Genomic DNA, 57,671 nt, shown 5'->3' with positions numbered 1-57,671 from the left:
GGCAGCGTGTCAGAGACTCTTTTGTATGTGATGATTAAAGGCAGGGAAGAGAATGAAACAAGTTTTTACGTTGAGTTGGACCGTAGATCATTCTTTCGAGGGTGTAGCGGTTCGTGAATTTTTAAAAGAACATGATATTTCGAAAGCTTCTCTGACGGACATTAAGTTCAGAGGAGGAGCAATTGAAGTAAATGGAAAGCATGCAACGGTTCGATATATTCTGCAAAAAGGTGACGAAATTAAGGTGGCGTTTCCACCAGAAAAAGCAAGTGAAAGTCTGCTTCCTAAAGCAATACCTTTGGATATTGTATACGAAGATGAGTATATATTAGTGTTGAATAAGCAGCCAAACATGCCAAGTATACCTTCTCGAGAACATCTAACGTGGTCACTAAGTAATGCTGTGCTTTATTATTATGAGAAAAATAACATTAACTCGACTGTTCATCTTGTAAATAGGTTGGACCGAGACACATCTGGGCTGCTTATTGTCGCTAAGCATAGGCACGTTCATTACTTATTCTCTAAAGCACAAAAAGAACATGAAATTAAACGTGTGTACCGAGCTTTTGTTCATGGGAAGCTTGTTGGCAAAGAAACGATAGAGGCACCGATTGGCCGAAAAGAGTCAAGTATCATCGAACGGGAAGTAAGAGAAGATGGGCAGTTTGCTATTACACACTATACGGCGCTTCGTCAGTATTCTTCTTTTACAGAAGTTGCTCTTTCGCTTGAGACGGGGAGAACTCACCAAATTCGTGTTCATATGGCTTATAAAGGATATCCACTGCTTGGAGATACCTTATATGGAGGAACGAATCATCTTATTTCTCGTCAAGCTCTTCACAGCTATGAGCTCACTTTTTTTCATCCTTTTTTACAAAAAACTTTGTCTTTTACAGCACCTTTGCCGCCAGATATGCAGAAACTTCAAATCGTAAAAGAAAGTCGCTTTTTTTAATGAAAAGCGACTTTCTTTTTACACGAAGTGATTAAATTTTTCCTCTACGTAAGGCATAGATGAAGGCACCGATATAATATTCCTTTCAGGATACTGAAACGCCGTTAAAGCCCCTCCAAAAACTGCGCCTGTATCAATATTAATGGTATTATGAATTTTTCTGGCTTTTACTACGGGTGTATGCCCATAAACGATAAACGGTTTTCCGTTATAATGTTTGGCCCAATCCCGTCGGACAGGCATGCCGTTTAGATGTTTTTCACCCGTAATGTCTCCATATAGCACAAAGGTTTTTACTTTTTTATCCGTTCTGCCGATGTATTCAGCTTTAAGACCGGCGTGAGCAATAATTAATTGGTTTTGATCAAGCTGCACATATAGAGGTGATTGTTCATAAAGCTCAATGAACTTTTTTTTAATGAATTTCTGTTCTCTTGAAGGTAAAGCTTCGTACTCGGCAACGGTCGTTTCTAATCCATGAGTAATTTGCACTTTGTTACCGCAAAAGAAGCGATATAGCTTATTGCAGTGATTGCCTGGACAGTAGTAAGCTTGCTGATGCTTTATTACAAGTGACCATACGAGCTCAATCACTTTTAGTGAATGAGGTCCTCGGTCTGTTAAATCACCTACAAATCCAAGGCGCCGTCCGTCAGAGTGGACAGGAATCCCGTCTTGCCATTCATACCCAAGTTTTTCTGTTAACGCTTTTAATTCATCATAGCAACCATGGATATCGCCTATTATATCTACTTTCATCTTTTATCCACATCCTTAAAAGGTTTTTCCTTTGACGATATAAAATTACCCTTATATGGAGCAAACTATGTGTAGAACTTATATATTATTGGGAAAAGAGTAAAGAGCTGTGAGTTGAAAAAAAACAAAATTCATCATAAAGTTAAATGAGTTTTGTGCGACAGGGAGGTTGAAGACATGACAGATTCAATTGAAAAAGAAGAAAAGGCATGGTTCGCCGAACATTTATTATCACTTTTAGAAAAAAATGAAATCGATGCATTTCGTGAAGAATTTTTACATATGCATACGTATGACCAAGCTCAATTTTTTGAAGAATTAGATGAGCCTTCTAGATTTGCGCTGTACGAGATGTTATCTCCGGAAGAAATGGCGGATATCTTTGAAAATGTAGAGATACGAGAAGAAGATTATCAAGAAATTCTCTCAGAGATGCATCCCAATTTTGCAGCAGACATGCTGTCGAAAATGTCGGCGGATGATGCCGTTGACGTCTTAAATGAATTGGATAAAGAACAAGTGGCGAGCTATTTAACGATTATGGATGAAGAAGCAGCCGATGAAATTAAAGAGCTGCTTCATTACGAGGAATATACCGCTGGAAGTATTATGACGACTGAATTTGTGGCCATTCGTGAAAATCAAACCGTACATTCAGCCATGCACATTCTACGCAGGGAAGCTCCAGAAGCGGAAACAATTTATTATGTATTTGTTATTGATGAACAAAAGCATCTAGCAGGTGTTATTTCTCTTCGTGATTTAATTATAGCAGATGAAGATACGATGATAAGCGAAGTTATGAATGAACGAGTCGTATCCGTATCAGTAGCAGAAGACCAAGAAGAAGTTGCGCGTATTATGCGCGATTACAACTTTCTTGCGCTTCCAGTTGTTGATTTTCAGCAGCATCTTCTCGGGATTATTACGGTTGATGATGTGATGGATGTTCTTGATGAAGAGGCATCGGATGACTATTCTAAATTAGCCGGTATTAGTGATGTAGATGATACGATTGACCACAATCCTTTAGTAGCGGCCAAAAAGAGGCTGCCTTGGCTTATCATTTTGCTGTTTTTAGGAATGATGACAGCGAGTTTAATTGGACGTTTTGAAGATACTTTGAATCAAGTAGCTATTTTAGCTGTATTTATACCTTTGATCGGCGGTATGGCTGGTAATACAGGAACACAGGCACTAGCCGTTGCGGTTCGCGGACTAGCGACGGGAGAAATCGAAGAAGAAAGCAAATTTAAGCTGTTAATGCGAGAAGCAGCTACCGGAATGATTACGGGCGCATCATGCGGACTTTTAGTTGTATTAATTGTTTATATTTGGCAAGGAGATCTTATTTTAGGCGCTTTGGTAGGCGTGTCTGTATTTTCAACATTGATTGTGGCTACACTTGCAGGAGCGTTTATCCCGCTTCTCATGCACAGGTTCAAAATTGACCCTGCAGTCGCATCAGGACCATTTATTACAACGATCAATGATCTTATCAGTATTTTAATTTACTTCGGTCTAGCGACAACATTTATGAGTTATTTAAAATAATGAAGGGACTTTAGAATTCGGCATGAGTAATCATGTCGGATTTTCATTATCAGTTCATATAGTTGACAGAGAACCTTCAAGCTTTTATGATTAACCTTTAATTTTGAATACTAACGTCTTCGTTTTATAAATAGCGAAGGTAAAAGGAGGGGAATCTAATGGAACAGCACGCGTCCTTTACATCACTTGTTATCGTCATTAGTTTGGCCTTTTTAACGCCTATACTGTTACATCGGTTTAAACTCAACATTATACCTGTAGTCGTAGCTGAAATTATTATGGGATTAATTATAGGGAAAAGTGGTTTTGACCTTGTGGAGCAGGATATGTGGCTTGAAACACTTTCCACTCTAGGCTTTATCTTTTTGATGTTTTTAAGTGGTTTAGAAATTGATTTTTCTGCTTTTGCTGGAGGAAATTCAAAAGACAAAAAGGCATCAGGAGCGAAGGTGCCAAATGCTTTTTCCATTTCTATACTAGTGTTTGCAGCTATCTTTGCGGTTTCACTATTTTTGTCCTATGTTTTTGTATGGACAGGTTTTATTGATAATGCCTTTTTGATGACGCTTATTATTTCTACCATTTCACTAGGAGTAGTAGTGCCGACATTAAAGGATGCACAGATTATGAAAAAGCCGATTGGACAAACCATTTTATTGATTGCGGTTATTGCGGACTTAGTCACGATGATTTTACTAGCCGTATTTGCTTCCGTCTATGATAAATCAGGAGATAGCAATACATGGTTGATTTTAATTTTATTTGGAGTAGGAGTGATTTTATACTTCATAGGGAAGCAGTTTAAAAACCGATCGTTTCTTGAAACAATGTCTAAAGGTACAATTCAAATCGACACGCGCGCCGTATTTGCACTCATTATCATTCTGGTGGGCCTTTCGGAGTCGATTGGTGTTGAAAACATTTTAGGCGCGTTTTTAGCGGGATCACTCGTTTCTCTTCTAGCTCCTAACAAAAACTTAGTTCATAAATTAGATTCGTTTGGCTATGGATTTTTAATTCCTATCTTTTTTGTGATGGTAGGAGTGAAGCTTGATGTTTGGTCATTGTTCAGTGATAAAAAAGTGCTGATATTAATGCCTTTATTATTTATTGCATTGTTGATATCCAAGCTAGTCCCAGCGTTAATCTTAAGAAAATGGTATGATATGAAAACCGTTTTGGCATCGGGTTTTCTTTTAACATCGACTTTATCACTCGTTATTGCGGCAGCAACGGTGGGTGAAAATATTGGTGTTATTGATTCGCAAATGTCCGGTGCGCTGATTTTGGTGGCGATTATTACCTGTATTATTACACCTATTATCTTTAGAAAACTGTTTCCAAAGCCAGAAATCAGTGACAGAAAGCTGAAGGTTAATATGCTCGGTGCAAATCAATTTACACTCCCGGTTATTCGAGAAATGGACCTTGATTTATATGATGTTACGATTTATCATCCTACTCAGGACAAAATTGAAAACCGTACGTCGGATTCCATTTTTAATATCGTCGACATCGATGGATATAATAAGGAAACTTTAATGCGTATGGGGATTTTAGATGCGGATGTATTAGTTGTAACAACAGGGGAAGAAGAAAGAAATAGCGACATTGCTCTATTTGCAAAAAAATATGGTGCAGAACGGGTTATTGCCCGCGTAGAAAGTCCTGTATTAGATGAAAAGATGAAAGAAAATAACATTGAAGTTTTTTCTGTGCTGTTATCTACGACTGCATTGCTAAAAGCTTTAATCGAATCGCCAAATATTTTAAATATCTTAACGAATCAAGAAACAGCACTTTATCAAATTAATATGCGTAACCCTAAATACGAGGGGGTAGAGCTTCGTAAGTTCCCATTTACAGGAGATGTGATTTTTGTTCGAATCTTTAGAGGCAAAGATTCCATTGTACCTCATGGCGATACAGAGCTTGAATTTGATGATCGTTTGATTGTAACGGGGTCTCGTTCGTATGTGAATGAATTGCGTATGCTTCTTGAGTATAAAATTAGATAAAGGTATCTAGGTAGGTTTAGTTTTCTATGTTATTGAATGAGAGAAAGAGGCTGGGACAAAATTATTTTAGCTGAAGTGAAAAACGAACCACTGATCAAAATGTTTGATTAGTGGTTCGTTTTTTTTGTTGTTTTGAAAATAAGTTTCATCGGCCGCCCGCGGAAAGCGAAGTCTTGCACGGAAATCAACTGCGGTGTAACAAGCGGTTCAGCTCATGTGTCCCATTTGTGCGTCTTTAGATTGAATTAATTTCGTTATGTCTCAACCTCTTTTATTGTGTTTTCTCAAATGCTGGAAATAAAAGGACAGCGCTGCTTTTGGTGTTAAAAAGGCTACCGCAAAAAAATAAACAAGTTTTTCCGTGTTCAAGCATACATTTTTAAAAGAACGATAACAAGCAATTGGAGGTATGCTTCATGACTAACTCAAAATCTAAGTCAGAAGAAAACGAGCCGCTAATGTACATTGTCCAGCCAAACGCTACGCAAAATCAGCGTTCTATGCAATATTATTTTAGTTCAAAACAGCAAGACAATAAAGGAATAGATAAAGAGCACGTGTTAAAAGAAGAGCCCAGCTTTTCTTCCATTCAAGAAGTCAAAGAGCCTGACGTAGAAAAAGTGGAAGCGATTAAGCAAGAAAAAGAGGAAGAGCGTTCAATTGTTCCCGTGGATATACCGCAATCAGAGACTAAAAAGCCAAATAAAATGTTTCAGTCTATGACGATTAAAGAAAAAGTTGATTTTCTATGCAGTTTCCCGCCTCATATGTCTCAGCCAATTTGTGAAATTACGTGTCAAAACCAAAAATATATAGGAACAATTTTAGAATTAAAAGAAGGAAGTTTATACGTGAGCGTTCCTCCTAATAAAGAGAAAACAGTATTGACATTTCATGATATTCAGACCATATCTATCATTAAAATTTAAGTAACTCTAAAAGCTAACAGTGAAGAAGCACGTTAGCTTTTATTTTCATAAGTTTGTGAATGCACGGAGGAATGAAAATGACATGGATTTATCTAACATTATTTGTCTTTGCAACATTTCGACTTACTCGTCTAATTGTTTTTGATAAAATCACAGCGTTTATTCGTAAACCGTTTCATAAAATTGTAGAAGATCAAGATGAACAAGGAAACACGGTAACTTATCTAGAGATAAAAGGGAAGGGACTGCAAAAGTGGATTGGAGAGCTGCTCAGCTGTTATTGGTGTACGGGCATATGGTGTGCGGTAGGGATTTATTTTAGTTATGTAGCGTTCCCGCATATTGCTATTCCTATCATTACAATCTTAGCTATTGCAGGATGTGCAGGAATTATAGAATCATTTATGAAATAAATGGACGAGTTAAAAGACATATTGAACATCAATATGTCTTTTAATAATTAAGGGAAATTTAGCACTACTTTATTAAAAAAAGGGATGCCTTCTTGCCACTCTTCGCTATAAAAAAAGCCTTCTAGAATAAATGAAGTCGTATCAGAGGACAGGGGAATGACTACTTGAAAAGAGTCAAATAGTAATTTGTCTTTTGGCCTTAATACGGTTTGCTTAATAGGTTTGATCCAATATTCACCGTCATTTTGAATTTTTTCGTTCCATTTTGGATGAGCATAGCGCCATTCTAAAGAAGAAGAGGGGATACTGGAAACTTCAATGTCTTTTTCATCAATGATCTTCCCGCTTAATATAGCCGAAGCAGTGGGTTTCATTTTTAAGCAAAGCACCGGAGAGCGTAAAGTACTGCTCGTTTGATTTTGAATAATTACGTTGCCGAATATCGTCAGCTCGCTTTCATCTTGTTCTGGCAGCAGTATAGAATGTTGAAAGAAACAGAGGATATCACTCTTTTCGAACCTTTCCACAGGTTTCTCCACAATTTTTTCGATTACTTTTTCCACGATCTTTTCTTCAATAACGGGCTGTTTTCTCGAGGCTTTTTCCCGAAATGCTTCTGCAATAATTTTTTGTTCAGAAAGCTCGTTTCTTAGTAAATCCAGCTCTTTTTCTAATCCTTCAATTTCTACTTCTTTTTCAGATGTAGAAAGCGTCTCAGCGTGTTTTTTCTTCCAAAACGATGTATTTTCTTTTTCTCGTTCTAAAGCTCGTTCATAGCTTTTTAATTGGTTTTGTACGTGCCGAATTTCCGATTTATAGTGAATGAGCTTTTGTTTTAATTGTGTTAAATCATCTTTAGGGGAAGGGGAGTTACGACTCATCTAGTAGTCTCCTTTCCTGCTGAGCTATGAATTAAGTTTGTAAACCTGAGCTGCCCACAGCAGTTTTATTTATATGTATGCACAAAGCTTGTAAACGATGAAAAAAGAGGAGAAATATTCTCCTCTGGCTTTTTATCTCGTTAATCAAAGTCGTGAAGGTCGAAGTCTGACTCTACGTCGTCTCCATCATAATCATCGTGATGTGGCTTTCCAGGAAAAATAGCATCACATTGAGGTGGATATTCAATAGGTGAGCAGCTGCTTGTGGAAATGATTTCAGGGCGAGGGTAGCAGAAGCTTCCCTCTACTTCAACTTTTACATCTTTTTCAATTTGGACACTTAGGCACAATACAAGATCAAAACTTAGTTGCTGTAAGTGACAATCTGATAATCTGAGAGAACCATCAGTTCCTTCAAAAGATTCAAGGTGTACAACAGGCTCTGTTCCTTCCGGAGCGCATAAATAGAATGTCTGATGTATTTTCCAAGGAATAACGCTAGATTCAACCTCATCGTGTTTGTGATGTCCACTCAATTCAATTAACTTAACTCGGTAAAAGCCGCTAATTGATAATTTTACTTCATGAAGAACAACAACTTCTCCATCTGGTAACACAATTTTTTTAGGTCTGCGACCACCGTGTGGCACAAGCTCAATCACGTTATCAAGTGCGTCTTCATCTGAAGGATCTACAGGGTGACCTTCACTATCTGTTAAAACAATTTCCACTTCTACGTCATGGCCCAAATCTTTAAGTGCTTCTTCTTTAAATAATGAAGTATCATTCGTAAAGATTTGTGGTAAAACAACTTGACGTCTAACCCAGTCGTACACTTTAGGCACGCGGATACATAATGATTCAAAAAGTTCTGCCATTTTTAAACCTCCTAATTGTAATTGTCCTTCCTTTACGCTTTTTATTACTAGGTATCGGACTACTATAGTGTATGAATGACCTGCTTTTATGTTCCTTAGTAAAAGCGGAATTTATCGGAATAAATTCTAGTTGGAGCGAGCATAAAAAATGAAGGAAATAATAAACTCAATTACAGCATATTCATGTTAATAAAAAGTGTTATTCATCTTTAACTGATTTTTTAGAAGCTGTGGGTTATTTATAATGGAGGAGTGAAGGGCATGAGTGAGGAAAAAACGAAAAAATATATTGCTTCATTGAAGTCGGAGTTGGCTTTTTATAAAGAAGAATATCAAAAATTCAAGCACCAAGAATTTGAATATGAAGATATTAAGGAAGAGTTAGTGGAATTACAGCAAAAGCATGAAGACGAAAAAAGAAAACTAGAGGAAAAAATAGATTGGCTGAAAGCATGCGTTAATGAACAAAAATCAAAAACCGAACAGTCCATTGTACAGTACAATCATCAAGCTCAAGGCACCGTTCAAGAACTGCAAAATCGGCTGCGTGAAGTGGCAGAGCAAAGGGGAGGAGAAAGGCCAAGAGTAAGGAAACCAAAAAACAGCACGGATTTATTTTTGTCCCTGCAGCGCAAAATGGACAAATAAGATAGAACGTCTTTCTTTAGTCCTGAATATAATGTTATAGATAGGATGCTGTGAAAAGGAGGGAAACATGATGTATTATTATTATAATTATAATCCTAATCAATACCCTCAGCCCCTGCCTTATCATCCACAACCAATGACAAAACAATCGGTAAAGAAAGGGCAGTCTATTCCTAAGCCAGTCCAGTACCCTTCTCCAAAACAAGGTGGTTGCGGCTGTGGTTCAAAGTTACCAAAGCGATAAGCAATAGAAGCATTGTCACTCGGACAATGCTTTTTTACATTAGAGTGGAGAGAGGTGTAGAGATGCCGGATTTTTTCGATGAATTTGAACGTTTTTTTGAACAGCATATGATGGGAGAACATAGAAAGAGAATGAACGAAGTAGAAAAAGCAGAAAAGCAGATGGAACAGCAGGAGGGGAAACTGCAGCAAAATGTAAAAAGAATTGATGAGCAAGATGCTGAAGATCCTTTTGGACAATGAAATTTAATGTACACAGTTGAAAAGCCCATACAAAATCATTTGAGTGAACATACAGTATAGAGAGTAAAACAGAGGGGGTGTAATATTATGGGCTGCGGATTTGGCTACGGTGGTTGTGGTTACGGTGGTGGCTACGGCGGTGGTTTTGCGTTAATCGTTGTATTATTCATTCTATTAATTATTGTTGGTTGTGTTTGCTTTTACAATTAATCCCTTCTATGAATAAGGCACCGAAAAGTGCGGGTGAAGTTTCACTCGCACTTTATTTTTTTATTAAATGTAAAGGGCACCATCTAGGCACATGGTGCATACGATGAAGTATAAATAAAGGAGGTCATGCAAAATGGATAATAATATGTTTAAAAATATAGAAAAGAAAACAGGCGTTAATATGAAGGATATTTTTGAACTTGCGAATTCTGTACAAAATGCTAATTTTAAAGATGAGCAAACGGTGCGTAATATTGTGAAGCGAGTAGCACAAATTGCGAATAAGCCAATTTCAAAACAAAAAGAAGAACAAATTGTTAAGGCGATTGCAAACAATAATCAATCCATTGATTTTGCGACCATCGCTAAAATGCTAAATGAGAAAAAATAATTTAATGTTTTTATATAAAGCCCTGACGTGTCAGGGCTTTTTTCTATTTATGCAATTTCATTTGTTTGAAATGCGTTAGAATCAAGATCAAACAGTTCCGGATGCTGTGCTAAGTAATTAATTTCTTTAATACGATGAGCGAGAGGGGGGTGAGTTGAAGTAGCTTGAGTCAACCACATAAAAAAACCTTTTTCCTGTGAGTGCGTATGAACAAATTCCTCCTGATTTACTTTTTTATTTAGACAATGACCAACCGCAAGTATAGTGAGTGCTTGAGTGGCAGCTTTTGCATCCCCAATCGCAACGGAAGCTATGCGATCACACATATATTCACAGGCCCTAGAGTAAGCTTTTCCTAAAAAAGGAACCCAAAGAGCAGGTAGAATAAGTGAGTGGTAGAGTGTATGCTTACGTTTGATATGAACTAATTCGTGGGCAATAATAAAAGAAAGTTCTTTTTCTTGATTATCTTCAATCATTTCAACAATGTCGGAGTATAAAACGACAAAGTGACGTCCAAAAAAACGTGTAGCAAACGCGTTTAACAAGCCGCCTGATTGAACAATATAAATATCGGGCAGCTCTAAATCCAGCTCTGAAGATAAATGTTTTGCCTGATGATAAGTGTGCGGGAACTGCTTCTCTGTCAATCTAACTCCATTATTGCGAATTTGAGCAATAGAGAAACCGTGGAGTATAAATGTAATTAAAAAACCGATTATAAGATAAATAATACCAACGAGTGAAATAATTAAAAAGAAATAGGTTAATAAGCTGATAACAATACACAGAATAAAAAAAATCTTTTCATTTTCATGAATAAGCTTTGCGTTCAATAATGGAGCCCCCTAAAATATAGTAGTACAGTACATAACGTAGTGTAACGCATCCACTTATGAATATCTACCTCTTAGTGGAATATTTGGTTAATAATAGATGGTGAGAATATTAGTTATGGACGCTAGCTTGAAGTAAGATAAAGAGGTTGAAACATAACTACAGGAATCCAATTTAAAGACAAACAATCTGGATACATGATCTGGACTGCTTCCTCGACCGCTGTTGCTTTCTGCGGGGGCTCATCTGTCCTCGCAGGAGTCTTCGCCTTGCCCTTCAACCAACAGCTAGTAGCACCTGCGTTCACCGCGATTATAAAAAACACGAACTATTTATCTGTTTATGATAGATAGTTCGTGTTGCAATTTAATGAAACTACTTTTGTCCCAGCCTGTTTTTCCTTTACACTTTTTTTATAAACGACTTCAGGAATCTTGAAGGATAAGCGGTTTTACCTCTTCTAGTTTGCGGAACAGATAAGTAAAGTGAATTCTGTGCACGCGTCATGGCTACATATAAAAGGCGGCGTTCTTCTTGAAGCGGCACATCATCTCCGCCTCGATAAGCTTCGAGTGCATAATCATGAGGCAATCCGCCATCTACGCTGCTCAGTACGTATACATGCTTATATTCAAGACCCTTTGCTCGATGAATTGTGGTTAGTTGAATACTTTCATTAAATTGCTTGCTTAAAGCTTTCATCTCTGTGTTCATGGCAATCATATGATCCACATGCTCTAACAGTTCAGGTACGGTTTTAAATTTACGTGCTACAACTTTTAAATCCCGCACGTCATCCGAACCTTTTTCCATCATATTTCCTTCATTTCCGCGTTTTTTGACAAAATCATCGAATCCCATATCTTTAGAAATTGTCTCAAGTGCCAAAGAAGGAGACATTGATTTTAGCGACTTGAATAAAGGAATTACTTTCTTGAGCTTTTTTTGCTGAAACGGTTTTAAATCTTGAAGATATTCAAGTGCATCAATAAATGTACCATCATGAAGAATACTTGCTGCTTTTAAGTCATTGACTGCTGTTTTCTTTAAAAAGAGTGCGTTTACTAAATCTTGTAGCGAACTTGCGTCATTTGGATTCACGCTCAAGCGTAGAAATGAAAGTAAACTTCGAACCATTCGTCTTTTATAAAAAGAATCCGCATCTTGTTCGATTGAAAATGGCAGGTTTGACTGCGATAAACGTTCAAAGATGGCGCGTGAAGAAGCGTGAGTTCGGTACAAGACCGCGAATTCAGTTGGAGAAGCCCCTTGCTTAATTTTTTCTTTCATATCCGTTACAATCATTGTTGCTTCTTCTTCTTCGTCGTATGGAAAGAAGAATGTAGGTCGCAACTCATTATCAAACTGGGCAGCCATTTCTTTTTGTCGGCGCGCTGTATTTCGTGCAATGACTTTATTCGCAGAAGAAACGATGGCATGAGCTGAACGATAATTTTGGTTTAACGTAATAACAGTTGTATTAGCAAAATCTTTTTCAAAGTTTAAAATGAACGAAGGGTCGCTTCCGCGGAAAGCGTAAATTGATTGATCATCATCTCCTACGACACACAAGTTTTTAGAGTCTTCACTTAGCATTTTCATAATTTTATATTGAACTTTATTGATATCTTGAAATTCGTCAATTAAAAAATAGCGAAACCTTTTTTGATAACGGGTTAGTAAATCGGGATTTTGTTTTAGCATTTCATAACATCCATACAGCATGTCATCAAAATCGAATAGCTGTTTTTGCTTTTTGACTTCTTCATAACGACGATATAAAAAGTGCACATCTTGTTCCCATTTGTCCTTTGGGCGAATATCTTTCACGCCAACAAGCGTGTTTTTCCAATAGCCGATTTGCTGAAGTGCCTGATCAAACGGAAAATCTTTTTCATCCACGTGGAGCTCTCTTGCTGCTTCTTTCACAATCTGTTCTTTTTGCCAATCCCATTTTAGCAGGCGGTCCATTTGCCACGCTTGAGGATTATGATGAACAATCATACGTAAGAAAATGCTGTGAAAAGTTCCAACTAGCATTTGACGAAGATGTAAGCCGGACATCTTTGGGTATGTAGCCAATCGTTCTTTCATTTCTTTAGCTGATTTAGCCGTGAAAGTCACCAGCATAATGGATTTTGGATCAATTTGTTTTTCTTGTATCATATATGCGGTGCGAGCTGTTAATACACGCGTTTTTCCGCTGCCTGCACCGGCTAGAATAAGGAGCGGTCCTTCTGAATGTGTAACAGCTTTCCATTGGTTCGAATCTAATTCAATACCGCTCTCTTTAAATTCATTTAAATAAGGAGAGTCAGAGTGTTTAGGGACAGGTGGTTTTAAGCGAAAAGCAGGAACACTTGAAAAAGGTGCGGAAGACCTCCATGTTGCTTTCTCTTTTACAGTTGAACTTTTCTCGCCAATAGCTCGTCCTTTAGGAATACGAAATCCATTGGTTTCTCTGTATTCAGCCGGAGTTTCTTTTATTTGTTGCACAGCTGTTGTTTCTGATAGTATGTCTGAACACTCTTCTCTTTCATGGGGAACTTGAGCATGATAAAAGTAAGGAGAATGCTCAATCCCCAGATATAATTTAACTGGTTCTCCGCAGTGAGCACACGTTATTTCTCCTCGGAGACTAGCTTCATATAAATATTGAAATCGGTCTCTAGCCGTTATAGCAAGATTAAGTATATGATTTTGATAAAGTGCACGTTGCAAAAAACATGGCCTCCTTTTTAAAACATGAATAATCAATAGTAAATAAGAGGGAGTTAAAGCAAGAAGCCGCTCTCGTTCTACATCGATATAGATGTGTGTATACGCACAGTTTTTGTTTTATAGTCAAAGTCTATCATATCAAAATCACCTTTTTTTAAAAAGAGCACGGATATTTTTGGAGGGATAGGATGTAAAAAAGGGTATATATTGAATAAGACATCACATATGTTCAAAAAAGGCGGTATAGATACAAGGTGCCATCTGTTTTGAGCAAGTCTAAAGTAGAGGATTTAAGTAAGCTGTTTCAATGTCGATACTTCTTGAGAAAAATACTGAGGTCTGGGAGTAGAAGGTATCTTGAAAAAGAGGAGGGTTCATATGGGATATATACTGCCCGTCACGCCTTATCAATCTATTCAATATCCAAATCGCCTTCAAAAAAATAATGCTTCTTTTTCAAATCGTATTTGGCCTATTGAGAAAAAAAGCTTTGACGAAGAGTTTGAATCGCGTTCTCACTTACTGGAATTGACGCCAAGTTCAGTACAAAAGCGAAAAAAGCTTCAAGCAGCAGAACGTGTATACAGCAAGCTAACAAATAAGGGCCTAGTGATTAATACACGTGTCTAATACAAAAAATCGTGAGCGCAGCAGAATGAATGCGCTCACGATTTTTTAACAAAGTAATGAACAAGTAAAAACATCTTAGTAAGATTCAATAAAAAGAGTACTGCCCTGCTGCCATTCAGCATAAAGCACCTGTTTATAATCGGTAAATCCTTGTTTTTTCAACTGTGTCTTTAACCAGTCTTCATCAAAGCCTGACTGAATCAAGTTTTTCAAAAGCAAACGTCCATCACTGACGAAGGCGATAGATAAAACGGGTTCAGAAGGAGGCAGCTGTAGATCGCTTCTTGTCGGCTTAGCATAATCAGATTTTGGCAATACGCTTAGTGATCCATCTGTTTCTAAAATCGCATATTCAACTTCCCGAATGGAAAATATGTCTTTTGAACGAAGCATATGAAGAAGCTGGTCGATATCCAATCGATTTTTGCTAAGTTCTTTGTACGAAATTTTCCCTTTTCGAATAATAATAGATGGCCGTCCTTCTAAAAACAAACGCAGGCGAATATTTTTTTGAGTAATAACTTCGGTGACATAAATAAGCGCTCCCCAAAAGATAACAGCAAATAAAATTTTGCCTATTCCTACTTCTGAGTCATATAGCGCATTTCCTACTAACTCTCCTAATACAAGAGCAGAGATAAAATCAAAAGTGGTAAGCTGAGTGATCGTCGCTCTGCCTAAAAATTTAGTTAAAATAAACAGGCAGATAAATCCGATAAAGAGTTCTAATGCAATTCCGATAAGTTCATCCATATTTTCACCTAATTCACATGATTAGGTATTAGTATAAGCAAAGCAAAGGTTCTTATCCTTTAAAAAAGCAAAAACACCAGGTTCAATTCCTAGTGTTTTTTACTTAGTTTCTTTACCATCTCTACATGTGGAATTCCAGCATCCATAAATTCACCTGAAACCGTTACGTAGCCTAGCTTTTTATAAAATCCTTCCGCATGCGTTTGAGCATGCAGCTTAATCTTTTCAATCTCATGCTCTGCTGCGACCTCTTCTAACTTATCCATCAAAAGCTTTCCTACACCGTCTTTTCGATAAGAAGAAAGAACGCAGATTCGTTCTGCTTTTCCATAGTCCTCTACCATACGGAAACGTCCTGCCCCAATTGGTGCAGTTCCTTTGTATACAACTAAATGCAGGGCTTCGGTATCGTATTCATCGATTTCTTGCTCTACATCAACCTGCTGTTCTTCTACAAATACTTTTTGACGTACGAAGTAAGCATCAGAATGATCTTGTTTGTTCGTTAGTACTTTGATGTTCACGTATCTTATCCCTTTCCAAGACGAAATGTTTCAAACACAGTCCATGTTTCATTTTCAAGCTGGTACATTAAGTGAAAGCGATCCACTGTTTCTTCATGAGCGACATCTACAAGCTTCAACTGGCTATACACATCTAAGTGCTCATCATCTGAAAGGCGTTGACCAATTGTAATATGTGGAATAAATGAATATTCAGTTGGCTGTTCGAGATTGCCTTCATGAAGTTTATTGTAAAGTGACGTCAGTTCTTGCTTTTGTTCCACTTTTAAGTAAATAACGTTATTGGCTGGTGAAAATGAGCTTACTTTCGTTACATTTAATGTAAATGGATTTGTTTCTTCGGCAATTTTACGCAAGTTAGCCGCAATTTCATCAATTTGGTCTTCTGTAGCTTCAAAGACTTCTTTTAATGTAAGATGAGGCGGAATTAATGAATAGTGAGAATCATAGCGCTTTCGATAAGAATTCGCTACATCTTGCAATTTTTTAGATGGAAAAAGTACAACGCCAAATTTCATAAAAAATCCCTCCAAAGTAAGATCATAAAATATGTATAAAGCGAGCTTATTATAACAAATTTTCAAAAAATATGATATCTTTCTACTTCAACATGTATTGAAGCGACCGCTTTACGTCTTTTTGCCAGTATTTCCACGTATGATTTCCATTAAATTCTTCGTAGAAAACAGAATATCCACGCTGCTTCATTTGTTCGTGCAACAGGCGGTTAGGTTCAATAAAATTCAATATACCATCTTGCGTTGTTTTGACAGCCGTTTCTTCAGTTCCAATAACATGATACAAATCCAGAAGTGAAGGAGAAGCAAATGAGTTGACCGTTTGTAATACAGCATCGTTCACGAAAGGAGAATGCATAATTACTTTCCCGAACGTGTGAGGATAAGCAATGGCCGTCAGCAGTGAAACTGTAGCAGCAAGCGAATCACCAATTAGAACACGTGATTTTCCCATTTGATATGTAGGATATGTTTTATCCAAAAATGGCACAAGTTCATGTGCTAAAAAGCGAATGTAAGCATCTACTTGATTTCCTTCTGGATGATACTTATCGCGTCTGTCTTCCACGCTTTTATATGGAATTCCAACAAAAATAGTACGATCGATTTCCGACTCGTTCATTAAATCATCAATTAAACGAGGTGTCCGTCCGTACATAACATAATCTTTTCCGTCTTGGGCAATAAGTAAGGAATACTTATAGAGCGTAGAATAGTTTGACGGCAAATAGACTAGTAACGTGACATCTTCTTGCAGTGCGTCACTATAAAAAGAAATTTCTTCTAACTTCCGCTTACTTTCTGACATGAATAATCGACTCCTATGCATTTGAATGAAAGCGTTACCTTTATTGTAACACATTTTCTAATAACCGTTCTTTATTTTATTGTAACGAATTTTTTAGCGAATGACGAGAAAGAGGCATGCGTCATTAAAAAAGCGCTTCAGAATCGACTGAAGCGCTTTTGATTAATCTAATTTTTTCATTTTTTTAAACATAGCTTTTTCTGCTTGGCTGGCTTTTTCTAGCGGCTTCTTCGTATATTCTTCTTCTTTTTCATCAATCGAAACCAATTCTGTGTCATTTTTTACATAACTTCGGATATTGCGAGCACCGAAATAGCCGTTTACATCTTCTAAAATAGGCTTGTTTTCTTTTTGATCATAAAGAGTATATGAATTCTCTTCCTTAACGATAGCGTAGTGATTCCCTGCTAGAAGAGCTACGGCTTCTTTTTCGCTTTTTCCAAAAGTAGACATGAGAAACAGAACGATTAAGACGATAAAGAAAAGGGCTGTTGCGCCAATGAAAAATAATAATAAGCCTCTGCTAAATTTACTTTGTTTTTCTTCCACAGTAGACAAACCTCCTGATTAGATAATTTTATTATAGCAAGTAAATGTAATGAGCGCCTAAAGAGATATGTGACGAGTTTATGAATTCAGGTGGATGAAACAAAAAAGGTTTTTAGCGCCTCTCATCGAATTTAATATAAAGAGAGACAACAACTTGAAAAGGAGAGAGAGACATGACAGCGAAAAAAATCCCAACGAGCAAAGAAGTAGCAAAGGCAACATTTGGTTTGCTAGAAGAGCGTGGCGTAACAGTTTTAGATATTGCTGAAATTGTGTATGATTTACAGCTTCCTTATCATCCAGCTCTAACCATTCAGGAATGCGCTGAGAGCGTAGAGAGAGTACTGCAAAAGAGAGAAATTCAGCATGCGCTTCTAGTTGGAATCGAACTTGATAAGTTAGCTGAGCAAAATAAATTATCAGAACCTCTTCAAAGCATTGTAGAACAAGACGAAGGGTTGTTTGGTGTTGACGAAACGATTGCTTTAGGTGCCGTTTTAACCTATGGCAGTATCGCTGTTACGACCTTTGGCTATTTAGATAAAGTAAAAGTAGGCATTATTGAAAAGCTGGACTGTAAAAAAGAAAAAGGAGTTAATACCTTTTTAGATGATTTAGTAGCGAGCGTGGCTTCTAGTGCGGCAAGTCGTTTAGCTCACCGTCAGCGTGATGAACAAGAACAGCTGCAAGAAGGCAATCCGGCTACGTAATAAATTTCTTTTAGTATGTATATAAGCTGCGTAAATTAACACGCCGAAATGATTTAGTCTTTTATTTAAATAACGGAGACTAGGCACGTATCACCTGCGTGTCTAGTCTCCGTTAATGGAACGATTTATGGCTGTAGTGAAGTAGTCATAAGGTAGCTTAAGTTTTTCAGCCCAAGACTTTCATAAAAAGCACGTGCTTTCTCGTTAAATGCCCATACGGTAAGCTGGAGGTCATTTGCTCCTTTTTGTACAGCCCACTGTTTCGTAGCAGAAAAAAGACTTTTTCCTACGCCATAATTTTGAAAGCCTTTCTTAACGCCAAAATATTGGATGTAAGCTGTGTAGGAAAGAGGAGCTAATGTAGTGGGAGGGTTATATTTTAATTCAACAACAGACGCCCCAATAATTTGATTTCGATATTGAGCTACAAGAATATCAATGGTTGCATAATAAAGAGTAGCTTGATATTGTTCCGGAGATAAAACAGCCATCTGATTATCAAACATAGAAGGAAGCGCATTTGCGTGGAGTTCTAGTGATTCCCCTAATATTTTATTTACTTCTGTATAATCATCGAGTTTTGCAGTGCGATAGATAATCTCCATACACACTTCACCTACTTTTTAAAAGTTGTGCTTTATCATATGTAGCAACTTAAAAAATGTTAAATGAGAATTAAAACTTGAAAATTTTAAGCGAAGAACTGCACTAAACAGAGCATATATTCTATGCTCTGTTTGATGTTATAGTTGAAGAATATATAAGAGCGAAACGTTAAATTCTAGTTTCAGCAATGGCATCGCGTACTTTTTCAAGCGAGTGTTTAGAGGCATCTTTATTCGCAATCATTACATTAACGTACAAAGCATCAATGAGGCTTAGCTGTCCAATTCTCGAGGCAAGAGCTTCAGATCGATATTCTGTTTCTTCTGAACTCGTATAAAGAGAAACATCGACATTTTGGCTTAATGGAGATTTTGGAAAACCCGTAATACCGATCGTTTTGGCACCGTTCGCTTTTGCTGTATTTAAAATGTTCATTGTGTCTTTATTTGTTCCAGAATGAGAAATCACTACCGCTACATCCTGTTTTGTTAATTGAGAAGCGGACATAAGCTGGAAGTGGGAATCAATAAATGCAAACGTTTTAATTCCTGTTCGAACAAATTTATGAAAAGCATCCATAGCCACTACGGAAGAACCGCCCGTGCCATAAAACTGAACTTTATCCGCCTTCATAAGAAGTTTGACGGCTTTTTCAATAGCGTTGCTTTCTAGTATTTGTAATGTATTTTCAAGCGTTCGTACATTGGAGCGAAAGATTTTTTCAGCAATCGTTTTTTCATTATCCGTTTCAGCAATTTCCTCGTGAATCTGCTGAATAGGCGTCATAATTTCAGCAGCCAGCGCTATTTTCATCGCTTGATAGCCCTTGAAGCCAATTCGTTTACAAAAGCGAAAGACTGTTGCATCAGCTACATTTAAATCGTCTGCCACTTCGTTAATGGTACTGTGAATAATTTGTTCCGGCTGTTCTAAAATATAATTTGCTATTTTTTTCTCTTTTTCACTGAATCTAGCATAGTGAGAACGAATTTTTCCTAAGCAATTTTGCGTCATAACTGATGTTCCTTTCCACGAATTTAGTAGTAAAAAGAGTATAGCATAAAAATATGAGTGAAAAAAATTTTCTTGTAAACGATTGCAAAATGAAAAATAATTCGTATAATGGAGGTAATGTGAAATTTTTTTTCAAAAGGAGTTTGTAAAATGAAAATTGGATTAATCGGTTTAGGAAAAATGGGATATAATTTATCATTAAATTTAATGGACAACCATCATGAAGTAGTAGCTTATGATGTAAATAAAGAAGCGGTAGAAAAACTTGCAAATGAAGGAGCAACTGGCGCCTTTACTGTTGAAGAGTTAGTTAATGAACTTCCTCCTTCACCTAAAGTTGTATGGATTATGGTTCCGGCTGGAGAAGTAACGGAAAATGTTATTACAGAACTAAAAGAACTTCTGTCAGAAGGAGATATTATAATAGATGGAGGAAACTCTAATTATAAAGAATCTGTTCGACGTGCGCAGGATCTTCAGGAAAAAGGTATTTACTTCTTTGATGTAGGGACAAGCGGCGGAATGGAAGGGGCAAGAAACGGAGCGTGTACAATGATCGGTGGAGATGCGGAAGTATTCCGTACAATTGAACCGATTTTTAATGATATTTGCGTAGAAAATGGATTTATGTACGCAGGTAAAAGCGGAAGCGGTCACTTTTTAAAAATGGTTCACAATGGTGTAGAATATGGAATGATGCAATCCATTGCTGAAGGATTTGAAGTCCTGGAAAAAAGTCAGTTTGATTTCGACTATGAAGCCGTAGCACGCGTTTGGAATAACGGATCTGTTGTTCGTTCTTGGTTGATGGAACTAACGGAAAATGCGTTTTCAAAAGATCCTAAACTAGACAGTATTAAAGGAGTCATGCAGTCTTCTGGCGAAGGGAAATGGACCGTAGAGACTGCTCTTGATCTTCAAACGGCAACTCCTGTTATTGCTTTATCGCTAATGATGCGCTATCGTTCATTAGAGGAAGATACATTTACAGGAAAAGTTGTAGCAGCACTTCGAAACGAATTCGGCGGCCACGGTGTTGTAAATAAGTAAAGTAGTAAAGTAGGGGGACAGCAGCATGAGCAAAAAATATGCAATAGGTGTAGATATCGGAACAACGAGTACAAAGTCTGTATTGTTTTCAGTAGACGGTACAGTCATTGCAAATCATGGGATTGAGTATCCATTATACTCGCCGACGCCCGCGATGGCTGAGCAAGATCCTGAAGAAATTTTTCAAGCAGTTGTACGTACAATTCAAACGGTTGTAAAAACGAGTGATGTAAAACCTGAGGATATTTTATGCGTTTCATTCAGCTCAGCTATGCACAGTGTTATTGCCGTTGATCAGCAGGGAAAGCCGCTGACAAAATGTATCACGTGGGCGGATAATAGAAGTGCAGAATGGACGGAAAAAATTAAAAATGAATACAATGGTCATGAGATTTATTTGCGTACGGGTACGCCTATTCATCCGATGTCGCCGCTTTCCAAGCTAACATGGCTATCTAATGAACAGCCTGAACTAGTGAAGGGAACACATAAATTTATTTCGATTAAAGAATATGTATTCTTTAAGTTGTTTAACGAATATGTTATCGACTATTCGATTGCATCAGCAACGGGTTTGTTTAATCTGAAAAATCTTGCGTGGGATGAAGAAGCACTTAAAGTAGCAGGTGTTACAACCGATCAGTTATCCACTCCTGTTTCAACAATGCATCAGTTAAAAGGGCTAAACCCAGCGCTTGCAGTTGACATGCACTTACTTCCAGATACGCCCTTTATTGTAGGTGCAAGTGACGGTGTATTATCAAATTTAGGCGTAAATGCAATTGAACCAGGCGTTGTGGCTGTGACAATCGGGACAAGCGGAGCTATTCGAGCAGTGACTGACAAGCCAGTAGTCGATCCGAAAGGTCGTATTTTCTGTTATGCGTTGACAGAAGACCACTGGGTAATTGGCGGCCCTGTAAATAACGGCGGTATGATTTTCAGATGGGCTCGCGATCAGTTTGGAGCGTCGGAAGTAGAAACAGCTAAACGCCTTGGAAAAGATCCGTATGAAGTATTAACGGATATTGCAGCTTTAGTGAAACCGGGAGCGGACGGCTTATTGTTTCACCCATACCTTTCAGGAGAGCGTGCGCCGCTTTGGGATGCAAATGCTAAAGGTTCATTCTTTGGCCTAGGTTTGCATCATAAAAAAGAACATATGATTCGTGCTGTATTAGAAGGCGTTATCTTTAACTTGTATACGGTATTATTGGCACTTGAAGAGTTAATTGGAGAGCCTACAAAAATTCAGGCAACAGGCGGATTTGCACGTTCCGCACTTTGGCGTCAAATGATGGCAGATATTTTTAACCAAGAAGTATCCGTGCCGGAAAGTTTTGAAAGTTCATGTCTAGGAGCAGTTATCCTTGGCTTATATAGCCTTGGCGAAGTTGACTCATTGAACGTTGTTTCTGATATGGTTGGAGCGACTAATCATCATTATCCAATCAAAGAAAACAGTGAAGTATATAAAGAGTTAACGACTATCTATATTCGTTTGGCTCGCTTATTTAAAGAAGAATACGAAAGCATTACGGCTTTTCAAAAAAAATATGTACATTAAGTTCACAAATCATCGCTTGAAGTTTTCAAGCGATGATTTTTTGTGTGTTAGGTTATCTAACAACCAAAAGAGTTGACACTACACAATATATAAAAGTTCCCTCAAATAATGTTACAATTTGTCCAGTGTATCCCCGTTTCTCATTAAATATAATAAGGGATAACGTTAGTATTTATCACATACCAGAAGGAATCGTCACAAACGCCTTTATATTTCAGAAAATTCAAATAAAATTTGTTTTTTGAAATGAACTTATTTTATGAAAAGGGGTTTTATGGATGAAAACACAAATTGAGCAAGATGGAATTGTGACGCTCACAGATGAGACGCACAATCAGCTGAGCGGCAGTGACCTTTGGAATGAGGATTTACGTCCGACTACGATGAAAGAGCATTCTTGGAAAGGAGTTAACTTTGCCACGCTTTGGATTGGGATGTGTCTGTGTATTCCAGCTTACACAATGGCGAGTGGAATGATGACGCTTGGAATGAACTGGTGGCAAGCAATTGGTACAATCTTTTTAGGAAATGTTATTGTTCTTATTCCTATTTTGCTTAATTCTCACGCTGGAACCAAGTTTGGCATTCCTTATCCAGTATTTGCCCGCCTGTGGTTTGGAGATAAAGGAGCACATATCCCAGCACTGGCTAGGGCCATCGTGGCTGCTGGGTGGTTTGGAATTAATACATGGATTGGAACGGAAGCAATTGATACACTTCTAAGCGCTTCGTTTTCGTCTTGGAATGGTTTAACTGGTCATACAGCTATTGTATTTGCTCTTTTTTGGCTTTTAAATGTAGGAGTGGCATATAAAGGTCCGCAAGCGATTAAAGTATTAGGAGCGATTGCTGCTCCGGTTATTGGTATTTCGGCTATTATTCTTTTTATATGGGCTTATACAAACTCGGGAGGGTGGGGCCCCATTTTATCTACGCCTTCTAAATTTACATCAACAGGAGAATTTCTAGCCGTATTTTTCCCAGCTTTAACGGGGGTTATTGCCTTTTGGGCGACGCTCGCTTTGAACATTCCAGATTTCTGTCGATATGCTAGAAGTCAGAAATCTCAAATGGTTGCGCAAACCTTTTCCTTGCCATTGACGATGAGTATTTTTTCATTTATTGGAATTGCCGTTACTTCAGCAACAATCGTTATATTTGGAGAAGCTATTTGGGATCCAGTGGCCTTAGTAGCTAAATTCCCTCCGTTTATCATTTTCTTAGGAACAATCGTTATCGTGCTTTCTTCTTTAACGATTAATGTGGGAGCAAATATCGTCGCACCAGCCCGTGCAATTGAGAATCTGAATCCAAAGAAAATCACGTTTGCGATGGGGGCGCTAGTGACCGGTATTTTTGCTATTCTACTTCAGCCATGGTACATCATGTCTAATTTCGGGAACTATATTTTCGGCTGGCTTGGAACATACGGAGCGCTGCTTGGCCCTATAGACGGCATCGCCATTGCTGACTACTGGCTTGTAAGAAGGAGACAGATGGCATTAAAGGATTTATATGAGGTAAACGGTCGCTACAGTTATTCAACAGGTTTTAATAAAAACGGCATTTATGCATTAGTAATTGGCGTGGCCATACCCGTTTTAGGCTTACTGATTCCTGGACTGCGCTTTTTATGGGATAATGCCTGGACATTTGGTCTATTCATTTCTATCATCGCTTACACGTATCTCATGAGAGGAGATAAAAGTGTATTAGCGCCGGGGGAATATGAAGAAATAACGTTAAAAACAAGCGAAAAAACGATTATCGACAGTCAAACGGCGGATCCAACCATCACCAAATAAATAAGATGAATCCAATCATTAACATGATTGGATTTTTTTATGTGTTAAAACTGTATGGAAGAAAATTGATAAAATTTTTTTGAGTTTTTTTGTTGATTTAAGAATTTTTTTTTCATATAATTTAAGTAATAAAAAAATGAAATCGTTTTCTAAAATAATTAATGTAAACGATTTCGATAATTGAAACTTATTTTTAAAAAAATTCACAGGATGTAGAGCTTTTTTGCTACATAGAGAAAGCGTTTACTTAAAGGGAAGGTGGAAAGCAAGATGGATGCATACTTATTAGCTATTACAGTTGCCGCAATTGTTATTGTTATTGTAGGTGTTTCAGTTTTTAAATGGCATGCGTTTATTAGTTTAACGGTTGCGAGTTTGTTTTTGGCAATTGCTTCTGGGTTATCAATGGATAAAATTGTTGGCGCTTACGAAACGGGAGTGGGCGGTGTTTTAGGCCACTTAGTAGGAATTTTAGCGCTGGGAACAATTTTAGGTAAGCTGATGGCCGATTCAGGTGCCGGCATGCAGGTAGCGGATTATTTCGTAAGAATATTCGGTGTGAAAAGACTGCCATGGGCGATGCTAGTAGCAGGTTTCATTATTGGTATTCCTGTTTTCTTCGAAGTAGGAATTTTAATTCTACTGCCTTTAGTTATTTCCATTCATAAAACAACAAAACAAAATATATTATTGATTGCTCTGCCGGTTATTGCGGGATTATCAATTGTTCACGGTCTCGTTCCTCCTCATCCAGGTGCGATGGCAGCTATTAGTATTTACGGAGCAAATACGGGGAAAGTGCTTTTATATGCATTAATCATTTCAATTCCAGCTGCAGTTATCGCTGGACCGGTTTTTGCAAAATGGGTTCACAAACGAGTGATTCCAGAAGGAGAACCTGATCTAATTCGTATTACGACAACATCAAAAGATCTTCCTGGTACAGGCGTTTCATTTTTTGTCATTTTACTGCCCGTTCTATTAATGGTCTTAGCAGCTATAGCACCTGTTATTAACGGATTGCCAAGCGGCGTAGTGAAGTTTGTAGAATTAATAGGAAGTCCATTAATTGCACTTTTAATTGCTTGTTTTGCAGCGTTTTACCTGCTTGGAAAACGTCAAGGTATGACAAAAGATGTGATTAAAAAACTAACGGAAGAATGTTTGCTTCCTGTAGGATCTATTGTCTTAATTATTGGTGCAGGGGGCGGCTTCAAACAAGTATTAATCGATAGCGGAGTAGGTACAACGATTGGTCAAATGTCTGAACATCTATCTCTATCACCACTTGTACTTGCATTTTTAATTGCTGGATTAATCCGTATTGCTACAGGTTCAGCAACAGTTGCATTAACAACAGCGGCTGGTATTGTCTCACCAATCATTGAGCATATGTCCGGTGTTAACTTAGAACTGCTTGTTATCGTTACGGGTGCGGGTTCACTAATGTTCTCTCACGTTAATGATGCTGGCTTCTGGATGGTGAAGGAGTATTTAGGATTAACAGTGAAAGAAACGTTCAAAACATGGACCGTTCTGGAAACGCTTCTATCCTTTATTGCTTTTGCAGGAGCACTTATTCTAAATGCATTAATTTAAAAATAAGACTCTTTTACTCTATGTAAAAGAGTCTTATTTTTTTATGAAAGAAAAGAATTTGCAAGAAAAATAATCAAAATATTTTATTTATTCGTTAAATTATGGCAAAATGGAAATAGAAGAATAATAGCTTCTAAGAAGGGAATGACAGAGAGTGAGTAATCAACTAGTATTTTTCACAAACTTTTCAGAAGGAAAATTAGATTCAGACGTTTCTTGGTATTGTCCACCAGCTCAATTTCAAATTGATACAGAAACGAATCGATTAGTGATTAAAACAGACGCTAAAACGGATTTTTGGCAGCGTACTCATTATGGCTTTGAAGCGGACAATGGACACTTTCTTTACCGTGAAGTAGAAGGCGACTTTGAAATCATGACAAAGGTGCATACATATCCAGTTAATCGCTACGATCAAGCAGGTCTCATGATTCGTGTATCAAAAGATACGTGGATCAAAACGTCAGTTGAATACAATCCCGATGGTCCTAACCAATTAGGAGCAGTCGTAACCAACCAGGGCTTCTCAGATTGGTCCAGTCAAAATTTCACTCAAAACAAATCAGCGCTTTATTTTAAAATTCAGCGCAAAAACGATGATTACACCGTTTGTTATTCAAGTGATGGAGATTCTTGGACTCAGCTCCGACTCGCTCACTTATTGAACTCAACCAAAGAACCTGTTCAAGTTGGTATTTATGCTTGTAGTCCTCAAGGAGAAGGGTATGAAGCCCAATTTGATTTTATAAAAGTAGAAAAAATGTAAATAAAAACCACGATTTAGCCACAGCTAAATCGTGGTTTTTATTTAGAAAGCGCATTATCTAAAGGCTGTGTGACAGAAGCGGATGTCGGTTGATTGTGTAAAGCAATTTTTTGCTTGAAGTAGCTGATGACAAAACCTGTAATCGCAATGGATATAACAGAGAAAATTCCTTTTGAAATTCCAATTGAATACATGCTCGACAGCACGACAAGGAAATCAAATGAAAAATTCACTTTTCCAGGATCCCAGCCAAATTTTCGCTGTGCGAATAACGCTAGAATATTAGCACCGCCGAGAGAAGCTCCGTTCATAAATAAAATGGATAAGCCAAGGCCGGCAATTAGTCCGCCCGTAACAGCACCCATCAGGCTGGGAAGTGTAAAAGAAGGAAGCAAGTGATCGAGTGAAGTGAGAAGCGATAGCAAAGACACTGATCCTATAGTTGTGGCGGTAAATTTCCATCCCATTTGAAAGAAGGAAAAGAGATAAAAAGGAATATTAATGAGAAAAAAGATTACCGCAAACGATAAGGGAAGGGCATATGACAAGCTAAGGGACAGACCAGCTGTTCCCCCCGTCACTACGTGAGAGTGCCGCAAGATAAGAACACCAATACTTGCAATCGTACATCCAAGAATAATCCATAAAACTTTTCGCATAAATAAACCCCTTTGTTTGTTTTTTCGGAATTTTCATTTTCAATTATCTACTTTAATGATAGGATATTAAATAAAGAAAACACATGTATAAATGAAGGAAATAATACTTGTTCTTTTATCAACTTGAATAAAGATTTTATTTATTATATTCATTTTGAAAGGAAAGGTTTGGATGGATCAAATCGATGCACAACTATTGTCTATTTTGCAAAGGGACGGACGTATGACGATTAGTGATTTATCAAAAAAGCTGGCTCTTAGCCGTCCAAGCGTATCAGAAAGACTGCAGCGTCTTCAGGAACGAGGAGTGATCCAGCGTTTTAGCGCTACGGTGTCTCCGAAAGCTTTAGGAAGAGATACACAGCTGTTTATTCAAGTAAGCGAATTAAAAAGAAAACCGGAGGAATTTGAAGACTTTATTGAGCAAAATGAAGACGTGCTTGAATGTCATCGCGTAACGGGGCCGGTTTCTTACTTTATCAAAGCAGCCGTGTCTGGAATGGATGGACTTAGAATGCTAGTGGATGAACTGATTCCTTATGGAAATGTGAATACCTCAATTATTTTAAAGTCGCCTGTAGAAAACAGGATGATTACTCCTGTACAAAAACCGGCCCCATAAGAGGCCGGTTTTCTGTGTAAGGAGATATTAATAAAATCCTTTAATAATATAAAAATGATTTTGTAAAATATCAGGTATTTCTTCTTCTGAAACGTTCCTTTTCGTCTTTTTTTCGCCGTCTGTTACAGTTACCGTTTCGCCAGAGAGGGTAATGCGCCCTGTAGGGGTTGCGATCGTAACAAGACGTTTGTGTACAAACGGAGAATCCGCTGACGTTTGATTGAACTCACACATGGGAGTAAAGTCAGTCAGTTTCTTAGGAAGCGTAGACACACGGTACAGCGTTTTCCATACATCATCTTCCCATCGCTGCAAATCATACATATGCTCAGCAACGTTTGTCATACGATAAGAGCCGCTTACATCTCTTACTACTTCGCCATTTAAAGGCATTGGCTTGCGCACAGAATCTCCAAATCCAACGTCTACGATGTAAGGCTGATTTTCAATCGTCACAAGGTTTGTAGCGTGACTTCCTTCAATGGTCCATGTGCCGTCGGGTTTTTTGACGGTAGCTGAAACGTAAGAGACTTCATATCCGCTTTCTTTTAACAGCCAGCCAAATAGACCGTTTAATTCGTAGCAAAATCCTCCCCGCAAATTTACGATTACTTTTTGAAAAATTCGTTCTAAATCAATTATGATAGGGGTTTGAGACAGAACATCTAAGTTCTCAAAAGGAACATGAAGCATGTGTTTGTTCTGTAAAGCAGCTAAGCTTTCATACGTTGGGCTATCCGGTTTCGTAGCTAAAAACCGACTAAAATAATAATTAATATTCATCAAATGCACCTCTTAGTAAATCATTTCTCTCTGTCTTTAGCAGAACGTTCATGTAACAGCGCTTTTTCGATTGTCTCTTTGGAAGCGAATCCTTGAAGTACAAGGCTGTCAATTTTTAAAGTTGGTACTTTCATCCCGTCACGCTCCTTTATGGCATGTTTTTATTTTATCAAAAGTAAAGACGATCCTTCCAACTTGGGAACTGCGGAAAAATAGTTGACAAAATTGGATAACTCTTTCTATAATATAGTCAATACATATCACGAGCGATTAGTTCAGTGGGAGAATACATCCTTGACAGGGATGGGGTCGGGGGTTCGAATCCCTCATCGCTCATACCAAAGCCGTTTTCTTATTAATAAGAGAGCGGCTTTTCTCTTTTGTTTGACAAATCAATGCTATATTAAATCTTGAGCGCATATAGAAGAATTAAAGTATAATGAAACATAGTGCATCAGGTCATGATAAAGATAATCACTAATTTAAAATAAATGAGGGTACAAAATGAATCAAAGAAGTTTTAGTCAATATGGTCTTAGTGACAAGGTAGCTAAGGCGCTTTCTAGCCTGCAATACAATCATCCCACGGAAGTACAAAGCAAGGTGCTTCCCATCGCGCTAGAAGAAAGAGATGTTGTCGTGAAGTCTCAAACAGGAAGTGGAAAAACGGCTTCCTTTGGCATTCCACTGTGTGAATTAGTTAATTGGGAAGAAAATAAGCCCCAGGCCTTAGTGTTAACACCTACACGAGAGCTGGCCGCGCAGGTAAAAGAAGATATTACAAATATCGGCCGTTTTAAGCGAATTAAAGCAGCAGCTGTCTACGGAAAATCACCGTTTGCCAAGCAAAAAGTAGAACTAAAGCAAAAAACACATATTGTTGTAGGTACGCCTGGACGAGTGCTTGATCATATAGAAAAAGAAACGCTTGCATTAGAGAAAATTCGTTATTTGGTTATTGATGAAGCAGATGAAATGCTAAATATGGGTTTTATTGACCAAGTAGAAGCAATTATTCAACATCTTCCTAGTGAGCGTATAACGATGCTTTTCTCCGCTACGCTTCCTGAAGATATTGAAGAGCTTTCTCGCAAGTATATGAAAAAGCCGGTTGATGTTGAAATCAAAGCGAATGGATTAACGACAAGTACGATTGACCATTCTGTTATAACAGTAGAGAACGAACGTAAATTTGAACTGCTGAAAGACGTAACCACAGTAGAAAACCCGGACAGCTGCATCATTTTTTGCCGCACGCAAGAGCAGGTAAATACGCTGTTAGATGATTTAGATGATCTTGGGTATCCTTGTGATAAAATTCACGGGGCAATGGTGCAAGAAGACCGTTTTGAGGTTATGAATGATTTCAAAAAAGGTAAATTCCGCTATTTAGTGGCGACAGATGTAGCTGCGAGAGGAATTGATATTGATAATATCACACACGTTATTAACTATGACCTTCCGTTAGAAAAAGAAAGCTACGTTCACCGTACAGGAAGAACGGGACGTGCCGGTAAAAAAGGGAAGGCTATCACATTTGTAACGCCTTATGAAGAGAGAATGCTATCGGAAATTGAAGAATATATCGGTTTTTCAATTCCAACATCTACTCCTCCTTCTAAAGAAGAAGTACAGCAGGCAGCATCCGCTTTTACTGAAAAAATCAATGAGCGTCCAGAAGTTAAAAAGGATAAAAGCGAGTCATTAAATAAAGACATTATGAAGCTGTATTTTAACGGAGGAAAGAAAAAGAAAATTAGAGCGGTTGATTTTGTGGGAACAATTGCGAAATTAGACGGAGTAACCGCGGACGATATTGGAATTATTACGATCCAAGAAAATGTCTCTTATGTAGAGATTTTGAATGGAAAAGGTCCAAAAGTGTTACAAGCAATGAAAAACAAAACGATTAAAGGAAAGAAATTAAAAGTTCATAAAGCGATTAAATAGCAGAAGGAAGTCCATCTTTTTAAAGATGGGCTTTATTTATAGAGCCAATAAAGGAGTTGAGAGTATGAAGTACATAAAAGAAGCGTGTGCAGAAGGGTATGAGCAGTCAAAAAAAGCAGAAAAGCTAGGAGCAGACCGCATTGAATTGTGTGACAATCTCAGTCAAGGAGGCACCACGCCAAGTTACGGCACCATTGAATATGCAAGCGAACATCTTGATACAGATATCAACGTGATTATTCGCCCAAGAAGCGGTGATTTTATATATTCTGAAGCAGAATTTCAAATTATGAAAAAAGACGTTAAAGCATGTAAAGACCTTGGAGTAAACGGAGTAGTATTTGGCATTTTAACAGAAGAAGCTGAAATCGATTACGGACGCACTAAAGAGTTAATAGCAGAAGCTCATCCTTTAAGCGTTACGTTTCATATGGCATTTGATGAGATTAAAGATAAATACAAAGCCATTGATATACTTAGTGAATTGGGAGCAGACCGTATTTTGACCAAAGGAGGGAAAGGATCTGCTTTGCAAAATCTTCATATGATCCGAGAATTGATCACATATGCTAACGACCGTATTATTATTTTGCCCGGCGGAGGAATTCATGAAAGCAACGCAGAGGCGGTTATAAAAGAAACAAAAGCAGCTGAATTACACGGAACAAAAATTGTAGGAGATTTATCTCGTTAAATAAAAAGAGGCTGGGACAAAAGCATTTTAATCCAAGTGAAAAACGAACCATTAATCAATATGTTTGATTCGGGGTTCGTTTTTTTGATGGTGAATATAGTTTCATCTGTTTCGTTCCTTCTAGCAGGTGATTGGAGGGCAATGCGAAGACTCCTGCGGGAACAGCGAAACAGATGAGACCCCGCAGGAGTACAAGGGACGAGGAGGCTCAGCGCCCGCCCGCGGAAAGCGAAGCCTTGCATGGAAATCAACTGCGGTGTAATAAGCAGTCCAGCTCATCTATCTCATTTGTTCATCTTTAGGTTGAATTCATTTAGTTATGTCTCAACCTCTTTTATTTTGATGTATTTCCTTTTGCTGCTAAGCCGCTCGTCATTTTGGTACGCTGAAAGAAAAAAGAACCTACGACGAGTACAGCAATTAAAAGAGTTAAGAAGAACTGAGAACGTAATGAATCAATAAATGCCATGGCTATAAAAATACTAGTGATGGCAAGGATTGTAGCGTAAGTTAAGTAAGGAAATAACCACATTTTAATTTTTAATGCTTCAGGATTTTCTTTTTCATATTTTTTTCGCATTTTAATCTGTGAAAATGCAATAACTAGATACACAAGAAGCGCTACGCCACCTGATGCATTCACTAAAAACAAAAAGATTTTGTCCGGTGAAATGTAGTTAAAGATAACGCTAATGTACGAGATAACTGTACAAGCTAATATGGCGCTAACCGGCACGCCTTTTTTATTTAATTTTGAAAAATTTTTTGGTGCATCGCCGTTTTGAGACATGGAAAACAGCATGCGAGAACTTGTATACAGACCAGAATTCAGACAGGAAAGAACGGCTGTTAAAATAATAAAGTTCATAATTTGAGCTGCGGCCGGTACATTCACTAATTCAAGAATAGATACAAATGGGCTTTTCATTAGGCTTGATGAATTCCAGGGAAGAACCGTTACTAAAATAAAAATAGAGCCTAAATAGAAAAACAAAATGCGATAAATAACGGTATTGGTCGCGATGGTAATGGCTTTTTCAGGCTGAGACGATTCACCTGCTGCGGTTGCGACAATTTCTGTTCCCATAAAAGAGAACATGACAAGAGCAATGCCTAAAAACACAGAGCTAATTCCATTTGGTAAAAATCCGCCTTTGTGCAAAAGGTTGGAAGTGCCGGGAGAATCAATGCCTGGAATGAATCCACAAATAATAGCTATACCTAAAAGTAAAAAAAGAACGATACTGACGACTTTAATGAGGGAAAACCAATATTCAAATTCTCCGAAAGATTTAACCGAGTACAGATTGGTCATCGTTAATAAAAAAGTAAGAGCCAGGCTTACTCCCCAAGACGGCAAAGACGGGAACCAGTATTGAATAATATTTGCACCTGCAATGGCTTCAACAGCAATAACGATAACCCAGAAAAACCAGTAAAGCCAGCCAATCGTGTAGCCGGCCCAAGGGCCTAATGCCTCTTTTGCATAAGTAGAAAAAGAACCGCTGGAAGGATTGGCAGTAGACATTTCGCCAAGCATTCGCATGACTAAAATAACGAGCAAACCAGCAAATGCGTACGAAAAAATAGATCCCGGTCCAGCGGTGTTAATGAGTGATCCGCTTCCGATAAATAATCCAGCACCGATAATTCCTCCAAGAGAAATCATGGTGATATGCCGGATCTTTAACTCTTTTTTTAACTGTGGCTGTGGATGGCTGTTCATTTGTAACCTCCTATATAAACTGAATTTTTAGTTAATATGGAGAATTATAGTATGTTGTAAGACGTATGGACAGGATGTTGTTAGAGGTTCTTTCATACAAAAAGCGGATATGAATTGTTGCATTCATATCCGGCTTACTCTGACACAGATATTCATTATGCGTATAAAGTACCTGATTAGCGTCTTTTTCCTTTTTAATAATAAGCAATGTAGCTGAAAATAAACTGAATGATTGTTTCAAATAAGTTAATCAAAAGAGGTATACATTCTATTAAAGGATAATGTGGAGTGATATTCAAACTCTCTGCAAAGCTCTAAATGCGGGTTTTCCTTTCTGAAAACGGGTATATATAGTAGTAAGAAGTTTATTCTTTTGTTAAGTATAAAAGAAAGATGTGCGATAGAAACAGGAGGTTATAAATAATGAAACATGTTGAAGTAGTAGAAAAAGGAGCAAACATTAACGAAGCAGTTAATCAATTTGCAGACAAAGGTTTTGAGAAAGATGAAGTATACGTGTTTACGTATGACAAGGAAAATTCTAAAAATTTAACAGAAGTAACGGACACAAATATTATTCGACTGTCTGAAGAAGGTCCTTTACATTCAGCAGCGAGTTTATTTTTAACCAGAGAAGATGAGCTTCGAACAAAAATGGCTTCACTAGGCTTATCAAAAGACGAAACAAAAAAATATGAAGAAGAGTTAAAGAAAGGCAGTGCGATTGTAGTGGCTGCTACAGGAGAAAGAAAAGACGTTTAAGTTTAATAGAGGCTATGAAAAAAGTAGTTTAGTTAAAGGAAGATCCGAACGCTTTTGATTCTTGATAGAGAATCAAAAGCGTTCGGATTTTTTTGTGGGGACGGTATAACAAGTGATCTATACGAGCTTCTTTATCCCATTTGTTCGTCTTTAGATTTAATTGATTTCGTTATGTCTCACACTTTTTTGTTTTTTCCAATATATGATTGATAAAACTAATGGTATTAGTTAAAATTAAAACTAATACCATTAGTTTTAATTTTGATAATAGGGGATGAGGAAATGAGAATAGTTCGTGAGAAAATGTTGTATCAACTGACGTTTTTGCCTCGCTTTTTTCCAGTGAATTGTTATTTAGTCGAAGAGAAAGACAGTCTTACATTAATTGATGCGGCTCTTCCATACAGCGCGTCGGGTATTTTGAAAGCTGCAGATCAAATTGGAAAACCGATTACTCGAATTGTTTTTACACATACTCATGAAGATCACATCGGAGCGATTGATCATTTGAAAAAAAGGTTACCGAATGCTTCTGTTTATATGTCGCAAAGAGATTATCGATTATTTTCAGGAGATTTCACACTCGATTCTGAAGAACCTCAAAACCCAATCCGTGGAGGAATACCAAAACTAGGAAAGGTTTCAACTAAAATTGATCATTTCATCGAAGAAGATTCTTATATAGGCTCACTTGCTCCTATTTTTACACCTGGACATACACCTGGATCTATGTCTTTTTTAGACCAGAGAACGAACGCATTAATTGCCGGAGATTCGTTCCAAGTGCGAGGAGGAATTGCGGTATCAGGTCAGTTAAAACCGCTGTTTCCGTTTCCTGCCTTTGGAACGTGGAGCAAAGAGCTAGCGCTTAAAAGTGCAGAAAAGCTACATGAGCTAAACCCGTCACTTCTTGCTGTTGGACACGGAAGAATTCTTTCTCAGCCGCTAAAATTGATGGAAAAAGCAATACAACAAGCGAAAGTAAAAATAGAAAAAAGGAGATGAAGGGATGTCGCCACGACAAGGACTAGATTTCAAAAAGGTGATTCAAACAGGTGAAAATTTGGCCAATCGGGAAGGGTTTTATGCTGTTACAATTGCTTCATTAGCAAAAGAATTAAATGTTCGTCCACCGTCTTTATATAACCATATAAAAGGATTAGAAGAGCTGCGCAAAGAACTGGCTTTAAGTGGACTGCAGCAGCTATATCATCTTTTAAAAAGTACTGTTGAACATGCTTCCGCAGAAGACGCTGTTTATCATCTAAGTAAAGCGTACGTTTCATTTGTAAGAAAGTCTCCGGGAATATACGAAGCAACGGCAACGGTAGCACCAAGGATAAAGGATGAAGAAGTACAAAAAGCATCTGATAACATTTTGTTTTTAGTGCTGGATGTGTTGAAACCGTATCAGCTTCCGGAAAATGAAGCCCTTCATGCTGTTAGAAGTCTTCGCAGCATTTTACATGGGTTTTCTTCTTTGGAGCATAAAGGGGGATTTGGAATGTCATTAAGCACTGATGAGACTCTAGACTTTTTAATCCGTACGTTTGCATTGGGCCTACACCGGTATAAACAGACCACATAAATTTCATTAAAGCCACTAAGCCTAATGCTTTAGTTGAAATTGAAAAAAAAGAGAAAGAATGATAGATTACAAATAAAGACATTTATTCCTATTGTTTTAGGGTTGTTACTGACGAAGCAGGCAAAACCTAAGCTGCAAGGACAGAAAAGATAGTTTCTGTTTGTTGCTGTTTAGGTATTTTTTGTTTTTGTTTAAAATAACCAGCCCTTTTTCATTTGTTTTATAAGGGAGAAATCTTCTGAGAATGGAGAGAAGCAAACATGCTTAATTCAAGAATGATCGTCATATTAAGAGAACTAATGTCCGTACAGTCTACATTATCAACCGTTACGAGTGAATATTTAGCAACAGTAAATCAAGTATCTTCTCGAACTATTCGAACGGATATAAAACAGCTAGATGACATTTTGTCTCAGTACGGAGCTAAAATTAAATCAGCTCGTGGGACAGGATATGAACTTAGCGTTTTAGATGAAAAACAGTTCCATCACCTATTAAAAGAACTTTCGGCTAATCAATTATTTGATGCAACTTCTATTCCAACCGTTCCTGATGACCGCGTGCATTATTTAATCAAAAGATTGCTGCTAGCAGACGAATATTTGAAGCTCGAAGATTTAGCAGACGAGTTGTATATTAGCAAGTCAACGGTTCAAAACGATTTAAGAGATGTTAAAAAACAGCTGTGTAAGTATGATATTCTTTTAGAAAAACGTCCTAACTATGGCTTGAAAGCTAAAGGGGACGAAATGAAAATGAGATTCTGTATGTCTGAGTACATATTCAACCGAAAAGATAAAGAAATAGATATGGTATACAATAAAATATCTATTCTGCCCCAAGAATCAATCTTAACGATTAAAGCCCACATTTTAAATCAAATAAAACGATACAATATTATGGTTTCAGACATTGGATTAAATAATTTAATCATTCATTTAGCTATAGCTTGTAAGCGAATACAAGAAGAAAATTTTATTTCTTTGTATTCAGAAGATCTGCTTGAGATTATGGAACATAAAGAATATGAAGTGGCAGCTGAAATTGTGCGGGAGATTGAAAATGCATTCAAGATTCGTTTTCCGAAGTCAGAAACGGCATATATCGCCATTCATTTGTTAGGTACAAAAATGCTCAACAATAGCAATCATGAAGAAAAAGAAGTAAAGCAGTTTATTGACACAAATATCTATGAATTAACAGCAGCTATATTAGAAGCAATTGAAAAAGAGCTTCATTTAGGAATTAGTGAAGATTCAGAGCTGATCCTTGGCATGAGCTTGCATTTGAAACCGGCTATCAATCGCTATAAATATGGAATGAATCTGCGAAACCCGATGCTTGAAGGAATTAAGAGTCATTATCCTCTGGCTTTTGAAGCTGGGATTATAGCTGGGAAGGTTTTGAAAAATCGCCTTGAAATCGACATGCATGAAACGGAAATTGGCTATTTAGCTTTACATATTGGAGGGGCCATTGAACGTCGGAAAATTATCAATCAGCCTAAGCGCTGTTTGATTGTATGCGCATCGGGAGTAGGGAGTGCCAAGCTATTATCATATAAGCTGCAGGCTACTTTTGGATTAAATCTGACTATTTTAGGAACAACGCAGTATTATAAGCTTCACCAAATGTCGCTGCACTCTTTAGATTTTATTGTTAGTACCATTCCAATTCCAGATCATCTTCCTGTTCCTGTAGTACAAGTAAGTACGATTCTAGGAAACAGTGATTTTAAAAAAATTGATTGTTTAATGAAGAACAAACAGCAGCCTTCCTTAGAATACACAAAAAAAGAATTAGTATATTTACAGCAAGAATTTCAAACGAGAGAAGAAGTGCTTCATTTTTTAGGAGAGAAATTAACTCATCTAGGACTAGTTCCTTCTCAATTTATAGAATCTGTTTTTGAAAGAGAAGCTGCATCACCAACAAGTTTTGGCAATCTCGTTGCGATTCCTCATCCTATGGTTCCTCAAACGGATACGACGTTTTGGGCCATTTGCACGTTAAAAAAACCGATTATGTGGGAAGGAAACCTCGTACAATTTATTTGCCTTTTAAGTGTAAAAGCGAATAATCAAGGCGATTTGCAAAAGATGTACAGTTTGTTAGTCCGCGTTGTGGATGATAAGCAGGTCGTGCAGCGCTTAGTAAAGTGCAAGGATTATGAGGAATTTATAGAGGTGTTTATGAAAAATATTAGATAAAAAAAGAAGTCTAAGAGAGGGGCTTCTTTTTTTATCTGAATGTTCAAACATAATTTTTCCGCTAGTAACGGAAAAAGGTTGTGTATAAATGTAAGCGCTTTTATTTTAAGATGAAACTATCAACAAAACAGATAGCAAAATAAAAAACGGGGGAATGACAAATGAATATTCTATTATGTTGTGCAGCTGGAATGTCTACAAGTTTACTAGTAACAAAAATGGAAAAAAGCGCTCAGGAGCAAAGCACGGAGTATAAAATTTGGGCGGTTCCTGGTGACTCTGTTCGCAACCATATTGATCAAGCGGATGTACTTTTATTAGGACCTCAAGTGCGTTACCTATTGCCGCAGCTTAAGAAGCTAGGTGAAGAAAAAGGAGTGCCAGTTGACGTTATAAATCCTGTTCACTACGGAACGTGTAATGGAGAACAAGTGTTAAAATTTGCAGTTCAACTAGTTTCAAAATAGGAGTGTGGACTACATGAGCAAATTTAATAGTATGCTTGAAAGCAAAGTAATGCCTATCGCTGGAAAAATGGCGGGTCAACGCCATTTACAAGCACTTCGAGACGGTATTGTTCTGACAATGCCGCTCATTATTATCGGTTCAGTATTTTTAATACTGTCGAATTTACCGATACCAGGTTATAACGACTTTATGGCAGGGATTTTCGGAAAAGAATGGGCAACGAAAATGGCCTATCCAGTTGGAGCTACATTCGATATTATGGCGCTGCTTGCTTGTTTCGGAATAGCCTATCGGTTAGCTGAAAAATACGGAGTAGATGCTTTGTCCGCAGGGGCTATTTCACTTGCTGCTTTTTTACTTGCTACTCCGTATAAAGTGTCCTTTCTCCCAAGTGGAGCCAAAGAAGCTATTTTAGTAGACGGCGGAATTCCAACCGCTTTAATGGGAAGTAAAGGACTCTTTGTGGCAATGATTGTCGCGATTCTCTCTACGGAAATTTACAGATGGTTTATTCAAAAAGACATTATCATCAAGATGCCTGATGGAGTTCCTCCCGCTGTTGGAAAATCGTTTGCTGCTCTTATTCCTGGCTTTACGGTAATAGCATTTATTTGGATTTTACGTTTGTTAGTAGAACAAACGCATTTTGGAAGTCTGCATAATATCGTTGGAGAATTGCTTGGAAAGCCTTTAGGTGTGTTAGGCGGCAGTTTAGGCGGTACGCTAGTTGCCGAACTTGTTATTATGCTCATGTGGTCATGTGGACTTCATGGAGCGAATATTGTCGGTGGAATTATGGCTCCCATTTGGTATGGAGCTATGGATGAAAACCGAATTGCATTTGCTAATCATGAAGCATTACCAAATATTTTCACACAGCAGTTCTTTGATATTTGGATTAATATCGGAGGCAGCGGAGCAACGTTAGCTCTAGTTGTAGCTATGATTTTAAAAGCACGCAGTCAACAAATGAAGCAGCTTGGTAAGTTAGGAATAGGACCAGCTCTTTTTAACATCAATGAGCCAATCATCTTTGGACTTCCGATGGTGATGAATCCAATGATGCTTATTCCGTTTATTATTACCCCTCTTGTGACGGTAGTAGCAACCTATATTGCGATGTCGACAGGACTGGTAGCAAAACCAGCAGGTATTGCGGTTCCTTGGACTATGCCTCCGATTATTTCTGGCTATTTGGCAACAGGAGGGAAATTATCGGGTGCAGTTATGCAAGCTATTAATATCGGAATCTCTGTTTGCATTTATTATCCTTTCTTTAGAATGTGGGATAAACAAAAATTCACTGAAGAAAATGGTATACAGCCTGCAGCTGAAGGGGTACCAAGTGATACAAAGAAAGATATTGTGTGAGGAGGGATAAAGGATGGAAGGCATTCAAGAATATATTTTTAAATTAATCTTACACGGTGGAAACGGCAGAAGTTCAGCAATGGAAGCGATAGCAGCTGCCAAAAGCGGAAATTTTTCGGAAGCACGTGAAAAGCTTACACAAGCTGCAGAAGAATTAAATGCTGCTCATCATATCCAAACGTCGTTAATTCAAGGTGAAATTAGAGGGGAAAGCACAGAAATTTCTCTGCTCATGATTCATGCTCAAGATCATTTAATGAATGCGATGACGGTAAAAGAAATGGCTACTGAATTTGTAGATTTATATGAAGCAATCAAAATTTCCGGGGGGATTACACTATGAAAAAAGGTATTAAGATTGTAACGATTGGCGGAGGTTCAAGCTATACGCCTGAACTAATAGAAGGATTTATTAAACGATACGATGAACTTCCAGTTCGAGAACTGTGGCTAGTAGACGTTGAAGAAGGAAAAGAAAAGCTAGAGATTGTTGGTAATTTGGCAAAACGAATGGTGAAAAAATCAGGTTTGCCAATTAATGTTCATTTAACGTTAGATCGAAGAGAAGCACTAAAAGATGCGGATTTCGTAACGACTCAATTCCGAGTTGGTTTGTTAGATGCACGAGCGAAAGATGAAAGAATACCGCTAAAATACGGGGTGCTTGGTCAAGAAACAAATGGACCGGGCGGATTATTTAAAGGACTTCGCACGATTCCCGTTATTTTAGATATCTGCCGTGACATTGAAGAGTTATGTCCAGAAGCTTGGCTGATTAACTTCACAAATCCTGCAGGCATGGTAACAGAAGCTGTGCTCCGCTATAGTAACATTAAAAAGATTGTAGGACTTTGTAATGTACCAATCGGAATGGAAATGGGGATTGCTAAGCTGCTTGATGTAGATCACTCTCGCATTCGAATTGATTTTGCTGGTTTAAATCACATGGTCTATGGATTAGATGTATATGTAGATGGTGTAAGCGTTAAAGATCAAGTTATTGATTTATTGAGTGATCCAACTAACAGCAGCTTTGTGAAAAATGTAGCGGGACTTGGATGGGAGCCAGAATTTACAAAAGCCCTAAATGCGTTAACGTGTCCATATCACATGTACTATTATAAAACGCGTGAAATGGTAGAAAAAGAGCTCGTTAATTATGAAAAAGGTGAAACGAGAGCAGAAGTCGTAAAACAGTTGGAAAAAGAGCTGTTCGAACTGTATGAAGATCCTAATCTAGACATTAAACCGCCTCAATTAGAACAGCGCGGCGGAGCCTATTATAGTGATGCAGCCGTTCGATTGATTACATCCATTTACACGGATAAAGGTGATATTCAGCCCGTAAATACTATCAATAATGGTGCCATAGCAAGTATTCCTGCTGATTCTGCCGTAGAAGTAAGCTGTATCATTACAAAAGATGGACCGAAGCCAATTTCAGTCGGCGACCTTCCTGTACCTGTGCGAGGTCTTGTTCAAACAATTAAGTCATTTGAGCGTATTGCAGCTGAAGCAGCAGTGACCGGAGATTATGATAAAGCTATTTTAGCATTAACCATTAATCCTCTTGTGGCTTCTGATAAACTAGCTAAGCAAATTGTAGACGAGATGCTAGAAGCTCATAAAGATTACTTGCCTCAATTTTTTAAAACGGTTCAAGCTTAAAATCAAGCTGTGCGAATACAGTACGTATTCGCACAGCTTTTTTTCTATTTGTAAAGCTAGATTTCTGCCACCATCAATGTAACAATATAAAGTAGAAACGGACAGCAAAGGGTGGCTAGAAATGATTCATTTATTAATTATGATGGTAGAACGAGTCGGAGTTATTGTCATCTTAGGTTTTTTGCTGGCACATACAAAAGTTTTTCGGCAATTTCTCCGCAAACAGCAAGGATATAAAGGAAAAGCTGTACTTATTTTTATTTTTTCTCTTTTTAGCATTATTAGTAACTACACGGGAATTGAGATTCAAGGAACAATTATTCGAAATGAAGACTTATTATTAAAAGTAGATCCATCAAGCTCGATTGCAAATACACGAATTATGGGTGTGGAAATGGGCGGTCTGCTTGGCGGTCCATTTGTTGGTTTAGGAGTAGGAATACTTGCTGGCGTTCATCGCTTTATGTTAGGAGGGAGTACGGCGTTTAGCTGTGCAGTTTCATCCGTTTTAGCAGGGGTGTTAACTGGATATATCGGCTATGCCTACCGGAAAAAACATCGAACGATTACACCGCGCTTTGCTGCACTTGTAGGCATAGCGATGGAAACGCTTCAGATGCTGATTATTTTATTATTTGCTAAACCGTTTGATTCGGCATGGACGCTAGTGAGTATTATTGCTATTCCAATGATTATTGTAAATGGCACGGGAAGCTATATTTTCTTATCTATTATTCAGTCCATTTTACGGCAAGAGGAACAAATGAGAGCGCTTCAGACACACAAAGTATTATTAATTGCGGATCAAACTCTTCCACATTTTCGTCAGGGTCTTACTAGTGAATCATGTGAAAATGTTGCAAATATTATTCATCGCTTCACAGGTACGGATGCTGTTTCGCTAACTGATACGCACAAAATTTTAGCTCATGTAGGGGAAGGAATTGATCATCACGTTCCTTCGCATAGTTTAATTACCGGGCTGTCTCACGAAGTGCTGAAGACAGGAAAAATTATGAAAGCAAAATCGAGAGAACAAATTGATTGTCAGCATAAAGACTGCCCGCTTCATGCCGCTATTGTGATGCCGCTTACTTCTCACGGTACTACCATTGGAACACTAAAAATGTACTTTAAAGATGCGAGCGGGTTAAGCCGAGTGGAGGAAGAGCTGGCAGAAGGATTAGCTAAACTTTTTTCAACTCAGCTAGAGCTCGGCGAAGCAGAGCTTCGAAGTAAATTGCTAAAAGATGCGGAGATTAAAGCTTTACAGGCTCAGGTGAATCCTCATTTTTTATTTAATGCTATTAATACGATATCGGCGCTGTGCAGACAGGACGTAGAAAAAGCCAGAAAGCTGCTTTTGCAGCTAAGCATTTATTTTCGTTCCAATTTGCAAGGTGCAAGGCAGCTGTTGATTCCGTTATCAAAAGAGCTTGATCATGTTCACGCGTACTTATCGCTGGAACAAGCCAGGTTCCCTAATAAATACGAAATTGACATGTATATTGAAGAAGGGCTAGATGATGTCTTGCTTCCACCATTTATTCTTCAAGTGCTTGTGGAAAATGCCATTCGGCACGCCTTTCCGCGTAAACAAAAGCACTGTCGCGTAGAAGTTCATATTGAGACAAAAGATAAATATGTATACGTAAAGGTAAAAGACAATGGACAAGGTATAGACACAAAACGATTGCAAAAGCTTGGCAATCAGCCCGTTTTTTCAGAAAAAGGAACGGGGACGGCTCTTTACAATATTAAACAACGTTTGCACGGATTATTTGGAAAAGAAACAACGCTGGAGTTTGACATAACAGAAGGAACAGCGGTTTCGTTTGTTATACCAATTGAATTAAAAAGCGAGGGTGTATAATATGCTGCGAGTACTAATAGTAGATGATGAAATGTTAGCGCGAGATGAATTAAAATATTTATTACATCGAACGAAAGAAGTAGACTTCATTGAAGAAGCTGAAAGTATCGAAGAGGCGTTGGATAAAATGATGGATGAAAAGCCGGATTTATTATTTTTAGATATACAACTGTCAGATGACAGCGGTTTTGATATTGCTAAAAGGCTTAAAAAAATGAAAAATCCGCCAGCTATTATATTTGCAACCGCGTACGATCAGTACGCTTTACAAGCCTTTGAAGTAGATGCAATTGATTACATTTTGAAGCCTTTTGACGAAGAAAGAGTGGTGCAGGCCATTCATAAATATAAAAAAATGCGTGTTCCTCATTCCGCTGTGAAAGAAGAAGAATCGATAGGAGAGTCTTCTTCTCAAACTGGAAAGTTAGCGATTTCTGTAGACGATTCGATTGTGTTGGTGAATATAAAGGACATCTTGTTTGTAGGGTTAATAGAAGGAGAAGTCACCATTCAGACTATAACAGAGTCCTACCATACTGCTGATACGCTTGCTATGCTAGAAAAAAAGCTCCCTTCTCAGTCGTTTAGTCGTGTGCACAGGGGATATATCGTCAACGTAGATCATATTTCCGAAGTACAGCCTTGGTTTAATTCTACGTATAATTTAGTAATGAAAAACGATGAGCGAGTTCCTGTCAGCCGTACATATGCTAAAGAATTAAAGAAACGTTTAGGAATTTAAGAAAAAAACAGCTTGCGTATGCATTTTGGCAAGCTGTTTTTTGCATTTCAAGGCTCGATTTTTGTAAGTGAGCACAAATATTTGACTCTTTGATTTGAAAACGCTTTCCTATTGATTTTCATTTTATATAATGAAGTCAACAAACAGAGAGAGGTGAAAGAAATGAGTGCTAAAAAAGTGTATGGCTTCTTAACACAAGCATTTATTTTTTCCGTAATTATGTTGATTTCAGATTTTATTGCAGAGCATTTGCCTTTTCCAATGCCTGCTTCAGTCATTGGACTTGTGCTGTTATTTCTTGCACTCTGCTTGAAGATTATTAAACTAGAGCAAGTTGAATCACTGGGAACGGCTTTAACTTCTTTGATCGGATTTTTATTTGTACCAGCAGGTATTTCTGTTATGAATTCATTAGGTATTATGCAGCAGTACGGCATTCAAATTTGTTTAGTTATCATCGTGGCAACGATTATTTTGTTAGGCGTTACAGGCTTATTTTCACAGCTTATACTTGGCATGACAAAAGATAATAAAGCAAAAGAAGAAATAAAAGATGTAGATATGAGTGAAAAAACGAAAAAACAAGGTATTGCTTAACATCAATTATAAAGAGACAAGGTGGTTGGAAAGATGAATCCGTATTTTGGAATCGTGGTTTCTTTAGCTGCGTACGGCATTGGAACGTATTTATTTAAAAAGTCAAAAGGTTTTTTCTTATTTACTCCTTTATTTGTGGCAATGGTACTAGGAATTGCTTTTTTGAAAATTGGTCATTTTTCTTATGAGGAATATAGCAGCGGCGGGAAGATTATCAGCTTCTTTTTAGAACCGGCAACAATTGCTTTTGCCATCCCTTTATATAAGCAAGCCGATAAATTAAAAAAGTACTGGTGGCAAATTCTTTCTTCTATTGCAGTAGGGTCAGTTTGTTCGGTAGCGATTATTTTTGCGATTGCTAAAGGTATTCATATGGATGAAGTTGTGATGAAATCAATGCTTCCACAAGCAGCTACAACAGCGATTGCGCTGCCATTGTCTCAAGATATTGGAGGGATTCCTGCTATTACTTCCTTTGCTGTTATTTTTAATGCAGTCATCGTATATGCGCTGGGCGCTTTATTTTTAAAAATATTCAAGGTGAAGAATCCAATTTCAAAAGGATTAGCTCTTGGAACTTCTGGACATGCGCTGGGAGTAGCCGTAGGGATTGAAATGGGAGAAGTAGAGGCAGCCATGGCGAGTATTGCAGTTGTTATTGTAGGCGTCGTCACAGTTGCCGTTATTCCACTTTTTGTTCAGCTAGTCATGTAACAAAAGCCTGAAGGAGTCAGAGATTTTCTGACTCCTTCATGCTTTTGTTTGTTAATTAATACACCACTCCAAAATGTCGTGATGCGCAGTTTTGACAGGTTGTATGGTCAAAAAGACTCTCAGGAATGATAAATTCAAAACAAAATTGACATTGTTTGAATTGACTTTGTCTATAAAACATTGTCTCTAAGAAAATAGCTGTAATATGTTCAGTTATGTGCTTATGGGAACGTTGTTCTAAAGTGGACCATGGAATAGACTGATGCTCTATGTAAATCGGACAGGAAGTATAGGGTGTATCCCATTGAATGGCTTGATATCCAAACGTAAGGCCATGATGAGCTGCTGATGTAAATATGATTAGATTTTGATGGAATTCTGGCAGAGGTAATTCTAGTTTTTGATCTTTAAGCGATCTCGTTTTGGAATGAAGGTTATACAATTTAATTTGAAAATGAATCCACTGAGTGGCGTGAACGGTTATTGACATGTTTTAAACCTCCAATTCAGACTCTTTCTTTTATCATAATTGATTTCAAAATAAATAAATAGTAGGCAAAAAGAAGATAACAAAATTTTATATAGATTACTTATAAGGCGTAGGGAAAGGTGATATAAGCATAGCATCCTTTTTTCTACCCCTTTTTAAAGCATATTAATCTTCTATATAAAAGCTTGCTTTCAACGAATGGTATCGGCGTATTCATACGCTTTAAACAGATTTTAATGTTAGAAGTTATAACAAGGTTCATTTCTTTTAGAGAAGTTTATGGAATAATAAAAACTGTATATTTTACGGTCTGAATCTATGTGTTGGAGGTTTTTATATGACGAAACAAAAGCTGATATTAATCGGAAATGGAATGGCAGGAATGCGCTGTATTGAAGAAATTCTTATTCATTCTCCAGATGGTTTTGATATTACTGTTTTTGGAAGTGAGCCTCACGTTAACTATAATCGAATTTTATTATCAACCGTTTTACAAGGCAGTACAAAGCTTGAAGATATCAATATTCATCCTTTGGCATGGTATAAGGAAAATAATATCACTTTATTTAAAGGAGAAAGCGTTACGCACATAGACACTAAGAGAAAAATAATAAAAACAGATAAAAACAGAGAGACGATGTACGACAAGCTTATTCTTGCTACTGGCTCGAGCCCGTATATGCTCCCCGTTAAAGGGTCTGACAAAGAAGGTGTCCTCGGTTTTCGTACCATCGAAGACTGTCAGGAAATGATTAAAATTTCTAAACAATATAAAAAAGCAGCGGTTATTGGAGGGGGTCTGTTAGGGCTGGAAGCTGCTAGGGGACTATTAAATTTGGGAATGGATGTTCAAGTCATTCATCATTCGGGTTTCTTAATGGAGCGACAGTTAGACAGAGCAGCATCTGCTATGTTAAGAGAAGAATTGGAAAAGCAAGGCATGAGTTTTCTATTAAACAAGCATACGGATGAGATTATAGGGGAAAATCGAGCAGAAGGCGTCCGATTTAACGATAGCAGCAAAATTGCAGCTGATTTAGTTGTAATGGCTACAGGAGTGAGGCCAAATGTTAATCTAGCTAAAAAAAGCGGAATAGAAACAAATAGAGCAATCATCGTAAATGATTATTTAGAAACGAGCATCCCGGATATCTATGCAGTAGGTGAATGCGCGGAACATCGAGGGATGACATACGGCCTTGTTGCTCCTCTTTACGAACAAGGAAAAGTCTTAGCGCGACATCTTTGCCAAATAAAAAACGATGGTTATCGCGGGTCCGTTCTTTCCACTCAATTAAAAATATCAGGAATAGACGTTTACTCAGTCGGAGAGTTCAAGGAAAATCAAGGTGCAAAAGCCATTACGATTTTGAATATGTTAGATGGTATATACAAAAAAGTCGTTTTTCGCGAGGGGAAAATAGTGGGAGCTGTTCTTTTTGGAGATACCAGTGAGGCTATAAAGCTATCACAAATGATTAATGAAAAAAAGGATTTGTCGCAAGCGGAAAAAGTACAATTATTTCCTTCTCAACATGAAAAAGAAAATGCAGTAGCTTCTATGCCACTTACAGATATGGTATGCAACTGTAATGGTGTAACAAAGGGAGCCATTATTGAAGCAGTACAGAAAAATGATTTAACGACAGTAGATGAAATAAAAAATTGCACGAAAGCTTCTGGTTCATGCGGAGGATGCAAACCCCTTGTAACAGATCTTTTAACATATATTCAAAGCGATGAGTTTGATGAAATCATTGAACAAAAAACCTTTTGTACATGTACACATTTATCAGAAGATGAGCTGGTAAGAGAAATGCAGCAATATCAATTTGAGACGGTTCAGCAAGTAAGAGAAATATTAAAGTTTAAAGACATGAAAGGCTGTTCGTTATGTGAAGGCGGTCTTCATTACTATTTAGATATGATGCATCCTCATTATGAAAACAATCGACATTCTTTATTTACTACGGAGAATGAACAGGCCGTTTTGCTTCACGATGGGACTTATGCAGTGGTACCGCAAATTCACGGTGGTCTGACAAATGTACAGGAATTAAGGAACATAGCAAATGTAGCTGAAAGGTACAACATCTCTAATATTCGTTTAACAAGTGATCAGCGCATTCAACTTATTGGAGTGAAAAAAGAATATCTTCCGTTGATAAGTGAGGAAATAGATAGAGGACTTCAGCAGCTATATGAACGTACAGTTAAAAATGTATCTGTTTATATAGGAAAAGGAACGTGTATTTGTCAGCATGAACCTGCTCTTGCTTTATCAAATGAATTAGATAAACAGCTTGAATATGTAAAGACCCCATGTGATATCAAAATCAGTATTGCTTCGTGTTCTCACATTGCAGAGAATGTAACAACAAGTGATATAGGATTAAGCAGAATAGACAGAGGATGGGAAATATATGTCGGCGGAAGCAGCGCAGAAGACAGAAGCGGGGAGCTGTTTTATGTGGCCGAAACGAACGAAGAAGCAGTAGAAATCAGCTGTTCTTTGATTCAATATTACCGTGAAACAGGAAACTATTTAGAAACTGTCGGGAGCTGGATCGAACGAGTAGGAATTGTTCATGTCAGAGAAGTTTTGTTTGAGATAGACAATCGAGAGTATTTAATGAAGCAGCTCAGTTCAGAGCGCTCTCGTGCAATCACATATTTATTATAGGAAAGAAGGGTGACCTACGATGACTGAGATGCTATTGAAATATTTTCGTGAGCAGCAAAAGCAAGTTGAAACCGAGCATATCTATAATACTCAGTGTCCTTACTGCAGCATGCAGTGCAAAATGCAGTTAGTTGAACAAACACATGTAAAAAGGAAAACGTATAAAACAATTGGAACAGACAACCCTACTTCTCAAGGAAGGTTATGTATCAAAGGAATGAATGCGCATCAGCATCCTTTGCATAAAGATCGGATTCAATATCCTTTATTAAAAGTAAACGGAGAGTTTGTAAAGATTTCTTGGAAAGAAGCTCTTCACTATATTAAAGAAAACGTTACAGAGATTCAAGAGAAGAATGGAGCAGATGCGCTAGGTGTTTATGGAAGTGCCTCTATTACAAATGAAGAAGCTTATTTATTAGGGAAATTTGCTCGAGTTGCGTTAAAAACAAAGTATATTGATTACAATGGACGCTTATGTATGTCGGCTGCTGCTTCTGCTGCTAGTAAAACATTTGGCATGGACAGAGGATTTACGAATAGCTTGCAAGAGATTCCGTTTACTGAATGTATTATGTTAGCTGGAACAAATATTGCGGAATGTCAGCCAACGATTATGCCTTATTTTGAGAAAGCAAAAGAAAATGGAGCATTTATTATTGCAATTGATCCAAGAGAAACCGCTACAACTAAAATAGCTGATTTACACTTGAAACTTAAGCCGGGAAGCGACGCGGCATTAGCCAATGGAATCTTGAAGGTCCTTATCGAAGAAAATTATCTAGATGAACGATTTCTACAAGAACGTGTAAATGGATTTGAAGAAGTAATTCAATATGTGGCGTCTCTAGAATTTAATATCATTGAAGAAATAACGGGAGTGCCACTTGAAGAGATGTACCAAGCTGCCCGTATGTTTGGTCAAAGAAAAACGGGAATGATTTTTACTGCTAGAGGGGTAGAGCAGCAAACAGACGGAAGTGCTGCGGTGCGGAATTTTTTAAATATTCTACTTTCTGTTGGGAAAATTGGTAAACCTCGCTGCGGATATGGGGCCATTACCGGTCAAGGAAATGGGCAAGGAGCCCGGGAGCATGGTCAAAAAGCGGATCAGCTTCCAGGCTACCGTTCAATCGAAAATCGTGAGCACCGGATGTATATAGCGGATGTGTGGAACATAGAGGAGAAAGACCTTCCTAGAAAAGGTGTTTCTGCATATGAGATGATTGAAAAAATTCATGACGGTGAAATTAAAGGGTTGTTTTTGATGTGTTCAAATCCAACAGTTTCAAATCCAAACGCTAATTTTGTTAAGAAGGCTTTTGAAAAGCTTGATTTTCTAGTAGTAGCAGATATGTTTGAATCAGAAACAGCAAAATTAGCAAACTTGATCTTACCAGCATCTTCCTACTTGGAAGATGAAGGAACCATGACAAATGTAGAGGGAAGAGTTACATTACGCGAAGCTAGCTTTCCATGCCGCGGCGAAATCAAACACGACTGGGAAATACTGTGTGAAATTGCTAAAGTTTTAGGGAAAGAGGAACATTTTTCGTTTGCATCAGCTGAAGAAATATTTAATGAACTGCGAATAGCAAGTAAAGGAGGGATCGCGGATTACTCTGGTATTACGTACGAACGATTACGAGAGGAAAAAGGAATTTTATGGCCATGCAGAAGCTTAACAGATAAAGGAACCGAGCGCCTGTTTGAAACGCGTTTTGCTCATAGTGATGGAAAAGCGATGATGGTCGCTGTCTCGAATCAAGCTATTGTACCTAAAGCAAAAATAACGGAAAAATACCCTCTCTATTTAACAACGGGGAGAGTGATGTCGCACTATTTAACGGGTGTACAAACGCGAAAAAGTGCGTCTTTATCTGCTAGAAATTTCGAATCTTTTATGGAAATCCACCCTTCAACAGCGAAAAAATATGAAATTTCGAATCAAGAATTAGTACAAATTGAATCTTCATATGGAAGGATTGTGGTAAGAAGCAAATTTTCAGAGGGCATTCGGCCAGATACCGTATTTGTTCCCTTTCACTGGGCGGATTCTCAAAATGTTAATAACCTTGTTTCTGAGAAATTAGATCCCTCCTGTAAGATGCCGGGGTTTAAAGTAAGTGCTGTGAAGATTAGCCCTTCTGTAAAAAGAAGCAGCTATTAAAAATGCTGATGCAAAAAGCCTCTTGAAAAAAGAGGCTTTTTGCATGGAATCAGGCAAGGTGCTTTTGGTTAATACGTACATTTTGGTTTTTGAATCCAGAATAATTTAGTAAGAGACAGAATAGGGCAAAAAGCGCTAGTAAGGAAAAACCGACAACATAGTCTCCGCTTGTATCTTTTATAAAGCCTAGCACAATAGGGGGAAAGAAGCCGCCTACTCCTCCGAATGCTCCTACGATTCCGGTAACAGCTCCAATATTTCCTGTTGAAACAGATGGAACCATTTTAAAAACAGCTCCATTTCCGATACCAAGAGTAATGGCTGCAAGTAAACAACCTACGCTAAATAGGGAGAAGGCAGTGATGGTAAATGCAATAAATAACCCTATTAGTAGCATTCCGGTAAAGACGAAGGTGAGTACTTTTTTTGCTCCGAAGACATCCGATAAATATCCTCCAAGAGGCCGTACAAACGTTGCTAGTACGACAAATACAGCTGTTTTCAGCCCACTGTCTACAGTTGAAGCATTAAATTGATCATGCAAAATGGTAGGAAGATAGATGCTGAACGTTACAAATCCACCAAATGTTAAAAAATAGAAAACGGATAAAAACCACGTTTCTTTAAATTTTAATACCGATAAAGATTCCTGCAGCGTTTTGGGGGAAGCAGCAGAAGGGTGGTCTGAAGTTCCTATCCATAATAAAAGAGCCATTAAGGCTACCGCAATTGCTAAACTCCAAAATACCCAAGGCAAGCCAAAAGAAGAAAAGATAAGTGGAATACTAAAGCTTGCTACCGCCGATCCTAAGTTGCCCATCCCGGCAATTCCCAAAATAAAACCTTGCTTTTGAGGTGAATACCATTTAGAGACATATGTAATGGAAATAGCAAATGTTGTTCCAGCCATGCCGATAAAAAATGCCCAAAAGAGCAGCATAGAATAAGAATGAGTAAAGCCTGCACAAATAGTAGGGAGTAAAAGAGCCAGCATAGTCAAAGAATAGACTTTTCTTCCCCCGAAGCGATCTGTTAAAATCCCCATCGGAATTCGCATGAGGGAACCTAATAAGACGGGAGTGGCAATTAAGATACTTTTTTCAGCATTGGTTAATGAATACATTACTTGAATATCTGCAGCGATAGGTGCGAAGACAGACCATACTGAAAAAGCAATAATCATAGATAAAGTCGAGATGAGAAGTACAGATAAGGGCCGTTTAGAAAACATTACTTAAAAACCTCCTTTTTTTTATCCAGCGTAAAGCTGTTGCAATATGGTAATTATGATACTACGCTTTCTTTCTTATGTATCATTCTGTGTTAGGTTTTCTTCCGTACTTTTACTGAAGAACGGACCCAGATAAAAGTGGAGAGATAACTTAGACTTACACTCTATCTAAGTGCTGATGAAGAAACGGTTAAAAAGCTTTGAAAGAACAGTAAGTAGAAATATTGTCGAAAGAATGGAAGGAAAATTGAAATTAGAAGAGATTAATAGAGTAAGCATCTATAAATTTGTGCTATCGAATTATAGCGAAATAAAAAATAATTCATATTTTATATAGAACACAAATTTTTGAAATAGAAGGTGGAAAAAGTGACAGAAAAGCATCCTCTTTCAGGTTATAAAAAGGATGATAATGGGGTTCTCTGGATATGGAGTTACGTTGGACAGGCTAGAGTGAAAATGGGGTATAAAGTAAAAAGTCTGCTTCACTATGAGCAATCTTCCTATCAACAAATCAGTATTGTGGATACAAAATGGTATGGAAAAATGTTGGTGCTAGATGGTACTCCACAAATTTCAACAGGAGAAGGGTTTATTTATAATGAAATGATTAGCCATGTGCCAATTATAACGCATTCAAATCCCAAAAAAGTTGCGATGATTGGCGGAGGAGACTGTGGTCCTGCACGGGAGGCCATGAAGTATGCCGGAATTCAACAAATTGATGTAGTCGAAATCGATCCAAAAGTTACAGAAATCTGCCGCACATGGCTAACTCCGGCTTCTTGTTATGATGGTGAAACGAGGCTCAATATGATACATCGCGATGGAATAGATTGGATTCAAGAACAAAAGGGAGTTTATGATGTTCTCATAATTGATCGGCCTGATCCTGTTGGACCGGGAAAAAAACTATTTCAACCTGATTTTTATCAATATGTCTACAACAGTCTTAAGGATGACGGCGTGGTTGTTTTTCAATCGGGATCTCCTTACTACAATACTTCTACATTACAAGGCACAATTAAAAATTTAAAGGAGCTATTTCCAATTGTCCGCACATATTTAGTGACGATACCTCTTTTCCCTTGCGGCATTTGGAGTTTTACGATTGCTTCTAAAAAAATGGATCCTCTTCAGGCCGATTTGACGAAGCTACAGCATACAGATACTCAATATATTGATCCTGAAATTTTCCATGCATCATTTGTTTTACCTAAATATATAAAAGAAATAGTAGACGGAAAAGATTCCTAAAAACTAAGTAGCGACGAATGTTTGTTGAAAGTCATCAATAATCTCGGAAAATATCTTTGTTATAGTAGTTCTGTGTTTGCTGCGCAGAGTCCGGGATAATTCAATTTGAAACGTATTAAAATTATGACTGTAACCTAGATAGCCGCTATTGTCACCTTGTCTGTGAAAGGCAATTGATTCGTTTCCAACAAATTTATTATCAAATATTACATGGATTTTCGGGAACGAATCTTCAGATTTTTTAGTCAGCGCCTGTTGAAACCAATCTTTAACTTCCTTTGAGCAGGATTGTCCATATAAAGTCCCCACTTCGATTGCATGAGGCCCATAATGTGTATCCTTCATTCCATGAAAAGATAAATGCAAATAGGGTGTTAAAAGGCAATTATTATCATCTACTATCTTCAAAGATTTAACAATTTCTTGGATTGTTCTTCTATATTCATGTATCCCCTCATGGTTTGTTTTATTTAGGTTTCTATTTAAATCTGCTATGGTTCTGGAAACCGTACTAACGATTCCTGCACATCCTGTTTTCTTGACTAAATTTTCTACAACTTTATCCGTAAATAAATCAGCAGCAGGTGGTTCTGCATGAAGTGCATCCACATGACAGCTTATAAAACCAGTTCCTTTGTTGTATTTTAAGTAGTTTCCATGAATGAATTTTAATGTCATTGACTATTTCTCCTTTTATATCGTTTGAAATCTATCCTTTCTATAATAAATGCAGTAAAAATAAAATCGGTGAATTATTACACGTGTTAAATACATACATAAAAAGTTTTTAGAGATGGTGGAAATAAATAGATAAATGTACAGGATTATTTTGTCTAGTTACATACTATATGAGTAGCTGATTATTGTTATAGGGCATTAAAGTAGCAAAATACGATAGAAAGTTCTAATTAGGAGGCTTTAAAATGGATCCAATGAGAGAAGAGTTAGGGATATTATCTGATAAAGAAATGACGCTGCAAACTCTTAATCTGAATAATATACCGTCTGTTGAATTAGTTGACCCCAAAACCTGTTCATATCCAGTGATAGGGAGGAAGTATGGTCACCATAGCGGAAGAGATATTGTTATCGTAAATACAAAGGACCAAGCAATATATGAAGGGTATGATTATTTTACGAAAATATATGCAATAGACAAAGAATATTGTCTAGAAGTAGAAGGACTGAGCGTAAAAACAGTACAAGTAGTGACCAGTGAACATGTTGTATTTAATGAAATACCCATTCGAACACAAGCCTTCGGCTGGAAATTAGAACAGGTACACGGCATGGATGTACCGGAAATGCTGATGAACGTAGCCATTCGAGCGCTCTACGTAACGGGAGCTAAAAGCGGCTTTGTCAAAATGGGGTTATTAGAAAATGGAGAGTGCATCGTCACAGATATTAACTCATCAGAAAGTGAATGGATAGAAAATCCATTAAACCCTAGTGTTCCTTTTAGCATGGGTGCTGACGTTGAGTTTATGTTAAGTTGTGACGGAGAGCTTCTACCAGCTTCTACTTTTTTTTCTGTTGAAGGTCCGGTAGGCTGTGATGAAAGACAAATAGAGCAAGATAGCGGTGAGTATGCATTAGTAGAAGTTAGGCCTGAAAAAGCGAATTCATCAACAGAACTATTTGAGAACATCCAAAAGTTAATAGAAAAAGCATCTGCACAGGCACCATATGAAAATATTCATTTTCGGGCAGGCAGCATGCCGTTTTCAGGGTATCAATGTGGAGGACATATTCATTTTGGCATTCCGCTTTCTTTATCTTTATTAAGAGCCCTTGACCACTACCTTGCTATTCCAATAGCGCTGATAGAAGAATCTAAGACCGCTAAACTCAGACGGAAAACGAACCATGGAGGTCTTGGACGCTATCGTGAGAAACCGTATGGATTTGAGTATTTAACTTTAAGCTCTTGGATTATCGACCCTAGAATTACTCTCTCCACTTTAGCTCTTGCTCAGCTAGTTGCTACCCATCATCATGAATTAAAAAGCGAATTTTTATTTCATCCACTTACGCAACGTGCTTACTATCAAGGGAATAAAATCTTTCTTAAACGAATGTGGAAAGATATCAAGGCCAATCTTATGAAAACATCCAGCTATCCACATTATCAAAATGAACTATCTTTTCTATTTGAAATGATAGAAAAAGAAATTCCTTGTGATGAATCAAATGATATTCGGCGGAATTGGAATGTAAAGATTTCTAAAGAAATCTATGACCGCGGACATATTATTCAAATCCCCAAAAAGCTCCGTTTAAAATACGGCCTCAAAGAGGGGCAGTCTACGATTGTTAGTGCAGGAAAGGCAATATCAACTGCAACTGTTCATTCTTATCCTTTTTCATTTCGCCATCCAAATATGGTTCAACTCTCTAAATCTCTCCGTGATAAACTATCTCTCCCGAAAGATTGGTGCCCCAAGCTATCAGCTTCAGAAGGCATCATAACTTTAGGTCCTATCATTGGCATTCTTGCTAACCGTCCTTTTGAAAGACAAACAACCTATTTCCATCATCTATGTCGCTTAGCAACTGAAAAGCGAATGCTTGTATATGTGTTTGAACCCGAAGATATTGATTGGGAGAAAAAATTGGTTAAAGGAACAACTATTAACGGTGAAGGGCTTTATCCTTTTCCTGCTGTTATTTATGACCGTTATTTCATAGATGGCAGAAAGAATATTTTAATAGATGAAGTAAGGGCAAAACTTCAGGCGGTTTATAAAATTCCTTTTGTTAATTCTTCAAATTTGTTTCAGCTCACGGGAGATAAGTGGGCAACATATGAACTTCTTATGAAAGAATATGAAGAATTTCTTCCAGAGTCACGTCTGGTACAAAATTCTGGTGATATTGCAGAAATGCTTGATAACTACGGAGAAGTCTATTTAAAACCGCTTAGCGGAGCCTTAAGTAAAGGAGTCATGCGTATCGTTCGCCGACCAACAGGCATCTTTTGGTTTGATCTTAATAAAAAAGAGCTGCATCAATTCAGTAATATGGAAGAATTATTTACTTTGCTCTCTCCTTTGATGAAAAACAATCCTTATCTTGTTCAGGAAGGAATTCGCAGAAAACAGCATAAAGATAAAAATTTAGAAATACGGGTTTATATGCAAAAAAATGAAAAGCAAATTTGGCTTCGAACGGGTATGGTTGCGCGTCTCACCGGTGAAGATGTGCTAACGGAAGATTCTGAAACGAATATGCGCCTCAGTAAAATATTAAACAGTTTATATCCTGATCCAACAGACAGAAGGCTCATTATAAACCAATTAGCTAAAGTATCTAAAAATATTGTTGCAACAGTAGAGGAGAAAGTGGGTCCTTTTGGGGAGCTGGCGGTAGATTTATGTATAGATCAGTACGGTTCCATAAAGTTACTTGAAATAAATGCAAAACCAGATAGTCTATTCTCACAAATTAGAGCCTACAAGCTGCGTACTTTGGCGGGGATTCGTCTGCTTAATTATGCGTCTTCACTGGCTGGTTACGAAGAAGAAAAGGAGGATTTAACATGAAGCACTTCACATTAAATGAAATCCTTAAACAAACGGGAGGAGACCTTTGTTATGGATCAGGAAATCCTGTTATTAAACATGCTATAAACTACGCTAAAAAGGATATAGAGGATCATACACTCATCTTTCATTTAGATAGAGAACCGATTAGAGGGAAGTATTGGAAAGAAAATCATTCAATTGTCGTTATAACAGATCACCCTGAGCTGTGCACGAACTTAGAGGGAAATATTATTCTTGTTAAAACAGCTCAATTAGAAGAGGCTTATTGGAAATTTATTGAATACTACCGAGGGCTCTTTGATCTTCCTGTTATTGGTGTTACAGGGACTTGTGGGAAAACGACCACGAAAGAGATGATCCGACAAATATTAATTGAAGATTATAAAGTGAAAGCTACGTGGATGAGTATGAATTCTATGTCTGTAAATCTACGTTATTTAACAGGTATTGATGATACGACAGAAGTAGCTGTTTTTGAAATGCCAGTCGCTTATCCGGGCTATTTAAAAGTTGCGTGTCACTACTTTCAGCCACAAATACGAATTCTATTAAATATAGGCGTACACCATCTCGCTGATTGTGAAACACCTGAAGAATATATGAAAGCAAAAGCCGAAATTGTAGAAGGTTTAGATCCAAATAGAGGCATTTTGATTTTAAACGCAGATGATGAAAATATTAAGAGAGTGCTTGATGTTAGTCATCTGCAAAATGTTGTATATATAGGTAAAAATGATAGTTCCCAATTTCAAGCAAAGAATATTAAATATGCCAAGGGAGGAATGGCTTTCACTTTAAAGCACCAAGACAAAGAGTACGATGCCTTTATCCCTGGATATGGTGAACATAATGTGTATAATGCACTGGCCGCCATTGCTGCAGTATTTTATGTGGGCGTTGATATTTCCGTTGCCATACAAAGACTTAGCTTATTTGAACAAGTAGAAGAACATTTGGAATTTAAAAGAGGAATAAATGAATGTACGGTAATTAATGATACATGGAACTCTTCACCTTTATCGATGACTACAGCTCTCGGAGTTCTTAGTGATATGTCAAAAGAGAAACAATCTATTGCTTTATTAGGTTACATGCCTCAGCTAGGAGAAGGACCTTATGCAATTAAACAATATGAAGATATGGGAAAAAAAGCAGCGGAATCAAAGATTGATATTTTAGTGGTAGTAGAAGAAGAAGCAAAAGCTATTGGGACAGGAGCTTTAAAATGTGGAATGGACCCTAATAAAGTCTATTTTTGCAAGACTGGTGATGAAGTATAC

The 57,671-nt window shown here is 37.6% G+C and carries 57 protein-coding genes and 1 tRNA gene (2 of these 58 only partly in view); 40 read left to right on the top strand and 18 right to left on the bottom strand.

The features are described from left to right. Both ACFX4R_RS09425 and ACFX4R_RS09420 read left to right on the top strand, forming a co-directional pair. A protein-coding gene (locus ACFX4R_RS09425) for an NAD kinase (RefSeq protein ID WP_025749877.1) crosses the window boundary here: on the top strand, positions 1-38 show its 3' end. It extends 760 nt beyond the left edge of the window; 38 of the gene's 798 nt are visible here — the last part of the coding sequence; the start codon falls outside the window, past its left edge; it ends in the stop codon at positions 36-38. A gap of 14 nt (positions 39-52) precedes the next feature. Then, a complete protein-coding gene (locus tag ACFX4R_RS09420; protein WP_013081773.1) occupies positions 53-961 on the top strand; it encodes an RluA family pseudouridine synthase in 909 nt (302 codons plus the stop codon). A gap of 18 nt (positions 962-979) precedes the next feature. Here ACFX4R_RS09420 and prpE read toward each other — a convergent pair whose 3' ends face one another. Further along, entirely contained in the window at positions 980-1,720 is a 741-nt protein-coding gene (gene prpE, locus ACFX4R_RS09415) for a bis(5'-nucleosyl)-tetraphosphatase PrpE (RefSeq protein WP_043980458.1), read from the bottom strand. Between the two features lie 177 nt (positions 1,721-1,897). On the opposite strand from prpE, the gene mgtE reads away from it, so the two are divergent. The 4 genes from mgtE (at position 1,898) to ACFX4R_RS09395 (ending at position 6,634) form a co-directional block, all read left to right on the top strand. Further along, complete coding sequence (gene mgtE, locus ACFX4R_RS09410) at positions 1,898-3,274, top strand: magnesium transporter (RefSeq protein ID WP_043980456.1); 1,377 nt, start codon at positions 1,898-1,900, stop codon at positions 3,272-3,274. Positions 3,275-3,432: 158 nt separating this feature from the next. Further along, positions 3,433-5,292 (top strand): monovalent cation:proton antiporter family protein, encoded by a 1,860-nt coding sequence (locus ACFX4R_RS09405; protein WP_323618416.1) that lies wholly within the window; start codon positions 3,433-3,435, stop codon positions 5,290-5,292. A gap of 416 nt (positions 5,293-5,708) precedes the next feature. Then, positions 5,709-6,221 (top strand): CotO family spore coat protein, encoded by a 513-nt coding sequence (locus ACFX4R_RS09400; protein WP_043980452.1) that lies wholly within the window; start codon positions 5,709-5,711, stop codon positions 6,219-6,221. 77 nt (positions 6,222-6,298) lie between these two features. After that, positions 6,299-6,634, top strand: a complete 336-nt coding sequence (locus tag ACFX4R_RS09395) for a DUF1360 domain-containing protein (RefSeq protein ID WP_035334808.1) — start codon at positions 6,299-6,301, stop codon at positions 6,632-6,634. Between the two features lie 47 nt (positions 6,635-6,681). Here the strand turns inward: ACFX4R_RS09395 and ACFX4R_RS09390 are convergent, their stop codons facing one another. Further along, positions 6,682-7,515 (bottom strand): OmpH family outer membrane protein, encoded by an 834-nt coding sequence (locus ACFX4R_RS09390; protein ID WP_043980444.1) that lies wholly within the window; start codon positions 7,513-7,515, stop codon positions 6,682-6,684. A 140-nt stretch (positions 7,516-7,655) separates the two neighbouring features. Then, the gene (locus ACFX4R_RS09385; protein ID WP_377569420.1) at positions 7,656-8,393 is read right to left on the bottom strand and encodes a BMQ_0737 family morphogenetic spore coat protein; all 738 of its coding nucleotides are present in this window, start codon (positions 8,391-8,393) and stop codon (positions 7,656-7,658) included. Positions 8,394-8,654: 261 nt separating this feature from the next. On the opposite strand from ACFX4R_RS09385, the gene ACFX4R_RS09380 reads away from it, so the two are divergent. From ACFX4R_RS09380 to spoVIF, 5 genes are all read left to right on the top strand, one after another. Further along, positions 8,655-9,041 (top strand): hypothetical protein, encoded by a 387-nt coding sequence (locus ACFX4R_RS09380; RefSeq protein WP_323618420.1) that lies wholly within the window; start codon positions 8,655-8,657, stop codon positions 9,039-9,041. Positions 9,042-9,108: 67 nt separating this feature from the next. After that, positions 9,109-9,285 carry a hypothetical protein gene (locus tag ACFX4R_RS09375; protein WP_377569418.1) on the top strand — a complete coding sequence of 59 codons (177 nt, stop codon included), beginning with the start codon at positions 9,109-9,111 and terminating at the stop codon, positions 9,283-9,285. Between the two features lie 62 nt (positions 9,286-9,347). Then, positions 9,348-9,527, top strand: a complete 180-nt coding sequence (locus ACFX4R_RS09370) for a hypothetical protein (RefSeq protein ID WP_043980438.1) — start codon at positions 9,348-9,350, stop codon at positions 9,525-9,527. Positions 9,528-9,614: 87 nt separating this feature from the next. Further along, on the top strand, positions 9,615-9,737 hold the full coding sequence (locus ACFX4R_RS09365) for a YjcZ family sporulation protein (RefSeq protein WP_013055448.1): 123 nt from the start codon (positions 9,615-9,617) through the stop codon (positions 9,735-9,737). Positions 9,738-9,870: 133 nt separating this feature from the next. Next, positions 9,871-10,128, top strand: coding sequence for a sporulation-specific transcription regulator SpoVIF (gene spoVIF / locus ACFX4R_RS09360; RefSeq protein ID WP_013055449.1), 258 nt, complete (start codon positions 9,871-9,873; stop codon positions 10,126-10,128). Positions 10,129-10,175: 47 nt separating this feature from the next. Here spoVIF and ACFX4R_RS09355 read toward each other — a convergent pair whose 3' ends face one another. Continuing rightward, positions 10,176-10,964, bottom strand: a complete 789-nt coding sequence (locus tag ACFX4R_RS09355) for a M48 family metallopeptidase (RefSeq protein WP_377569416.1) — start codon at positions 10,962-10,964, stop codon at positions 10,176-10,178. 403 nt (positions 10,965-11,367) lie between these two features. Next, positions 11,368-13,686 (bottom strand): ATP-dependent helicase, encoded by a 2,319-nt coding sequence (locus tag ACFX4R_RS09350; RefSeq protein ID WP_377569414.1) that lies wholly within the window; start codon positions 13,684-13,686, stop codon positions 11,368-11,370. 378 nt (positions 13,687-14,064) lie between these two features. Here ACFX4R_RS09350 and ACFX4R_RS09345 point away from each other — a divergent pair, with 378 nt between their 5' ends. Then, positions 14,065-14,316, top strand: coding sequence for a hypothetical protein (locus tag ACFX4R_RS09345; protein WP_377569412.1), 252 nt, complete (start codon positions 14,065-14,067; stop codon positions 14,314-14,316). Between the two features lie 75 nt (positions 14,317-14,391). Here ACFX4R_RS09345 and ACFX4R_RS09340 read toward each other — a convergent pair whose 3' ends face one another. The 5 genes from ACFX4R_RS09340 to ACFX4R_RS09320 all read right to left on the bottom strand — a co-directional run bounded on the left by ACFX4R_RS09340 (position 14,392) and on the right by ACFX4R_RS09320 (position 17,468). Continuing rightward, positions 14,392-15,069, bottom strand: a complete 678-nt coding sequence (locus tag ACFX4R_RS09340; protein WP_013081784.1) for a DUF421 domain-containing protein — start codon at positions 15,067-15,069, stop codon at positions 14,392-14,394. 89 nt (positions 15,070-15,158) lie between these two features. After that, positions 15,159-15,593 carry a GNAT family N-acetyltransferase gene (locus tag ACFX4R_RS09335; protein ID WP_043980433.1) on the bottom strand — a complete coding sequence of 145 codons (435 nt, stop codon included), beginning with the start codon at positions 15,591-15,593 and terminating at the stop codon, positions 15,159-15,161. Positions 15,594-15,598: 5 nt separating this feature from the next. Then, positions 15,599-16,111: a YjcG family protein gene (locus ACFX4R_RS09330; RefSeq protein ID WP_013081786.1), complete on the bottom strand. Its 513-nt coding sequence runs from the start codon at positions 16,109-16,111 to the stop codon at positions 15,599-15,601. A gap of 82 nt (positions 16,112-16,193) precedes the next feature. Next, positions 16,194-16,919: an alpha/beta hydrolase gene (locus tag ACFX4R_RS09325; RefSeq protein WP_013055456.1), complete on the bottom strand. Its 726-nt coding sequence runs from the start codon at positions 16,917-16,919 to the stop codon at positions 16,194-16,196. Positions 16,920-17,081: 162 nt separating this feature from the next. Further along, positions 17,082-17,468: a hypothetical protein gene (locus ACFX4R_RS09320; RefSeq protein WP_029324785.1), complete on the bottom strand. Its 387-nt coding sequence runs from the start codon at positions 17,466-17,468 to the stop codon at positions 17,082-17,084. A 173-nt stretch (positions 17,469-17,641) separates the two neighbouring features. Between ACFX4R_RS09320 and ACFX4R_RS09315 the strand changes: the two genes are divergently transcribed. Further along, positions 17,642-18,178, top strand: a complete 537-nt coding sequence (locus tag ACFX4R_RS09315) for a phosphatidylglycerophosphatase A family protein (protein ID WP_377569410.1) — start codon at positions 17,642-17,644, stop codon at positions 18,176-18,178. A 125-nt stretch (positions 18,179-18,303) separates the two neighbouring features. On the opposite strand, the gene ACFX4R_RS09310 is transcribed toward ACFX4R_RS09315, so the two are convergent. After that, the gene (locus tag ACFX4R_RS09310) at positions 18,304-18,783 is read right to left on the bottom strand and encodes a GNAT family N-acetyltransferase (RefSeq protein ID WP_025749861.1); all 480 of its coding nucleotides are present in this window, start codon (positions 18,781-18,783) and stop codon (positions 18,304-18,306) included. Between the two features lie 169 nt (positions 18,784-18,952). Beyond that, on the bottom strand, positions 18,953-19,798 hold the full coding sequence (locus tag ACFX4R_RS09305; RefSeq protein ID WP_013055460.1) for a MurR/RpiR family transcriptional regulator: 846 nt from the start codon (positions 19,796-19,798) through the stop codon (positions 18,953-18,955). Between the two features lie 150 nt (positions 19,799-19,948). Here ACFX4R_RS09305 and gnd point away from each other — a divergent pair, with 150 nt between their 5' ends. The 5 genes from gnd to ACFX4R_RS09280 all read left to right on the top strand — a co-directional run bounded on the left by gnd (position 19,949) and on the right by ACFX4R_RS09280 (position 26,585). Continuing rightward, complete coding sequence (gene gnd, locus ACFX4R_RS09300; protein ID WP_043980423.1) at positions 19,949-20,848, top strand: phosphogluconate dehydrogenase (NAD(+)-dependent, decarboxylating); 900 nt, start codon at positions 19,949-19,951, stop codon at positions 20,846-20,848. 25 nt (positions 20,849-20,873) lie between these two features. Further along, positions 20,874-22,415, top strand: a complete 1,542-nt coding sequence (gntK, locus tag ACFX4R_RS09295; protein WP_043980421.1) for a gluconokinase — start codon at positions 20,874-20,876, stop codon at positions 22,413-22,415. A gap of 278 nt (positions 22,416-22,693) precedes the next feature. Further along, on the top strand, positions 22,694-24,220 hold the full coding sequence (locus tag ACFX4R_RS09290; protein WP_043980420.1) for an NCS1 family nucleobase:cation symporter-1: 1,527 nt from the start codon (positions 22,694-22,696) through the stop codon (positions 24,218-24,220). Positions 24,221-24,490: 270 nt separating this feature from the next. After that, a complete protein-coding gene (locus ACFX4R_RS09285) occupies positions 24,491-25,819 on the top strand; it encodes a GntT/GntP/DsdX family permease (protein ID WP_013081793.1) in 1,329 nt (442 codons plus the stop codon). Between the two features lie 154 nt (positions 25,820-25,973). Further along, a complete protein-coding gene (locus ACFX4R_RS09280) occupies positions 25,974-26,585 on the top strand; it encodes a DUF1349 domain-containing protein (protein WP_028407502.1) in 612 nt (203 codons plus the stop codon). A 38-nt stretch (positions 26,586-26,623) separates the two neighbouring features. On the opposite strand, the gene ACFX4R_RS09275 is transcribed toward ACFX4R_RS09280, so the two are convergent. Further along, a complete protein-coding gene (locus ACFX4R_RS09275) occupies positions 26,624-27,244 on the bottom strand; it encodes a YitT family protein (RefSeq protein ID WP_162213633.1) in 621 nt (206 codons plus the stop codon). 172 nt (positions 27,245-27,416) lie between these two features. On the opposite strand from ACFX4R_RS09275, the gene ACFX4R_RS09270 reads away from it, so the two are divergent. Then, positions 27,417-27,866, top strand: coding sequence for an Lrp/AsnC family transcriptional regulator (locus ACFX4R_RS09270; protein ID WP_013055467.1), 450 nt, complete (start codon positions 27,417-27,419; stop codon positions 27,864-27,866). Positions 27,867-27,893: 27 nt separating this feature from the next. On the opposite strand, the gene ACFX4R_RS09265 is transcribed toward ACFX4R_RS09270, so the two are convergent. Further along, positions 27,894-28,649 (bottom strand): arylamine N-acetyltransferase family protein, encoded by a 756-nt coding sequence (locus ACFX4R_RS09265; protein ID WP_377569407.1) that lies wholly within the window; start codon positions 28,647-28,649, stop codon positions 27,894-27,896. 264 nt (positions 28,650-28,913) lie between these two features. Here ACFX4R_RS09265 and ACFX4R_RS09260 point away from each other — a divergent pair. The 4 genes from ACFX4R_RS09260 (at position 28,914) to ACFX4R_RS09245 (ending at position 31,555) form a co-directional block, all read left to right on the top strand. Further along, positions 28,914-28,985 (top strand) — tRNA-Val (locus tag ACFX4R_RS09260). A gap of 168 nt (positions 28,986-29,153) precedes the next feature. After that, positions 29,154-30,599, top strand: a complete 1,446-nt coding sequence (locus ACFX4R_RS09255; RefSeq protein WP_322551735.1) for a DEAD/DEAH box helicase — start codon at positions 29,154-29,156, stop codon at positions 30,597-30,599. Positions 30,600-30,663: 64 nt separating this feature from the next. Then, entirely contained in the window at positions 30,664-31,293 is a 630-nt protein-coding gene (locus ACFX4R_RS09250; protein ID WP_377569405.1) for a copper homeostasis protein CutC, read from the top strand. 127 nt (positions 31,294-31,420) lie between these two features. Then, a complete protein-coding gene (locus tag ACFX4R_RS09245) occupies positions 31,421-31,555 on the top strand; it encodes a hypothetical protein (protein ID WP_377569403.1) in 135 nt (44 codons plus the stop codon). Positions 31,556-31,627: 72 nt separating this feature from the next. Here ACFX4R_RS09245 and ACFX4R_RS09240 read toward each other — a convergent pair whose 3' ends face one another. Further along, entirely contained in the window at positions 31,628-33,019 is a 1,392-nt protein-coding gene (locus ACFX4R_RS09240) for an amino acid permease (protein WP_323618430.1), read from the bottom strand. Positions 33,020-33,442: 423 nt separating this feature from the next. Here ACFX4R_RS09240 and ACFX4R_RS09235 point away from each other — a divergent pair, with 423 nt between their 5' ends. From ACFX4R_RS09235 to lrgB, 12 genes are all read left to right on the top strand, one after another. Next, complete coding sequence (locus tag ACFX4R_RS09235) at positions 33,443-33,781, top strand: YflT domain-containing protein (protein ID WP_013081802.1); 339 nt, start codon at positions 33,443-33,445, stop codon at positions 33,779-33,781. 282 nt (positions 33,782-34,063) lie between these two features. Continuing rightward, positions 34,064-34,786, top strand: a complete 723-nt coding sequence (locus tag ACFX4R_RS09230; RefSeq protein WP_165575549.1) for an MBL fold metallo-hydrolase — start codon at positions 34,064-34,066, stop codon at positions 34,784-34,786. 4 nt (positions 34,787-34,790) lie between these two features. Further along, positions 34,791-35,369: a TetR/AcrR family transcriptional regulator gene (locus ACFX4R_RS09225; protein WP_043980404.1), complete on the top strand. Its 579-nt coding sequence runs from the start codon at positions 34,791-34,793 to the stop codon at positions 35,367-35,369. A 260-nt stretch (positions 35,370-35,629) separates the two neighbouring features. Next, positions 35,630-37,579 (top strand): BglG family transcription antiterminator, encoded by a 1,950-nt coding sequence (locus ACFX4R_RS09220; RefSeq protein WP_097824295.1) that lies wholly within the window; start codon positions 35,630-35,632, stop codon positions 37,577-37,579. A gap of 161 nt (positions 37,580-37,740) precedes the next feature. Next, positions 37,741-38,046 carry a PTS sugar transporter subunit IIB gene (locus ACFX4R_RS09215; RefSeq protein ID WP_013055477.1) on the top strand — a complete coding sequence of 102 codons (306 nt, stop codon included), beginning with the start codon at positions 37,741-37,743 and terminating at the stop codon, positions 38,044-38,046. A 13-nt stretch (positions 38,047-38,059) separates the two neighbouring features. Continuing rightward, on the top strand, positions 38,060-39,418 hold the full coding sequence (gene celB, locus ACFX4R_RS09210) for a PTS cellobiose transporter subunit IIC (protein WP_013055478.1): 1,359 nt from the start codon (positions 38,060-38,062) through the stop codon (positions 39,416-39,418). A 13-nt stretch (positions 39,419-39,431) separates the two neighbouring features. Beyond that, positions 39,432-39,761 (top strand): PTS lactose/cellobiose transporter subunit IIA, encoded by a 330-nt coding sequence (locus ACFX4R_RS09205; RefSeq protein WP_025749845.1) that lies wholly within the window; start codon positions 39,432-39,434, stop codon positions 39,759-39,761. After that, on the top strand, positions 39,758-41,086 hold the full coding sequence (locus tag ACFX4R_RS09200) for a 6-phospho-beta-glucosidase (RefSeq protein ID WP_043980400.1): 1,329 nt from the start codon (positions 39,758-39,760) through the stop codon (positions 41,084-41,086). Before ACFX4R_RS09205 ends, ACFX4R_RS09200 begins: the two co-directional genes overlap by 4 nt. Positions 41,087-41,207: 121 nt before the next feature. After that, the gene (locus tag ACFX4R_RS09195) at positions 41,208-42,959 is read left to right on the top strand and encodes a sensor histidine kinase (RefSeq protein ID WP_043980398.1); all 1,752 of its coding nucleotides are present in this window, start codon (positions 41,208-41,210) and stop codon (positions 42,957-42,959) included. A 1-nt stretch (position 42,960) separates the two neighbouring features. Further along, positions 42,961-43,701, top strand: a complete 741-nt coding sequence (locus ACFX4R_RS09190) for a LytR/AlgR family response regulator transcription factor (RefSeq protein WP_043980396.1) — start codon at positions 42,961-42,963, stop codon at positions 43,699-43,701. Positions 43,702-43,863: 162 nt separating this feature from the next. Further along, positions 43,864-44,298, top strand: a complete 435-nt coding sequence (gene lrgA / locus ACFX4R_RS09185) for an antiholin-like murein hydrolase modulator LrgA (protein ID WP_034654275.1) — start codon at positions 43,864-43,866, stop codon at positions 44,296-44,298. A 33-nt stretch (positions 44,299-44,331) separates the two neighbouring features. After that, complete coding sequence (gene lrgB, locus ACFX4R_RS09180; RefSeq protein ID WP_025749840.1) at positions 44,332-45,012, top strand: antiholin-like protein LrgB; 681 nt, start codon at positions 44,332-44,334, stop codon at positions 45,010-45,012. A gap of 55 nt (positions 45,013-45,067) precedes the next feature. Here lrgB and ACFX4R_RS09175 read toward each other — a convergent pair whose 3' ends face one another. After that, positions 45,068-45,502 (bottom strand): hypothetical protein, encoded by a 435-nt coding sequence (locus ACFX4R_RS09175; RefSeq protein ID WP_016763097.1) that lies wholly within the window; start codon positions 45,500-45,502, stop codon positions 45,068-45,070. 337 nt (positions 45,503-45,839) lie between these two features. On the opposite strand from ACFX4R_RS09175, the gene nirB reads away from it, so the two are divergent. Both nirB and nasC read left to right on the top strand, forming a co-directional pair. Then, positions 45,840-48,185, top strand: coding sequence for a nitrite reductase large subunit NirB (gene nirB, locus ACFX4R_RS09170; RefSeq protein ID WP_377569400.1), 2,346 nt, complete (start codon positions 45,840-45,842; stop codon positions 48,183-48,185). A 19-nt stretch (positions 48,186-48,204) separates the two neighbouring features. Further along, positions 48,205-50,355 carry an assimilatory nitrate reductase catalytic subunit NasC gene (gene nasC / locus ACFX4R_RS09165; RefSeq protein ID WP_377569398.1) on the top strand — a complete coding sequence of 717 codons (2,151 nt, stop codon included), beginning with the start codon at positions 48,205-48,207 and terminating at the stop codon, positions 50,353-50,355. A gap of 49 nt (positions 50,356-50,404) precedes the next feature. Here the strand turns inward: nasC and ACFX4R_RS09160 are convergent, their stop codons facing one another. After that, on the bottom strand, positions 50,405-51,586 hold the full coding sequence (locus tag ACFX4R_RS09160) for an MFS transporter (RefSeq protein ID WP_097824290.1): 1,182 nt from the start codon (positions 51,584-51,586) through the stop codon (positions 50,405-50,407). Positions 51,587-51,955: 369 nt separating this feature from the next. Here ACFX4R_RS09160 and speE point away from each other — a divergent pair, with 369 nt between their 5' ends. Continuing rightward, on the top strand, positions 51,956-52,843 hold the full coding sequence (gene speE, locus ACFX4R_RS09155; RefSeq protein WP_043980383.1) for a polyamine aminopropyltransferase: 888 nt from the start codon (positions 51,956-51,958) through the stop codon (positions 52,841-52,843). A 3-nt stretch (positions 52,844-52,846) separates the two neighbouring features. On the opposite strand, the gene ACFX4R_RS09150 is transcribed toward speE, so the two are convergent. Continuing rightward, positions 52,847-53,521 carry a hypothetical protein gene (locus tag ACFX4R_RS09150; protein ID WP_043980381.1) on the bottom strand — a complete coding sequence of 225 codons (675 nt, stop codon included), beginning with the start codon at positions 53,519-53,521 and terminating at the stop codon, positions 52,847-52,849. 245 nt (positions 53,522-53,766) lie between these two features. Between ACFX4R_RS09150 and ACFX4R_RS09145 the strand changes: the two genes are divergently transcribed. Together ACFX4R_RS09145 and ACFX4R_RS09140 are read left to right on the top strand one after the other, a co-directional pair. Next, positions 53,767-56,388, top strand: a complete 2,622-nt coding sequence (locus ACFX4R_RS09145) for a putative amidoligase domain-containing protein (protein WP_377569396.1) — start codon at positions 53,767-53,769, stop codon at positions 56,386-56,388. After that, a protein-coding gene (locus ACFX4R_RS09140; protein WP_377569394.1) for a Mur ligase family protein crosses the window boundary here: on the top strand, positions 56,385-57,671 show its 5' portion. Its footprint extends 123 nt past the window's final position; only the first 1,287 of its 1,410 coding nucleotides appear in the window; the start codon lies at positions 56,385-56,387; its stop codon lies off the right edge, out of view. The genes ACFX4R_RS09145 and ACFX4R_RS09140 overlap by 4 nt, the downstream gene beginning before the upstream one ends.

The organism is Priestia sp. YIM B13490, from assembly GCF_042787735.1.
In the GTDB taxonomy this organism is placed as follows: domain Bacteria; phylum Bacillota; class Bacilli; order Bacillales; family Bacillaceae_H; genus Priestia; species Priestia megaterium.
The sequence above is the reverse complement of the archived record's forward strand: the minus strand, read 5'-3'. Positions and strand labels throughout refer to the sequence as shown.

Bases quoted from the DNA above. Each gene is read 5' to 3' on its own strand.
- ACFX4R_RS09190 (WP_043980396.1), top strand. From the start codon at position 42,961: ATGCTGCGAGTACTAATAGTAGATGATGAAATGTTAGCGCGAGATGAA.
- ACFX4R_RS09370 (WP_043980438.1), top strand. From the start codon at position 9,348: ATGCCGGATTTTTTCGATGAATTTGAACGTTTTTTTGAACAGCATATG.
- prpE (WP_043980458.1), bottom strand. From the start codon at position 1,720: ATGAAAGTAGATATAATAGGCGATATCCATGGTTGCTATGATGAATTA.
- ACFX4R_RS09380 (WP_323618420.1), top strand. From the start codon at position 8,655: ATGAGTGAGGAAAAAACGAAAAAATATATTGCTTCATTGAAGTCGGAG.
- ACFX4R_RS09145 (WP_377569396.1), top strand. From the start codon at position 53,767: ATGGATCCAATGAGAGAAGAGTTAGGGATATTATCTGATAAAGAAATG.
- mgtE (WP_043980456.1), top strand. From the start codon at position 1,898: ATGACAGATTCAATTGAAAAAGAAGAAAAGGCATGGTTCGCCGAACAT.
- ACFX4R_RS09205 (WP_025749845.1), top strand. From the start codon at position 39,432: ATGGAAGGCATTCAAGAATATATTTTTAAATTAATCTTACACGGTGGA.
- ACFX4R_RS09405 (WP_323618416.1), top strand. From the start codon at position 3,433: ATGGAACAGCACGCGTCCTTTACATCACTTGTTATCGTCATTAGTTTG.
- ACFX4R_RS09310 (WP_025749861.1), bottom strand. From the start codon at position 18,783: ATGGAGATTATCTATCGCACTGCAAAACTCGATGATTATACAGAAGTA.
- ACFX4R_RS09290 (WP_043980420.1), top strand. From the start codon at position 22,694: ATGAAAACACAAATTGAGCAAGATGGAATTGTGACGCTCACAGATGAG.
- ACFX4R_RS09330 (WP_013081786.1), bottom strand. From the start codon at position 16,111: ATGAAATTTGGCGTTGTACTTTTTCCATCTAAAAAATTGCAAGATGTA.
- ACFX4R_RS09390 (WP_043980444.1), bottom strand. From the start codon at position 7,515: ATGAGTCGTAACTCCCCTTCCCCTAAAGATGATTTAACACAATTAAAA.
- ACFX4R_RS09250 (WP_377569405.1), top strand. From the start codon at position 30,664: ATGAAGTACATAAAAGAAGCGTGTGCAGAAGGGTATGAGCAGTCAAAA.
- ACFX4R_RS09375 (WP_377569418.1), top strand. From the start codon at position 9,109: ATGATGTATTATTATTATAATTATAATCCTAATCAATACCCTCAGCCC.
- ACFX4R_RS09345 (WP_377569412.1), top strand. From the start codon at position 14,065: ATGGGATATATACTGCCCGTCACGCCTTATCAATCTATTCAATATCCA.
- ACFX4R_RS09365 (WP_013055448.1), top strand. From the start codon at position 9,615: ATGGGCTGCGGATTTGGCTACGGTGGTTGTGGTTACGGTGGTGGCTAC.
- lrgA (WP_034654275.1), top strand. From the start codon at position 43,864: ATGAGTGCTAAAAAAGTGTATGGCTTCTTAACACAAGCATTTATTTTT.
- ACFX4R_RS09420 (WP_013081773.1), top strand. From the start codon at position 53: ATGAAACAAGTTTTTACGTTGAGTTGGACCGTAGATCATTCTTTCGAG.
- ACFX4R_RS09285 (WP_013081793.1), top strand. From the start codon at position 24,491: ATGGATGCATACTTATTAGCTATTACAGTTGCCGCAATTGTTATTGTT.
- ACFX4R_RS09175 (WP_016763097.1), bottom strand. From the start codon at position 45,502: ATGTCAATAACCGTTCACGCCACTCAGTGGATTCATTTTCAAATTAAA.
- ACFX4R_RS09400 (WP_043980452.1), top strand. From the start codon at position 5,709: ATGACTAACTCAAAATCTAAGTCAGAAGAAAACGAGCCGCTAATGTAC.
- ACFX4R_RS09265 (WP_377569407.1), bottom strand. From the start codon at position 28,649: ATGAATATTAATTATTATTTTAGTCGGTTTTTAGCTACGAAACCGGAT.
- ACFX4R_RS09200 (WP_043980400.1), top strand. From the start codon at position 39,758: ATGAAAAAAGGTATTAAGATTGTAACGATTGGCGGAGGTTCAAGCTAT.
- ACFX4R_RS09270 (WP_013055467.1), top strand. From the start codon at position 27,417: ATGGATCAAATCGATGCACAACTATTGTCTATTTTGCAAAGGGACGGA.
- gnd (WP_043980423.1), top strand. From the start codon at position 19,949: ATGAAAATTGGATTAATCGGTTTAGGAAAAATGGGATATAATTTATCA.
- ACFX4R_RS09325 (WP_013055456.1), bottom strand. From the start codon at position 16,919: ATGTCAGAAAGTAAGCGGAAGTTAGAAGAAATTTCTTTTTATAGTGAC.
- celB (WP_013055478.1), top strand. From the start codon at position 38,060: ATGAGCAAATTTAATAGTATGCTTGAAAGCAAAGTAATGCCTATCGCT.
- ACFX4R_RS09305 (WP_013055460.1), bottom strand. From the start codon at position 19,798: ATGACGCAAAATTGCTTAGGAAAAATTCGTTCTCACTATGCTAGATTC.
- gntK (WP_043980421.1), top strand. From the start codon at position 20,874: ATGAGCAAAAAATATGCAATAGGTGTAGATATCGGAACAACGAGTACA.
- ACFX4R_RS09215 (WP_013055477.1), top strand. From the start codon at position 37,741: ATGAATATTCTATTATGTTGTGCAGCTGGAATGTCTACAAGTTTACTA.
- ACFX4R_RS09220 (WP_097824295.1), top strand. From the start codon at position 35,630: ATGCTTAATTCAAGAATGATCGTCATATTAAGAGAACTAATGTCCGTA.
- ACFX4R_RS09150 (WP_043980381.1), bottom strand. From the start codon at position 53,521: ATGACATTAAAATTCATTCATGGAAACTACTTAAAATACAACAAAGGA.
- ACFX4R_RS09225 (WP_043980404.1), top strand. From the start codon at position 34,791: ATGTCGCCACGACAAGGACTAGATTTCAAAAAGGTGATTCAAACAGGT.
- ACFX4R_RS09385 (WP_377569420.1), bottom strand. From the start codon at position 8,393: ATGGCAGAACTTTTTGAATCATTATGTATCCGCGTGCCTAAAGTGTAC.
- ACFX4R_RS09160 (WP_097824290.1), bottom strand. From the start codon at position 51,586: ATGTTTTCTAAACGGCCCTTATCTGTACTTCTCATCTCGACTTTATCT.
- ACFX4R_RS09315 (WP_377569410.1), top strand. From the start codon at position 17,642: ATGACAGCGAAAAAAATCCCAACGAGCAAAGAAGTAGCAAAGGCAACA.
- ACFX4R_RS09240 (WP_323618430.1), bottom strand. From the start codon at position 33,019: ATGAACAGCCATCCACAGCCACAGTTAAAAAAAGAGTTAAAGATCCGG.
- ACFX4R_RS09230 (WP_165575549.1), top strand. From the start codon at position 34,064: ATGAGAATAGTTCGTGAGAAAATGTTGTATCAACTGACGTTTTTGCCT.
- ACFX4R_RS09235 (WP_013081802.1), top strand. From the start codon at position 33,443: ATGAAACATGTTGAAGTAGTAGAAAAAGGAGCAAACATTAACGAAGCA.
- ACFX4R_RS09275 (WP_162213633.1), bottom strand. From the start codon at position 27,244: ATGCGAAAAGTTTTATGGATTATTCTTGGATGTACGATTGCAAGTATT.
- ACFX4R_RS09255 (WP_322551735.1), top strand. From the start codon at position 29,154: ATGAATCAAAGAAGTTTTAGTCAATATGGTCTTAGTGACAAGGTAGCT.
- lrgB (WP_025749840.1), top strand. From the start codon at position 44,332: ATGAATCCGTATTTTGGAATCGTGGTTTCTTTAGCTGCGTACGGCATT.
- ACFX4R_RS09340 (WP_013081784.1), bottom strand. From the start codon at position 15,069: ATGGATGAACTTATCGGAATTGCATTAGAACTCTTTATCGGATTTATC.
- ACFX4R_RS09195 (WP_043980398.1), top strand. From the start codon at position 41,208: ATGATTCATTTATTAATTATGATGGTAGAACGAGTCGGAGTTATTGTC.
- nirB (WP_377569400.1), top strand. From the start codon at position 45,840: ATGACGAAACAAAAGCTGATATTAATCGGAAATGGAATGGCAGGAATG.
- nasC (WP_377569398.1), top strand. From the start codon at position 48,205: ATGACTGAGATGCTATTGAAATATTTTCGTGAGCAGCAAAAGCAAGTT.
- ACFX4R_RS09395 (WP_035334808.1), top strand. From the start codon at position 6,299: ATGACATGGATTTATCTAACATTATTTGTCTTTGCAACATTTCGACTT.
- spoVIF (WP_013055449.1), top strand. From the start codon at position 9,871: ATGGATAATAATATGTTTAAAAATATAGAAAAGAAAACAGGCGTTAAT.